Source organism: Burkholderia sp. MSMB1826 (assembly GCF_001526325.1).
Taxonomy (GTDB): Bacteria; Pseudomonadota; Gammaproteobacteria; order Burkholderiales; family Burkholderiaceae; genus Burkholderia.
Genome location: NZ_LOYN01000018.1, coordinates 1 through 56,424 on the forward strand (window position 1 = coordinate 1; position 56,424 = coordinate 56,424).

At 67.1% G+C, this 56,424-nt stretch carries 49 protein-coding genes and 7 tRNA genes (1 of these 56 only partly in view); 38 read left to right on the forward strand and 18 right to left on the reverse strand.

Translation table 11 applies throughout. From position 1 onward, the window contains the following. Positions 1–203: 203 nt before the first annotated feature. Positions 204–605, reverse strand: coding sequence for a cupin domain-containing protein (locus WS95_RS10345; RefSeq protein ID WP_059823867.1), 402 nt, complete (start codon positions 603–605; stop codon positions 204–206). A 915-nt stretch (positions 606–1,520) separates the two neighbouring features. On the opposite strand from WS95_RS10345, the gene WS95_RS10350 reads away from it, so the two are divergent. The 5 genes from WS95_RS10350 (at position 1,521) to cyoD (ending at position 7,167) form a co-directional block, all read left to right on the forward strand. Continuing rightward, positions 1,521–3,050, forward strand: coding sequence for a complex I subunit 4 family protein (locus WS95_RS10350; protein WP_059823737.1), 1,530 nt, complete (start codon positions 1,521–1,523; stop codon positions 3,048–3,050). A 278-nt stretch (positions 3,051–3,328) separates the two neighbouring features. After that, positions 3,329–4,216 (forward strand): ubiquinol oxidase subunit II, encoded by an 888-nt coding sequence (cyoA, locus tag WS95_RS10360; protein WP_034207708.1) that lies wholly within the window; start codon positions 3,329–3,331, stop codon positions 4,214–4,216. 3 nt (positions 4,217–4,219) lie between these two features. Continuing rightward, complete coding sequence (gene cyoB / locus WS95_RS10365) at positions 4,220–6,226, forward strand: cytochrome o ubiquinol oxidase subunit I (RefSeq protein WP_034207707.1); 2,007 nt, start codon at positions 4,220–4,222, stop codon at positions 6,224–6,226. Then, positions 6,226–6,834, forward strand: coding sequence for a cytochrome o ubiquinol oxidase subunit III (gene cyoC, locus WS95_RS10370; protein ID WP_059823738.1), 609 nt, complete (start codon positions 6,226–6,228; stop codon positions 6,832–6,834). The genes cyoB and cyoC overlap by 1 nt, the downstream gene beginning before the upstream one ends. Continuing rightward, entirely contained in the window at positions 6,835–7,167 is a 333-nt protein-coding gene (gene cyoD, locus WS95_RS10375; RefSeq protein WP_034207706.1) for a cytochrome o ubiquinol oxidase subunit IV, read from the forward strand. It abuts the gene before it with no gap. A 111-nt stretch (positions 7,168–7,278) separates the two neighbouring features. Here cyoD and WS95_RS10380 read toward each other — a convergent pair whose 3' ends face one another. Further along, positions 7,279–7,578 (reverse strand): DUF4148 domain-containing protein, encoded by a 300-nt coding sequence (locus tag WS95_RS10380; protein ID WP_034207705.1) that lies wholly within the window; start codon positions 7,576–7,578, stop codon positions 7,279–7,281. A gap of 218 nt (positions 7,579–7,796) precedes the next feature. On the opposite strand from WS95_RS10380, the gene WS95_RS10385 reads away from it, so the two are divergent. The 9 genes from WS95_RS10385 (at position 7,797) to WS95_RS10425 (ending at position 17,833) form a co-directional block, all read left to right on the forward strand. Continuing rightward, positions 7,797–8,471, forward strand: a complete 675-nt coding sequence (locus WS95_RS10385; RefSeq protein ID WP_034207704.1) for a response regulator transcription factor — start codon at positions 7,797–7,799, stop codon at positions 8,469–8,471. Between the two features lie 11 nt (positions 8,472–8,482). Next, on the forward strand, positions 8,483–9,874 hold the full coding sequence (locus WS95_RS10390) for a sensor histidine kinase (protein WP_059823740.1): 1,392 nt from the start codon (positions 8,483–8,485) through the stop codon (positions 9,872–9,874). Positions 9,875–9,892: 18 nt separating this feature from the next. Then, positions 9,893–10,558 carry a response regulator transcription factor gene (locus WS95_RS10395; RefSeq protein WP_059823742.1) on the forward strand — a complete coding sequence of 222 codons (666 nt, stop codon included), beginning with the start codon at positions 9,893–9,895 and terminating at the stop codon, positions 10,556–10,558. A 237-nt stretch (positions 10,559–10,795) separates the two neighbouring features. Next, positions 10,796–11,152: a hypothetical protein gene (locus tag WS95_RS10400; protein WP_027808916.1), complete on the forward strand. Its 357-nt coding sequence runs from the start codon at positions 10,796–10,798 to the stop codon at positions 11,150–11,152. Positions 11,153–11,295: 143 nt separating this feature from the next. Then, positions 11,296–13,170, forward strand: coding sequence for an extracellular solute-binding protein (locus WS95_RS10405; protein ID WP_034207701.1), 1,875 nt, complete (start codon positions 11,296–11,298; stop codon positions 13,168–13,170). Between the two features lie 51 nt (positions 13,171–13,221). Continuing rightward, complete coding sequence (locus WS95_RS10410) at positions 13,222–14,265, forward strand: microcin C ABC transporter permease YejB (protein WP_034207700.1); 1,044 nt, start codon at positions 13,222–13,224, stop codon at positions 14,263–14,265. Between the two features lie 48 nt (positions 14,266–14,313). Then, the gene (locus tag WS95_RS10415) at positions 14,314–15,411 is read left to right on the forward strand and encodes an ABC transporter permease (RefSeq protein ID WP_059823744.1); all 1,098 of its coding nucleotides are present in this window, start codon (positions 14,314–14,316) and stop codon (positions 15,409–15,411) included. Then, positions 15,408–17,030 (forward strand): ABC transporter ATP-binding protein, encoded by a 1,623-nt coding sequence (locus WS95_RS10420; protein WP_059782906.1) that lies wholly within the window; start codon positions 15,408–15,410, stop codon positions 17,028–17,030. Before WS95_RS10415 ends, WS95_RS10420 begins: the two co-directional genes overlap by 4 nt. Positions 17,031–17,158: 128 nt before the next feature. Beyond that, positions 17,159–17,833: a C40 family peptidase gene (locus WS95_RS10425; protein WP_034207697.1), complete on the forward strand. Its 675-nt coding sequence runs from the start codon at positions 17,159–17,161 to the stop codon at positions 17,831–17,833. Positions 17,834–17,984: 151 nt separating this feature from the next. On the opposite strand, the gene WS95_RS10430 is transcribed toward WS95_RS10425, so the two are convergent. Further along, the gene (locus tag WS95_RS10430; protein ID WP_034207696.1) at positions 17,985–18,902 is read right to left on the reverse strand and encodes a patatin-like phospholipase family protein; all 918 of its coding nucleotides are present in this window, start codon (positions 18,900–18,902) and stop codon (positions 17,985–17,987) included. Between the two features lie 275 nt (positions 18,903–19,177). Between WS95_RS10430 and gltX the strand changes: the two genes are divergently transcribed. The 9 genes from gltX (at position 19,178) to WS95_RS10475 (ending at position 22,559) form a co-directional block, all read left to right on the forward strand. After that, the gene (gene gltX / locus WS95_RS10435) at positions 19,178–20,587 is read left to right on the forward strand and encodes a glutamate--tRNA ligase (protein WP_059823746.1); all 1,410 of its coding nucleotides are present in this window, start codon (positions 19,178–19,180) and stop codon (positions 20,585–20,587) included. A 127-nt stretch (positions 20,588–20,714) separates the two neighbouring features. After that, a tRNA-Ala gene (locus WS95_RS10440) sits at positions 20,715–20,790 on the forward strand. 138 nt (positions 20,791–20,928) lie between these two features. Next, positions 20,929–21,004 (forward strand) — tRNA-Glu (locus tag WS95_RS10445). Between the two features lie 77 nt (positions 21,005–21,081). After that, positions 21,082–21,158 (forward strand) — tRNA-Asp (locus WS95_RS10450). Between the two features lie 63 nt (positions 21,159–21,221). Continuing rightward, positions 21,222–21,297 (forward strand) — tRNA-Glu (locus tag WS95_RS10455). Between the two features lie 80 nt (positions 21,298–21,377). After that, positions 21,378–21,454: transfer RNA gene (locus WS95_RS10460), tRNA-Asp, on the forward strand. Positions 21,455–21,518: 64 nt separating this feature from the next. Then, a tRNA-Glu gene (locus WS95_RS10465) sits at positions 21,519–21,594 on the forward strand. Positions 21,595–21,667: 73 nt separating this feature from the next. After that, positions 21,668–21,744: transfer RNA gene (locus WS95_RS10470), tRNA-Asp, on the forward strand. Positions 21,745–22,094: 350 nt separating this feature from the next. Then, positions 22,095–22,559 (forward strand): GNAT family N-acetyltransferase, encoded by a 465-nt coding sequence (locus tag WS95_RS10475; RefSeq protein WP_034207694.1) that lies wholly within the window; start codon positions 22,095–22,097, stop codon positions 22,557–22,559. A gap of 25 nt (positions 22,560–22,584) precedes the next feature. Here WS95_RS10475 and WS95_RS10480 read toward each other — a convergent pair whose 3' ends face one another. Next, the gene (locus tag WS95_RS10480; RefSeq protein WP_034207693.1) at positions 22,585–23,466 is read right to left on the reverse strand and encodes an AraC family transcriptional regulator; all 882 of its coding nucleotides are present in this window, start codon (positions 23,464–23,466) and stop codon (positions 22,585–22,587) included. 269 nt (positions 23,467–23,735) lie between these two features. Between WS95_RS10480 and WS95_RS10485 the strand changes: the two genes are divergently transcribed. Next, the gene (locus WS95_RS10485) at positions 23,736–24,149 is read left to right on the forward strand and encodes a gamma-glutamylcyclotransferase family protein (RefSeq protein WP_034207692.1); all 414 of its coding nucleotides are present in this window, start codon (positions 23,736–23,738) and stop codon (positions 24,147–24,149) included. Between the two features lie 127 nt (positions 24,150–24,276). Here the strand turns inward: WS95_RS10485 and aceB are convergent, their stop codons facing one another. Together aceB and WS95_RS10495 are read right to left on the reverse strand one after the other, a co-directional pair. After that, positions 24,277–25,869 carry a malate synthase A gene (gene aceB, locus WS95_RS10490; protein ID WP_059823869.1) on the reverse strand — a complete coding sequence of 531 codons (1,593 nt, stop codon included), beginning with the start codon at positions 25,867–25,869 and terminating at the stop codon, positions 24,277–24,279. Between the two features lie 65 nt (positions 25,870–25,934). Continuing rightward, complete coding sequence (locus WS95_RS10495; protein ID WP_034207690.1) at positions 25,935–26,696, reverse strand: haloacid dehalogenase type II; 762 nt, start codon at positions 26,694–26,696, stop codon at positions 25,935–25,937. A gap of 155 nt (positions 26,697–26,851) precedes the next feature. On the opposite strand from WS95_RS10495, the gene WS95_RS10500 reads away from it, so the two are divergent. Continuing rightward, complete coding sequence (locus tag WS95_RS10500) at positions 26,852–27,757, forward strand: LysR family transcriptional regulator (protein ID WP_034207689.1); 906 nt, start codon at positions 26,852–26,854, stop codon at positions 27,755–27,757. Positions 27,758–27,913: 156 nt separating this feature from the next. Then, positions 27,914–28,348: a universal stress protein gene (locus WS95_RS10505; protein WP_034207688.1), complete on the forward strand. Its 435-nt coding sequence runs from the start codon at positions 27,914–27,916 to the stop codon at positions 28,346–28,348. A gap of 210 nt (positions 28,349–28,558) precedes the next feature. Here WS95_RS10505 and aceA read toward each other — a convergent pair whose 3' ends face one another. The 3 genes from aceA to WS95_RS10520 form a co-directional block, all read right to left on the reverse strand. Continuing rightward, on the reverse strand, positions 28,559–29,866 hold the full coding sequence (aceA, locus tag WS95_RS10510) for an isocitrate lyase (RefSeq protein WP_012328776.1): 1,308 nt from the start codon (positions 29,864–29,866) through the stop codon (positions 28,559–28,561). Positions 29,867–30,266: 400 nt separating this feature from the next. Beyond that, positions 30,267–31,808, reverse strand: coding sequence for a DEAD/DEAH box helicase (locus tag WS95_RS10515; protein ID WP_059823748.1), 1,542 nt, complete (start codon positions 31,806–31,808; stop codon positions 30,267–30,269). 357 nt (positions 31,809–32,165) lie between these two features. Further along, positions 32,166–32,435, reverse strand: coding sequence for an acyl-CoA-binding protein (locus WS95_RS10520; protein WP_034207686.1), 270 nt, complete (start codon positions 32,433–32,435; stop codon positions 32,166–32,168). A 147-nt stretch (positions 32,436–32,582) separates the two neighbouring features. Here WS95_RS10520 and tsaB point away from each other — a divergent pair, with 147 nt between their 5' ends. From tsaB to WS95_RS10540, 4 genes are read left to right on the forward strand one after another with little or no spacing between them, the layout of a single operon-like run. Continuing rightward, entirely contained in the window at positions 32,583–33,350 is a 768-nt protein-coding gene (tsaB, locus tag WS95_RS10525) for a tRNA (adenosine(37)-N6)-threonylcarbamoyltransferase complex dimerization subunit type 1 TsaB (protein WP_059780836.1), read from the forward strand. Beyond that, positions 33,347–33,847, forward strand: coding sequence for a ribosomal protein S18-alanine N-acetyltransferase (rimI, locus tag WS95_RS10530; RefSeq protein WP_034207684.1), 501 nt, complete (start codon positions 33,347–33,349; stop codon positions 33,845–33,847). The genes tsaB and rimI overlap by 4 nt, the downstream gene beginning before the upstream one ends. Continuing rightward, positions 33,834–34,859 (forward strand): uracil-DNA glycosylase, encoded by a 1,026-nt coding sequence (locus WS95_RS10535; RefSeq protein ID WP_059823871.1) that lies wholly within the window; start codon positions 33,834–33,836, stop codon positions 34,857–34,859. The genes rimI and WS95_RS10535 overlap by 14 nt, the downstream gene beginning before the upstream one ends. Then, positions 34,856–35,821: a DUF1853 family protein gene (locus WS95_RS10540; protein WP_059823750.1), complete on the forward strand. Its 966-nt coding sequence runs from the start codon at positions 34,856–34,858 to the stop codon at positions 35,819–35,821. The genes WS95_RS10535 and WS95_RS10540 overlap by 4 nt, the downstream gene beginning before the upstream one ends. A gap of 18 nt (positions 35,822–35,839) precedes the next feature. Here the strand turns inward: WS95_RS10540 and thiD are convergent, their stop codons facing one another. Continuing rightward, positions 35,840–36,649, reverse strand: a complete 810-nt coding sequence (thiD, locus tag WS95_RS10545; RefSeq protein ID WP_034207682.1) for a bifunctional hydroxymethylpyrimidine kinase/phosphomethylpyrimidine kinase — start codon at positions 36,647–36,649, stop codon at positions 35,840–35,842. 58 nt (positions 36,650–36,707) lie between these two features. Beyond that, the gene (lplT, locus tag WS95_RS10550; RefSeq protein WP_034207681.1) at positions 36,708–38,015 is read right to left on the reverse strand and encodes a lysophospholipid transporter LplT; all 1,308 of its coding nucleotides are present in this window, start codon (positions 38,013–38,015) and stop codon (positions 36,708–36,710) included. Positions 38,016–38,233: 218 nt separating this feature from the next. Between lplT and alr the strand changes: the two genes are divergently transcribed. From alr to WS95_RS10565, 3 genes are all read left to right on the forward strand, one after another. Continuing rightward, positions 38,234–39,304: an alanine racemase gene (gene alr / locus WS95_RS10555; protein WP_034207680.1), complete on the forward strand. Its 1,071-nt coding sequence runs from the start codon at positions 38,234–38,236 to the stop codon at positions 39,302–39,304. Positions 39,305–39,315: 11 nt separating this feature from the next. After that, a complete protein-coding gene (radA, locus tag WS95_RS10560) occupies positions 39,316–40,692 on the forward strand; it encodes a DNA repair protein RadA (RefSeq protein WP_059823752.1) in 1,377 nt (458 codons plus the stop codon). A 159-nt stretch (positions 40,693–40,851) separates the two neighbouring features. Further along, entirely contained in the window at positions 40,852–41,118 is a 267-nt protein-coding gene (locus WS95_RS10565; protein WP_034207678.1) for a DUF2866 domain-containing protein, read from the forward strand. Between the two features lie 173 nt (positions 41,119–41,291). On the opposite strand, the gene WS95_RS10570 is transcribed toward WS95_RS10565, so the two are convergent. Continuing rightward, positions 41,292–43,223 carry an ATP-binding cassette domain-containing protein gene (locus WS95_RS10570; protein ID WP_059823754.1) on the reverse strand — a complete coding sequence of 644 codons (1,932 nt, stop codon included), beginning with the start codon at positions 43,221–43,223 and terminating at the stop codon, positions 41,292–41,294. A gap of 136 nt (positions 43,224–43,359) precedes the next feature. On the opposite strand from WS95_RS10570, the gene WS95_RS10575 reads away from it, so the two are divergent. Then, the gene (locus WS95_RS10575) at positions 43,360–43,839 is read left to right on the forward strand and encodes a glutathione peroxidase (protein ID WP_011549528.1); all 480 of its coding nucleotides are present in this window, start codon (positions 43,360–43,362) and stop codon (positions 43,837–43,839) included. Positions 43,840–43,876: 37 nt separating this feature from the next. On the opposite strand, the gene cls is transcribed toward WS95_RS10575, so the two are convergent. The 6 genes from cls to dapC form a co-directional block, all read right to left on the reverse strand. After that, positions 43,877–45,316 (reverse strand): cardiolipin synthase, encoded by a 1,440-nt coding sequence (cls, locus tag WS95_RS10580; protein WP_059780840.1) that lies wholly within the window; start codon positions 45,314–45,316, stop codon positions 43,877–43,879. Between the two features lie 132 nt (positions 45,317–45,448). Continuing rightward, positions 45,449–46,357 carry a 50S ribosomal protein L3 N(5)-glutamine methyltransferase gene (gene prmB, locus WS95_RS10585; protein WP_059780841.1) on the reverse strand — a complete coding sequence of 303 codons (909 nt, stop codon included), beginning with the start codon at positions 46,355–46,357 and terminating at the stop codon, positions 45,449–45,451. An 11-nt stretch (positions 46,358–46,368) separates the two neighbouring features. Then, on the reverse strand, positions 46,369–47,508 hold the full coding sequence (dapE, locus tag WS95_RS10590; protein WP_059823756.1) for a succinyl-diaminopimelate desuccinylase: 1,140 nt from the start codon (positions 47,506–47,508) through the stop codon (positions 46,369–46,371). Positions 47,509–47,598: 90 nt separating this feature from the next. Next, entirely contained in the window at positions 47,599–47,967 is a 369-nt protein-coding gene (locus WS95_RS10595) for an ArsC family reductase (protein WP_034207673.1), read from the reverse strand. Beyond that, a complete protein-coding gene (gene dapD, locus WS95_RS10600; RefSeq protein WP_006478479.1) occupies positions 47,967–48,794 on the reverse strand; it encodes a 2,3,4,5-tetrahydropyridine-2,6-dicarboxylate N-succinyltransferase in 828 nt (275 codons plus the stop codon). Before dapD ends, WS95_RS10595 begins: the two co-directional genes overlap by 1 nt. 44 nt (positions 48,795–48,838) lie before the next feature. Further along, positions 48,839–50,071, reverse strand: a complete 1,233-nt coding sequence (dapC, locus tag WS95_RS10605) for a succinyldiaminopimelate transaminase (RefSeq protein ID WP_059823758.1) — start codon at positions 50,069–50,071, stop codon at positions 48,839–48,841. 159 nt (positions 50,072–50,230) lie between these two features. Between dapC and WS95_RS10610 the strand changes: the two genes are divergently transcribed. From WS95_RS10610 to ligA, 4 genes are all read left to right on the forward strand, one after another. Continuing rightward, positions 50,231–51,172 (forward strand): DMT family transporter, encoded by a 942-nt coding sequence (locus tag WS95_RS10610; RefSeq protein WP_059823760.1) that lies wholly within the window; start codon positions 50,231–50,233, stop codon positions 51,170–51,172. Between the two features lie 139 nt (positions 51,173–51,311). After that, a complete protein-coding gene (gene smc, locus WS95_RS10615; RefSeq protein ID WP_059823762.1) occupies positions 51,312–54,824 on the forward strand; it encodes a chromosome segregation protein SMC in 3,513 nt (1,170 codons plus the stop codon). 85 nt (positions 54,825–54,909) lie between these two features. Further along, on the forward strand, positions 54,910–56,193 hold the full coding sequence (locus WS95_RS10620) for a cell division protein ZipA C-terminal FtsZ-binding domain-containing protein (protein WP_059823763.1): 1,284 nt from the start codon (positions 54,910–54,912) through the stop codon (positions 56,191–56,193). 164 nt (positions 56,194–56,357) lie between these two features. Further along, on the forward strand, positions 56,358–56,424 hold the start of the coding sequence (ligA, locus tag WS95_RS10625; RefSeq protein WP_059780846.1) for an NAD-dependent DNA ligase LigA. 2,009 nt of this gene lie beyond the right edge of the window; 67 of the gene's 2,076 nt are visible here — the first part of the coding sequence; the start codon lies at positions 56,358–56,360; the stop codon falls past the right edge of the window.

Below are 56,424 nucleotides of genomic sequence, written 5' to 3' on the forward strand. Positions count from 1 at the left end.
CACTTCGACCGTCTGGGCGTGCCTCGACTCTCATGACCTCAACTGCTCGAACCGCCCGGTGCGGACCCGCATGCCGGGTGGTGTGGGAGGGGATCGGTCAGGCTGCCTGACCGCCCCTATCCCGATTTCAGCCTGAGGCTTCGCCAATTTCGCGAACCCGCCTCGACGCAACGGACATGTTTGCCGTCGTCGATCGGCGCCTGCTAGTCCGGCACACGGATGTTGAACGGCTTGCCGGGTATCCAGGCCCACGTGGCAAGAACCTTCGCCCCTGCCGGCCCGGCAGTCGTCACGTGAACGGCACCGGCCGGCATCCGGTAGCTCTCGCCGGCGTGAACGACTCGCGTGGCTTGACCGTCGGCCTCCACCGTGACCTCGCCGGACAGCACGTATGCAACCTCGGGCCCAGTCGCCTTGTGCCGCGGCTTCGACGCGTTCGGAGGAAATTCGGCAATGCCCATGCCCATCTCGTGATCCGATCCCGGGACCGGAACGCGTTGCAACACGACGGTGTCCTTGGCCGCGGGTGCCCGATCGGCGGCTTCGGCGAGTCGAGCGCTCGCCAGGGTCAGCAAGATGAGAGGAAGGCAATGATAGATTTTCATGGGACAGTCTCTGACTAGCATGCGCCGTTGGCGCGTGACGGGAGAATCCGGTATGCGGAGGTCGCTCCATCGATCGAGGTGTGCTCGCCGGCAACGACGACCCCGACCGCTGTCGGGGAACGAAGGAATGCAGCGAACGTACCGAAGCCACTGGTCGAGCCGGCTTTGCTGCGATCTGCACGGCGAGCGAGGAACTATGCCTACCGTCCGGCCCGTCGACAATCGAGAACATCTTGTCCACGCCGAAAGAAAATCTTTGGGGCGAACGGAGCAGGTGCGGCGTAGGGATATGAAGCGGGAATCGTCCGCGAGCGACTTTGTCCGGCTAACCCGGGTCTATCGGCATGCAATGTGCAATGGTCGACGACTCCCGCACCACGCGATCACTAACGTGCGATGACCCTGCGCGTAGGGAATTGCTCGAGATATCGGCGTTAGCGGCGGGCCACGTGAAACCGACAGGCGAGGGCAACGCTTTGCCCGGCTTGCGCTACGCGAAATGAATCGAAATAGTAATGAAAGTATTCGTGTAAGACGGAGAAGGCGAAGCGACCGCTGCATCGCGGAACGTCAGCCATCTCGTTCCAACCCTTTGAAATGATCGATTGACGTCAAAAATGCGGCAGCGCGTCGATATGCGTGGCGTAGCCGATCACGCAATACGAAAAATTACTCATAAAAATCAGTGAACTATGTCGACCCCCAAAAATAACACTCTGCTGCGCTGCAGAAAATAATCAATCGCCTTATGCTGGTTAACCCGATCGCGTTTGAGCGACATCAAGTTTCCCAGTGATGCCGCTTTACATTTAGCCAACATTGGCGATTCACGAAATCTACCTGTCGATTCGATTTCGATCCTTTCGTCGCGCCTGTCCCCGATGCAACGCGCGACCTCCTCAAGGCTTTGTTGACATGCGTGATTTCCCCTTCCTGAGCCTGGCCATCTGGGTTCCGATACTGTTCGGCGCGGGGTTGCTGCGCGCCGGTTCCGACCGGCATTCACGCCGGATACGACTGATCGCGCTGGTCGGCGCGATTGCCGGGCTCGCGGCCGTCGTCCCGCTGATTGCCGGCTTCGACGCGCATTCGGCGACGATGCAGTTCGTCGAAAGACGCGACTGGCTGGCGGCGTTCAATGCCGGATGGCGGGTCGGCATCGACGGCGCGTCGCTGTGGCTCGTCGTGCTGACCGCGTTCACGACGCTCGTGGTGGTGGTGGCGTCGTGGGAATCGGTCACGGTGCGCGTCGCGCAGTACTACGCGTCGTTCCTGATCCTGTCGGGGTTGATGGTCGGCGTGTTCGTCGCGCAGGACGGGCTGCTGTTCTTCATCTTCTTCGAAGCGACGCTGATCCCGCTGTATCTGCTGATCGGCACGTGGGGGCGCGAGCGCCGCGTGTATGCGGCCGTGAAGTTCTTCTTCATCTCGTTCGCCGGCTCGCTGTTGCTGTTGATGGCAATGCTGTACCTGTACGCGCAGTCGCATACGTTCGACATGGCCGTGTGGCGCACGTTGCAACTTGGCTTCGCGCCGCAGTTGCTGGTGTTCCTCGGTTTCTTCGCCGCGTTCGCGGTCAAGGTGCCGATGTGGCCGGTCCACACGTGGCTGAGCGACGTGTACACGGACGGTCCGACCGGTGCCGCGCTGATGCTCGCGATGCTCAAGCTCGGCGGTTACGGATTCCTGCGCTTCGCGCTGCCGATCACGCCCGATGCGAGCCACTTCTTCGCGCCGGCCGTGATCGCGCTGTCGTTGTTCGCGATCGTCTACGCGAGCCTGATCGCGCTCGCGCAGACCGATCTCGGCAAGCTGCTCGCGTATTCGACGGTCGCGCACATGGGGATCGTCACGCTCGGGCTGTTCCTGTTCAACCGGATCGGCGTCGAAGGCGCGATCGTGCAGCTTGTCTCGTACGGTTTCGTGGCGGGCGCGATGCTGTTGTGCGTGAACGTACTCGTGGATCGCACCCGGCAGCGCGAGATCGCCGCGTACGGCGGCGTGGCGGGCGTGATGCCGCGTTTCGCGACCTTCACGCTGCTGTTCGCGATGGCCAACGTCGGCCTGCCGGGCACGTCGGGGTTCGTCGGCGAGTTCATGGTGATCATGGGCGCGATTCGCTTCAACTTCTGGATCGGCGCGATCGCGGCGCTCACGCTGATCCTCAGCGCGTCGTACACGCTATGGATGCTCAAGCGCGTGGTGTTCGGCAAGGTCTCGAGCCAGCGGATCGCGAAGCTCGCCGATCTGAACCGTCGCGAGATCGTGATGTTCGCGTCGCTCGCGCTGATCGTGCTGGCGGTCGGCATCGATCCGAAGCCCTTCACCGATGCGATCGATCCGACCGTCGGCAAGCTGATCCAGGAAGCGAGCCGTTCGAAAGTGCCGGCAGGGGACGGCCCCGTGCAAGCGCTGCCGTCGTACATGGCATCGACGCACGACTGATCGCGGCGCACCGAGCTGCGCCGATCGAGCGGGCCGCATCGCGCGGCGCGCATCGTTGCGCACGCATCGATCGAGGCCCGGCACGGCGCGTGCCGGGCTCGCTCCCGGCTGCGTGAAATTGCCCCGCGACAATGTGACTCACGGCAGATTTTGCAATGATGATTTGCCGCATGCACCGGTTTTTCATCGCACCCGCGCGACGTATGATTCGGCCAATTTCGTGAATCGAATGCGCATCGGGCATACGCAAACGGATTCAATGACCCTCGGGCGGTGTGATGAAAAGAAGCGTTTCAAGAGGCTGGACGGCGCTGATGTCGAGCGGCGCGGCGTTGAGCCTGTCAGGCTGTAATTTAGATGTACTAAATCCGAAAGGAAGCGTCGGCGCCGCCGAAAAGGCGCTGATCGCCACCTCGACGTGGGCGATGCTGATCGTCGTCGTGCCGGTGATCCTGCTCACGCTGTGGTTCGCGTGGCGTTATCGCGCGTCCAATCGCAGTGCCACCTACGCGCCGAACTGGTCGCACTCGACCGCGATCGAGGTCGTGATCTGGACGGTGCCGACGCTGATCATCCTGTTTCTCGGCGTGCTCACGTGGAAGACCACGCACGAGCTCGATCCGTACAAGCCGCTCGAATCGGCGGTGAAGCCGATCGACGTCGAGGTGGTCGCGCTCGACTGGAAGTGGCTGTTCATCTATCCGGAACTCGGCATCGCGTCGGTGAACCAGCTCGCGATTCCGGTCGGCACGCCGGTGAACTTCCGCATCACGTCGGATTCGGTGATGAATTCGTTCTTCATCCCGCAACTCGGCGGCCAGGTCTACGCGATGGCCGGCATGCAGACGCGCCTGCACCTGATCGCCGACGAGCCCGGCAACTACGCGGGCACGTCCGCCAACTTCAGCGGCCGCGGGTTCTCCGATATGAAGTTCCGCACGCTCGCCGAGCCGCGCGAGCAGTTCGACGCGTGGGTGCAGAAGGTGAAGGCGTCGCCGGACCGGCTCGACGCGACGATGTACGGCGGCGTCGCGCAGCCGAGCGAGAAGGCGCCGGTGCGCTACTTCTCGTCGGTCGACCCGCGGCTCTTCCACAACATCATCGCGAAATACAACGATGGCCACGTCCTCGACCTGAAGGACGCCGCCTGCGGCACGAAGGGGTAACGCATGTTCGGCAAACTCACACTTTCGGCGATCCCGTTCGATCAGCCCATCATCATGGGGGCCGGCGCCTTCATGGGGCTGGTCGTGCTGGGCATTCTCGCCGCGCTGACGATCACCGGCCGGTGGAAATGGCTGTGGACGGAATGGCTGACCACGGTCGACCACAAGAGACTCGGCGTGATGTACATCATCGTCGCGCTGATCATGCTGCTGCGCGGCTTCGCCGACGCGATCATGATGCGCATGCAACTCGCGCTCGCGTACAACGCGCCCGGCTACCTGCCGCCGCACCACTATGACCAGATCTTCACGGCGCATGGCGTGATCATGATCTTCTTCATGGCGATGGTGTTCATGGTCGGCCTGATGAACCTGGTCGTGCCGCTGCAGATCGGTGCGCGCGACGTCGCGTTCCCGTTCATCAACTCGCTGTCGTTCTGGATGACGGCGGTCAGTGCGATTCTGATCAATGTGTCGCTCGTGATCGGCGAATTCGCGCAGACGGGCTGGCTCGCATACCCGCCGCTGTCGGAGCTGCAGTTCAGTCCGGGGGTAGGGGTCGACTATTACCTGTGGGCGCTGCAGATCTCCGGCGTCGGCACGCTGCTGACCGGCGTGAATTTCTTCGTGACGATCATCAAGATGCGCGCACCCGGCATGACGCTGATGAAGATGCCGGTATTCACGTGGACGGCCCTCTGCACGAACGTGCTGATCATGGCGTCGTTCCCGATCCTGACCGCGACGCTCGCGCTGCTCGGCCTCGACCGCTACCTCGGCATGCACTTCTTCACGAACGACGCCGGCGGCAACGCGATGCTGTACCTGAACCTGATCTGGGCGTGGGGTCATCCGGAGGTCTACATCCTGATCCTGCCGGCGTTCGGAATCTTCTCGGAAGTCATCGCGACGTTCGCGAAGAAGCCGCTGTTCGGCTACAAGACGATGGTGTACGCGACCTGCGCGATCATGGTGCTGTCGTTCCTCGTGTGGCTGCATCACTTCTTCACGATGGGTTCGGGCGCGAACGTGAATGCGTTCTTCGGGATCATGACGATGATCATCGCGATTCCGACCGGCGTGAAGGTGTTCAACTGGCTGTTCACGATGTACCGCGGCCGGATCGAATTCACGACGCCGGTGCTGTGGACGATCGGCTTCATGGTCACGTTCACGCTCGGCGGCATGACCGGCGTGATGATGGCGATTCCCGGCGCGGACTTCGTGCTGCACAACAGCCTGTTCCTGATCGCGCACTTTCACAACGTGATCATCGGCGGCGTGTTGTTCGGCTATCTCGCGGGCTTCAACTACTGGTTCCCGAAGGCGTTCGGCTTCAAGTTGAACGAGAAGCTCGGCAAGGCCGCTTTCTGGTTCTGGCAGGTCGGCTTCTACGTCGCGTTCGTACCGCTCTACGTACTCGGCTTCATGGGCATGACGCGCCGCCTGAACCACTACGACAATCCGGCGTGGCATCCGTGGCTGCTGGTTGCCGCATTCGGCGCCGTGCTGATCGCGATCGGCATCGCGTGCCAGCTGCTGCAACTGGTGGTCAGCATCCGCAACCGCCATCTGCCCGAGTACCGCGACACGACGGGCGACCCGTGGGGCGGCCGTACGCTGGAGTGGGCGACCTCGTCGCCGCCGGCCGACTACAACTTCGCGGTGATCCCGCAGGTGCGCACGCTCGACGCGTATGCGGACATGAAGGCGCGCGGCGAAGGCCGGCCGAACCCGGCGGCGATTCGCGACATCCACATGCCGTCGAATACCTGTGCGGGCCTCGTGATCGCGATCTTCAGCCTGGTGCTCGGCTTCGCGCTGGTATGGCACATCTGGTGGATGGCGATCGGCGGGCTCGTCGGGATCGTCGCGACGCTCGTGATCTACAGCTCGCGCGATAACGACGGCTATTACATCCCTGCGTCGACGGTGCGCAAGACCGAAGACAAGCAGCCGACGAAGCGCCCGGCTGCGCGCGTCGACGACGTGGAACTGGAGGCCAACTGATGTTGCAGAAAACCTTGAGCGCAACCCTGCTCGAGCACGACGACCATCCGCCGTCGCATTCGGTGTTCGGTTTCTGGCTGTACCTGATGACCGACTGCGTGATTTTCGCGGCGCTGTTCGCGACGTTCGCGGTGCTCGGCCACCAGTACGCGGGCGGGCAGACCGCGAAAGAGCTGTTCGACATTCCGGGCGTCGCGGTCGAAACCGCGGCACTCCTGTTGTCGAGCATCACGTACGGTTTCGCGATGCTGGCGGCGTACAAGCAGCGGCGCGGCGCGCTGCTCGCGTGGCTCGCGGTGACGTTCGTGCTCGGCGCGGCGTTTCTCGCGATGGAACTGCGCGAGTTCTCGCACCTGATCGTGGAAGGCGCCGGCCCGCAGCGCAGCGCGTTCCTGTCGGCGTTCTTCACGCTGGTCGGCACGCACGGGCTGCACGTGACGGCCGGCCTCTTGTGGATGATCGTGCTGGCCGCGCAGATCGTATTGCGCGGCGGCGACCTGACCGATCGCGACCTGCGACGCCTGACGTGCCTGAGCCTGTTCTGGCACTTCCTCGACATCGTGTGGATTTGCGTGTTTTCCTTTGTCTATCTCGCGAGCGTGATCTAAATGGCCCATTCGCATTCGTCTCAACTCGAAGAAGGGCACGGCAGCGTCGGCGGCTACGTCGCCGGTTTCATCCTGTCGGTGCTGCTCACGGCCGCGTCGTTCGGCCTCGTGATGGGCGGCGTGCTGTCGCCGCATGCGTCGCTGGTCGGGCTGGCCGTGCTCGCGTTCGTGCAGATCGTCGTGCACCTCGTGTACTTCCTGCACATGAACGGCTCGTCGGGCCAGCGCTGGAACGTGATGGCGTTCAGCTATACGGTGTTGACCGCGGCGATCCTGATCGTCGGCACGCTTTGGGTGATGCACAACGTCAGCATGAACATGATGTCGCGTTGAGCGGCAGCGTGGCGCAGCGGGTCGATATCCGTGCGGATTCACGAAGCGAAGGCGGCACGTACGTGCCGCCTTTTTGTTTTTTCGGCTGTTGCGTTGCGCCGGACAGTGCAGTCAGTGTCGCGCGCCCGCGTCGGCCGTCAGCGCATGCGTGCAGTCGGCGCGGTACTCGGCCGCGAGCCGATGCTTCGCGCCGTCGAGATCGTCGGGGTAGTACGGGCTCGCATGGGCCGGGTCGTAGCCGACCTGTTCGAGCTCGGTCAGCTCGCGCACGAGGTCCGCACGCGTGACGCCGCGACCCGTGTGCACGAACGGGTACGCGGTGCATTCCTGCGGCGTGAGGTGCGGCCCCGCGAACGCGGCGGTGCTGGCGCATGCGAGCAGCATGCAGGCGACGGTGGTCGACAGTTTCATCCGATGGCTCCTGGTTTCGCGGCCCGATGCCGCATGAGGTCAGCGTAGGCGCACCCGGTCGCAGGGTGGCCGACGCACGGATGAAACATGTTTCATGCGCGCGCGGTGCGATGCAGGATGAAGCTATTTTCATCTGGCGCCGCACGGCGATCGTAGCGCTTACGATAGTGGCGGGCGCATCGTGCGCGCCCGTGTTGAAGTTGATTGCGAGGGCAACCATGCGAGTACTGACGGTCGAGGACGATGCGGTGACCGCGAACGAAATCGTCGGCGAACTGACCGCACGCGGGTTCGAGGTCGACTGGATCGACAACGGCCGCGAAGGCATGATGCGCGCGATGAGCGCATCGTACGACGCGATCACGCTCGACCGGATGCTGCCGGGCGCGGACGGACTCGCGATCCTGACCGCGATGCGCACGGTCGGCATCGATACGCCGGTACTGATGCTGAGCGCGCTGGGCGACGTCGACGAACGCATCCGCGGGTTGCGCGCGGGCGGCGACGATTACCTGACGAAGCCGTTCGATTCTGGCGAACTGAGCGCGCGCATCGAAGTGCTGCTGCGCCGCCGGCAGGCATCGGGCGTACCGCAGCAGACGCTGCTGAAGGTCGGCGCGCTCGAGCTCGACCTCATTTCGCGCTGCGCGCGCCGCGGCGCCGACGAGATTCCGCTGCTGCCGACCGAGTTCCGCGTGCTCGAATTCATGATGCGCAACGCGGGCCAGACGATCACGCGCACGATGCTGTTCGAGGCCGTGTGGGGCTATCACTTCGATCCCGGCACCAATCTGATCGACGTCCACATGGGCCGGTTGCGCAAGAAGATCGACCCGCCCGGCGCGGACCCGATGATCCAGACGGTGCGCGGGTCGGGCTACATGCTCGCTTGACGGAGGCGCGAATGGACGCAGCCCGCGCGGCGAACTTCACGCGCCGCTGGCATACGACGACGTTTCGCTGGCTGTGCGCGTACGCGGCGATCTTTTCGGTGTCGCTGCTGCTGCTCGCGGGCGTGATCAGCGTGGCCGCGACGCACACGATGACACGCGATACCGACGAGGTGCTCGCGTGGCAACTGATCTATTTCGATTCGATTCCCGATGCCGCGCTGCCGCTTGCGATCCATCGGCGGCTCGAGCACGAGCACATGCATACGAATTTCTACGGGCTGTTCGCTGCGAACGGGCGCCGCGTGGCCGGCGACATCGCGACGCCGCCCACGCTGCGCACGGATCGCCACGGCCGTACGCTGGACCGCACGCTCGCGCTGCTCGACGGCCAGGCGGCGCCGATCGCGCGCGCGATGGCCGTGCGCCGCGACAACGGGATGACGCTGGTCGTCGCGCGCGACCTGTCGCATTTCATCCAGATCCGCGACGTCGCGATCCGCGGGCTCGTGGTCGGCGGTGTGATGATCCTGATCGCGGGCATCGCGGGCGGCAGCATGCTCGGCATGCGGCAGATGCGCCGCGTCGCCGCGATCCGGCGCGTCACGCGACAGATCGCCGAAGGCGATCTCGGCAAGCGGCTGCCGGTCGGCCGCTACGACGAACTCGATCTGCTCGCGCATCTCGTGAATCACATGCTCGACGAAGTCGAGCGACTGATGGGCGAGGTGCGGCATACCTGCGACGGGATCGCGCACGACCTGCGCACGCCGCTCGCACGCGTGCATACGATGCTGGCGCGGCTTGCCGACCAGCCGTTCTGCGCACACGATCCCGCGTCGGCGGCGCTGCTGGCGTCGGCGCGCGACGAAACCGACCGCCTGCTCGAACGTTTTCGCGCGATGCTGCGCATCTCCGAGATCGGGACGCTGAGCCGGCGCGGCGGTTTTGCCGCGGTCGACGTCGCGGCGTTGCTGCGCGACGTGTGCGAACTTTACGAGCCGCTGGCCGAGGCCGTCGACGTGTCGTTCGAGCTCGATGCGGCCGCGGTCGACGGCATCCATGGCGATCGTGCGTTGCTGTTCGAGGCGTTCAGCAATCTCGCGGACAACGCGATCAAGTTCACGCCGCCGGGCGGCCGCGTGCGCGTCGTGCTCCGGACGACGCCGCATGGTCCGCTCGTCCGGTTCGACGACACCGGGCCCGGCATTGCGCCCGGCGAGCGCAATGCGGTGCTCGAACGCTTCTATCGCGGCGAGCGCACGCGCCATGTGAACGGCTCGGGGCTCGGGTTGAGCATCGTGTCGGCGGTGATGCGCGTGCACGGTTTCGCGTTGCGGATCGGCGATGCCCAGCCGGCCGGTGCGGCGATCACGGTCGAATGCTGGCCGCGTTCGCTCGCGTGACGCAGGCGGGGGCGATCGATGCGCATCCTGCTGATTGCGCCGCCGACGCCGGACGCGTTGCGGCTCGACAAGGCGTTTCGCGAGAGCATGCACGGCGTCGAGCGCATCGGCGACTGGCGCGACGGCTGTTTCGCGGCGACGCAGGAGCGGTTCGACGCGATCGTGATCGTTGCGACCGACGGTGCCGCCATGCCGGCGATTCTCGACGGATTGCCGCCGCTCGCCGCGTCGGCCGGCAGCGCGACGATTGCCGCGATCGTCGCCGGCACGACGTCCGCCCAGCGTGCGCGGATGCTCGAGGCCGGCTGCGACGTATGCCTCGCCCATCCGTGTTCGTTCGTCGAATTGCACGAGCGGTTGCGCGCGCTGTGGCGCCGCGCGGGCATCGTCGCGATGCGTGACTCGATCCGGCTCGACACGGCGACGCGCGCACTCGACGAGCGTGGCCGGCAGCTCGCGCTCAGCGCACGGGAATTTCGCGTGGTCGAATGCCTGCTGCGCGAAGCAGGGCGGCCGGTCGGGCGCGACGCCGTGCTGCGTTACGCGTGGGGCGATGCCGACGTCGAACCCGAAACGGTCAATGCGCTGATCGTGCGGTTGCGGCGCAAGCTGGCCGCGCATGCGTTTTCCGCGCGGATCGAAACGGTTGCGCGATTCGGCTTCCGGTTCGACACGGGCGGATGACGGCCGAGGATATCGCCGCCCGGCTCGAAGAAGGTCTTGACGACCGCCGAAGCTGCCAAACAGCCGCGACTCGGTATGCGCGGGCTCGGCGGGGCAAATCGGCGTCGATTGTTACAAGACGTTAGCGCGGGCTTTCCGTTGCGATGCCGCGCATCAGTTCTTACAAACTTGAAATATGCGGGGACGGCGCTTGCCGCTATAGTCGAATCACACATGACACAACCAGAAGAGGAATCCATGAAGACTTTGCGTGTTGCCTCGCTCCTGACCGGTATGACGGCCTTGCTCGTGTCGGGCGCAGCAATGGCGGGAGTCAATGTCGGGATCAACGTCGGCGTGCCGGCACCGGTCTACGTCGCGCCCGCGCCCGTGTATGCGCCGCCGCCTCCGCCGGTCGTCTATCAGCCGGCGCCTGTCTATGCACCGGCGCCCGTGTATGCGCCGGCGCCGGCGATCGTGATCGGCTGGCACGGCGACCGCTACTGGGACGGCCGCCGCTACTGGGGCCGCGACGAGTGGTATCGCCACCATGGGCGCGGCTGGGGCGGCGATCGCGGCCACTGGGATCACGGCCGCCACAACGGCTGGCGCTGATCGGCGACCGGTCGCGCATGCGGGCCGCGTGCGCGACAGTGACTCGCGAGGAAACCGCCCGTGTGGCGGTTTTCTTTTGGCTCGGCGGATTGAATGGGTAGAATCGCTCCACGTTACTACCCTCATTCGACGACAGGGCCTCTATGACGAAGGGTTCGCCCCGGACCGCCGCCGCGCGCGCCTGCGTCGGCGCGCTGCGGGCCGCCGGCCGCATGGCCGCGGTGCTGGCGCTGCACGCGGCGCTCGCCGCGCCGGCCGCGCACGCGGCCTACGCGATTGCGCAGTACGGCGAGCCGAAGTATCCGCCGGGCTTCAGGCATTTCGACTACGTGAACCCCGACGCGCCGAAGGGCGGCACGCTCGTGCTCGCGAACCCGAACCGGATGACGTCGTTCGACAAGTTCAATCCGTTCACGATGCGCGGCAACTCCGCACCCGGCATCGACATGCTGTTCGAGAGCCTCGCGACCGGCAGCTCCGACGAACCGGCGTCCGCATACGGGCTGCTGGCCGACGACATCGACGTCGCGCCGGACCGCCGCTCGGTCACGTTCCACCTGAATCCGCGCGCGCGCTTCTCGAACGGCGATCGCGTCACGGCCGACGACGTCAAGTTTTCGTTCGACACGCTGAAGAGCAAGCAGGCCGCACCGCAGTTCGGCGCGTATTTCGCGGAGATCGCGAAGGCCGTGGTCGTCGATCCGGCGACGGTCCGGTTCGAGTTCCGCAGCGCGAATCGCGAGTTGCCGCTGATCGCCGGCGGCGTGCCCGTGTTCTCGCGCAAGTGGGGATTGCGCGCGGACGGCTCGCGTGTCCCGTTCGACCAGCTCGCGTTCGAGCAGCCGATCGGCAGCGGCCCGTACCTGATCGAGCGCTACGACAACGGCCGCACGATCACCTACCGGCGCAATCCCGCGTACTGGGGCGCCGATCTGCCGGTACGGATCGGCACCAACAACTTCGAGCGGATCGTCTACAAGCTGTACGGCGACGGCGTCGCGCGGCTCGAGGCGTTCAAAGCCGGCGAATACGACGTGCTCGTCGAGTACGTCGCGCGCAACTGGACGCGGCGCGACGTCGGCAAGCGCTTCGACAGCGGCGAGCTCGTCAAGCGCGAATTCCGCCAACATAACGGCGCCGGCATGCAGGGCTTCTTCATGAACCTGCGCCGGCCGCTGTTCCGCGACGTGCGCGTGCGCCAGGCGCTCGATCTCGCGTTCGACTTCGAATGGCTGAACCGCCAGTTGTTCTACAGCGCATACACGCGCCTCGACAGCTATTTCGCCGATACCGACCTGCAGGCGACCGGTACGCCGGGCGAGGGCGAGCTGAAGCTGCTGGAGCCGCTGCGCGCGCAGCTCGATCCGGCCGTGTTCGGCCCGATGGTCGCGCAGCCGGACACGAATCCGCCCGGTTCGCTGCGCGCGAACCTGCTGAAGGCGCGCGCACTGCTCGAGCAGGCCGGCTGGACCTACCGCGACGGCGCGCTGCGCAATGCGAAGGGCGAGCCGTTCGCGTTCGAGATCCTGGACGATGCGGGCGGCGCGATGGAAGGCGTCGTGACCGCCTACCGGCGCAACCTCGCGAAGCTCGGCATCGACGTGCGCTTTCGCACGGCCGATTACGCGCTGCTGCAAAAGCGCCTCGATGCGTTCGACTACGACATGACGACGATCCGCCTGCCGGGCGTGCAGGTGCCGGGCGCCGAGCAATACTCGCGTTACGCGAGCAAGTTCGCCGACGAGCCGGGCTCCGACAACTTCATCGGGCTGAAATCGCCGGCCGTCGACGCGTTGCTGCATGCGCTCGGCACCGCGCAGACGCGCGAGGAACTGCTCGACGCGACGCACGCGCTCGACCGGGTGCTGATGCACGGCTACTACGCGGTCCCGCAGTGGTACAGCACGACGCACCGCATCGCGTACAAGCGCACGCTGGCCTATCCGCAGACGCTGCCGCTGTACTATTCGGCCGAGGGCTGGGTCGTGTCGACCTGGTGGGCGAAGCCCGATCACTGACCCGCGCCGGCCCTCCGTCCAACCCGCCATCCGATCACGAGTCGACGCCCTATGTGGAGCTACATCCTCAAACGCCTGCTGCTGATGATCCCGACGCTCGTCGGCGTGCTGACGCTCACGTTCGCGGTGATCCAGTTCGTGCCGGGCGGCCCGGTCGAGCAGGCCGTGCAGGAGTTGCGCAAGGGCGCGACGGAGCAGGGCGCGACGCCGTTCGGGATGCGCGCGCACACCGGCGTCGACGCGCAGCAGCTCGCGCAGCTCAAGGCGCTGTACGGTTTCGACAAGCCGCCGCTCGAACGCTATTGGCTGATGCTGAAGCGCTTCGCACGCTTCGATCTCGGCGACAGCTATTTTCGCCACCAGAGCGTGTGGTCGCTGGTCGTGCAGAAACTGCCCGTGTCGATCAGCATCGGGCTGTGGACGTTCTTCCTCACGTACCTGATCTCGGTGCCGCTCGGCATCGCGAAGGCGGTGCGCAACGGTTCGCCGTTCGACGTCGCGACGAGCCTCGTCGTGCTCGTCGGCTATGCGATCCCGGGCTTCGTGCTCGGCGTGCTGCTGCTCGTGCTGTTCGGCGGCGGCTCGTTCTGGCAGCTCTTTCCGCTGCGCGGCCTCACGTCGGACAACTTCGCGCAGTTGTCGCTCGTCGGCAAGGTGCTCGACTACCTGTGGCACATCGCGCTGCCGATCACCGCGTCGGTGGTCGGCAGCTTCGCGGTCGTCACGATGCTCACGAAGAACGCGTTTCTCGACCAGATCCGCCGGCAATACGTGCTGACCGCGCGCGCGAAGGGGCTCTCCGAGCGCAGCGTGCTGTGGAAGCACGTGTTCCGCAATGCGATGCTGCCGCTGATCGTCGGCTTCCCGGCCGCGTTCATCGGTGCGTTCTTCACGGGCAGCCTGCTGATCGAGACGCTGTTCTCGCTCGACGGCCTCGGGCTGCTGTCGTACGAGTCGGTCGTGCGGCGCGACTACCCGGTCGTGCTCGGCACGCTGTACCTGTTCACGCTGATCGGGCTCGCGACCAAGCTGGTCTCCGATCTTTGCTATGTGTGGGTCGATCCGCGCATTCAATTCGACAACCTGGAGCGCTGACATGAAACGAGCCATTCGCATGCCCGGCGCCGGCGGGCGAGGTGCGCGATGAACCGGGCCGTCGTCTCTTCCCGCATCGACGCCGCGCGGGCGCGCGTGTCGCCGTCGCCCGCCCGCCGCGTGTGGCAGCGCTTCAGGCAGCAGCGCCTCGGCTACTGGAGCTTCGTGATCTTCGTCGTGGCCTTTGCCGCGAGCCTCGCGGCGCCGCTGTGGTCGAACGACAAGCCGCTCGTCATGCGCTACGACGGCCAGACCTATTTCCCGATGTTCCATGCGTACCCGGAGACGACCTTCGGCGGCGATTTCCCGACGCCGGCCGACTATCTCGATCCGTATGTGCGCAAGCGGCTCGAGGCGCCCGGCAACTTCGTCGTGTACCCGCCGAACCGCTACTCCTACGACACGCTGAACTACTTCTCGACCGTGCCGAACCCGGCGCCGCCGTCGCGCGAGAACTGGCTCGGCACCGATGCGCAGGGCCGCGACCTGCTCGCGCGGCTCGTGTACGGGTTCCGCGTGTCGGTCGAATTCGGGCTGATCCTGACCGCGATCGGCACGCTGCTCGGGATCGCCGCGGGCGCTGTGCAAGGCTTCTTCGGCGGACGCATCGACATCGTCGGGCAGCGATTGATCGAGATCTGGAGCTCGCTGCCCGAGCTGTACCTGCTGATCATCTTCGCGTCGATCTTCGAGCCGAGCTTCCTGTTGCTGATCGTGCTGCTGTCGCTGTTCGGCTGGATCGGCCTTGCCGACTACGTGCGCGCGGAATTCCTGCGCAACCGCACGCAGGACTACGTGCGCGCGGCGCGAGCGATGGGGCTCACGAACGGGCAGATCATCTGGCGCCACGTGCTGCCGAACAGTCTCACGCCGGTGATCACGTTCCTGCCGTTCCGGATGAGCGGCTCGATCCTCGCGCTGACGAGCCTCGACTTCCTCGGGCTCGGCGTGCCGCCGCCGACGCCGAGCCTCGGCGAGCTGCTCGCGCAGGGCAAGGGCAACCTCGACGCGTGGTGGATTTCGCTGTCGACGTTCGGCGTGCTGGTCGCGACGCTGTTGCTGCTGACCTTCATGGGCGATGCGCTGCGCAACGCGCTCGACACGCGCATCGCCGACTCGATGCGCGCCGCGGGAGGCCAGCGATGAGCGACGCAGCCGTATCGAAGGTGGACGAACCGCTGCTGTCGCTCGAGCATCTGCACGTGCGCTTCGGCGACACGGTGGCCGTCGACGACGTGACGCTCGCGATCGGGCGCGGCGAGCGGGTCGCGCTCGTCGGCGAGTCGGGCTCCGGCAAGAGCGTGACCGCGTTGTCGATCCTGCGGTTGCTGCGCGACGCCGAAGTCGGCGGCGCGATCCGCTTCGCGGGACAGGATCTGGCAAGCAAGAGCGAGCGCGAGATGCGCGGGCTGCGCGGCTCGGACATCGCGATGATCTTCCAGGAGCCGATGACGGCGCTCAACCCGCTGTATACGATCGGCGTGCAGATCGGCGAGACGATCGTGCTGCACGACGGCGTATCGGCGGTGGAAGCGCGCAAGCGCGCGATCGCGTTGCTCGCGCGCACCGGCATCGCCGAGCCCGAGAAGCGCGTCGACAGCTACCCGCATCAGTTGTCGGGCGGCCAGCGGCAGCGCGCGATGATCGCGATGGCGCTCGCGTGCCGGCCGCGCCTGCTGCTGGCCGACGAGCCGACCACCGCGCTCGACGTGACGATCCGCGCGCAGATCGTCGACCTGCTGCTGGAGTTGCAGCGCGACGAAGCGGAAAAACGCGGGATGTCGATCCTGCTGATCACGCACGACCTGAATCTCGTGCGGCACTTCGCGCAGCGCGTCGCGGTGATGGAGCGCGGCCGGCTCGTCGAGAGCGGGCCCGTCGAGCGGATCTTCGCGGCGCCCGAGCATCCGTATACGCAGCGGTTGCTGAACAGCCGGCCGCAACGCGCGGTCACGCCGGTGATGCCGATCGCGCCCGTCGTGCTCGACGCGCGCCACGTGAGCGTACGGTTCGCGCGCAAGCGGCCGGGCTTCGCGGGCTGGTTCGGCACGGTGCCGGTGACGGCCGTCGCGGACGTGTCGGTGTCGGTGCGGCAGGGCGAAACGCTCGGCATCGTCGGCGAATCGGGATCGGGGAAATCGACGCTCGCGATGGCGCTGCTGGGGCTGCAGAAGACGGCCGGCGGCGAGATCGAATTCCAGGGGCGCGCGCTGTCGGCCTATCGCGGCCGCGAACGGACCGCGTTGCGCTCGAACATGCAGGTGGTCTTTCAGGATCCGTTCAGTTCGCTTTCGCCGCGTCACACGATCGAGCGGATCGTCGGCGAAGGGCTCGCGCTGCATCGTCCGGACATGACGCCCGACGCCCGCCGCGCGAAGTCGCTCGCGGTGCTGCGCGAAGTCGGCCTCGACCGTACGGTGCTGCACCGTTATCCGCACGAATTCTCGGGCGGCCAGCGCCAGCGGATCGCGATCGCGCGCGCGCTCGTGCTGGAGCCGCGCATCCTGATCCTCGACGAGCCGACGTCGGCGCTCGACGTGTCGATCCAGCAGCAGGTGCTGAAGCTGCTCGCGAATTTGCAACAGAAATACAACCTCGGCTACGTGTTCATCAGCCACGACCTGGAGGTGATCGGCGCGATGGCGCACCGCGTCGCGGTGATGCAGGACGGCGCCGTCGTCGAGTCGGGGGAGGTGTCCGACATCTTCACCAGACCGTCACATCCTTACACACAAAAGCTGTTGAAAGCGGTCTGGAAAGCGTGATAGGCGTCCAATGGTCTGACCATCTCGATTGTATTTATTAATTTGTTTTGACAAACGATTACGCGCTGGCTAGTATCGACCGAAATTTTCCGCCAATCAGCTGATTTTTAAGCACATTCCATCGACCAATGCAGCATCGATCCCTGACCCAGGCATGCGCGCGCACCATCGCCGGGCTATTCATCGGCGCCCTGTTCGCAGCAGCTCCCGGCGCGTTCGCCGACGAAGTCAGCAGTTTTAACCAGAATGTCACCAATTCGACTCAGATCGGGTCGGGTGCCTCCCTCCAGCAGACCAGCGCACAGCCGTCGAGCGGCGGCGCGAAGTCGTTCCTTGCCGGCATGGCGGGCAAGGCGGGCGACGTGGTGGTCGGCGCGCTGAACATGATCGGCGTGCGATATCGCTGGGGCGGCAACTCGCCGGATTCGGGCCTCGACTGCAGCGGCTTCGTGCGCTACGTGTTCCAGGACACGCTCGGCATGTCGCTGCCGCGTCGCGCGGAAGAAATGAGCCGCGTCGGCGAGAAGGTGAGCATGAGCAACCTGAAGCCGGGCGATCTCGTGTTCTTCAACACGATGCGCCGCACGTTCTCGCACGTCGGCATCTACATCGGCGACAACAAGTTCGTGCATTCGCCGTCGACGGGCAGCACCGTCCGCGTCGACGATCTCGACAGCGGCTACTGGGAAAAGCGTTTCACCGGCGCGCGCCGGATCGAATCGGAATTCCCGATGAAGCCCGAAGATCTGCGTCAGCGCGTGCGCGCGACGATCGGCGACGATTCGGCGAACGGCAACAACTGACGTTTGCCGGGCAGTCGGGCCGGACGATAAAAAACCCTGTCACCGAAAGGCGGCAGGGTTTTTTGGTTTAGGGGCGGCGGCGCCAACGACGCGCAAGTCGTTCCGCCGGCCAGCGGGGAAGCGGCCGGCGACGCGCCCCCGCTATTGCGGCTTACGCGGTGGCAGCCACGCCACGCGCCGCCGCGAGCTTGCGCTGCAGTTCCGGCATGATGCGCGCGACCGCTTCCTCGCCCGCGAGGATCGCCGCGTTGCGCTGGTTGAAGTCGCTGCCGCCCATCGCCGCGAGGTTCGGGCGAATCACGACGTCCGCATACTTGTCGAGCTCGTAGGTCTTGATCGTCTGGCCCATGATCGTGAAGGTCTGCAGCAGCATCTCGATCGGGTTGTTGGTCGCCGCGCCGTCCGGCCGGGCCGAGATGTCGACCGCGATCACGAAGCTCGCCCCCATCTTGCGCGCGAACGACGCCGGTACCGGGCTCACCAGGCCGCCGTCCACGTATTCGCGATTGCCGATCTTCACCGGCTCGAACACCGACGGCACGCTGCACGACGCGCGTACCGCGAGCCCGGTATTGCCTTGCTGGAACAGGATCGGCTGGCCGCTTTGCAGGTCCGTCGCGACGATGCCGAGCGGCTTCGCCATCTTCTCGATCGGCCGGTTGTTGAGCGTCTTGTTCAGGAAGTTCTGCAGCGCGACGCCTTGCAGCAGGCCGCGCGAGCGAAACGGCAGCGCCCAGTCGCTGATCGACGCCTGGTCCATGTCGAGCGCGATCTTGTTGATCTGCAGCGCGCTCATGCCGGACGCGTAGAGCGCGCCGACCACCGAGCCCGCGCTCGTCCCGGCGACGATTTCGACCGGAATGCCGCGCGCCTCGAGCGCCTTCAGCACGCCGATGTGCGAGAAGCCGCGCGCGGCGCCGCCGCCGAGCGCGATGCCGATCTTGACGGGCTTCTCCTGCGGCAGGGCCGTGCCGGGACGAGACTTGTCGCCGAAGGACGTGCAGGCGGCGAGGCTGGCGGACGCGCACGCGATCGTGAAGTGGCGGCGCGACAGGCGAGGGGACGACATCGAATGGTTCTCCGGCGGCTTGGCGGCGGGTTACACGCCCGCGGCGGCGATAGGTTGCGAGCGGCCGCGCAGCGGGTTCCGGGCGGCCGGCGCCGGGCCGGCTGGCGGCCGCGGCGCGCACATCATAAAGCAAGCGGTGCGCTTGGCGCGATGTCCGGCGCGAGTATAATTCCGGCTTCTTTCCCGTTCCGGGCGTCGCCGGCTCCGTTGCTGTCGGGGCTGCCGTCGTCCCGCGTCGAATCATTCATGCGCCCCTGGCGTTCGAGTTACCGTTTATGACCCGTCCTGTCCGTACCCGCTTTGCGCCGAGTCCCACCGGCTTCATCCACCTCGGCAACATCCGCTCCGCACTCTATCCGTGGGCGTTCGCCCGCAAGATGAAAGGCACGTTCGTGCTGCGCATCGAGGATACCGACGTCGAGCGCTCGTCGCAGGAAGCGGTCGATGCGATCCTCGAAGGGATGCAATGGCTCGGGCTGGATTTCGACGAAGGCCCGATCTACCAGATGCAGCGCATGGACCGCTATCGCGAAGTGCTCGCGCAGATGCTCGAGAAGGGCCTCGCGTACCCGTGCTACATGTCGGCCGAGGAGCTCGACGCGCTGCGCGAACGCCAGCGCGAAGCCGGCCTGAAGCCGCGCTACGACGGCACGTGGCGTCCGGAGCCCGGCAAGGTGCTGCCGGAGCCGCCGGCCGGCGTGAAGCCGGTGCTGCGCTTTCGCAATCCGCTGACGGGCACGGTCGTGTGGGACGACGCGGTGAAGGGGCGTGTCGAGATCTCGAACGAGGAGCTCGACGACCTCGTGATCGCGCGCCCGGACGGCACGCCGATCTACAACTTCTGCGTGGTGGTGGACGACATGGACATGGGCATCACGCACGTGATCCGCGGCGACGACCACGTGAACAACACGCCGCGCCAGATCAACATCCTGAATGCACTCGGCGGCGAGCCGCCCGTCTATGCGCACCTGCCGACCGTGCTGAACGAGCAGGGCGAGAAGATGAGCAAGCGGCATGGCGCGATGAGCGTGATGGCGTACCGCGACGCGGGCTTCCTGCCCGAGGCCGTCGTCAACTATCTCGCGCGGCTCGGCTGGTCGCACGGCGACGCCGAGATCTTCTCGCGCGAGCAGTTCGTCGAATGGTTCGATCTCGAGCATCTCGGCAAGTCGCCCGCGCAGTACGACCACAGCAAGCTGAGCTGGCTGAACGCGCATTACATCAAGGAAGCCGACAACGCGCGCCTCGCCGAACTCGCGAAGCCGTTCCTCGACGCGCTCGGCATCGACGACGCGGCGATCGCGACGGGTCCCGCGCTCGACGCGGTGATCGGCCTGATGAAGGACCGTGCGACGACGGTCAAGGAAATCGCGGAAGGCGCGACGATGTTCTACCGCGTGCCGGCGCCCGACGCCGATGCGCTCGCGCAGCACGTGACCGATACGGTGCGGCCGGCGCTGGCCGATCTCGTCGTCGCGCTGAAGGCGGCCGACTGGACGAAGGAGGCGGTGTCCGCCGCGTTGAAGGCGACGCTCGCCACGCACAAGCTGAAGATGCCGCAGCTCGCGATGCCGGTACGTCTGCTGGTGGCGGGCACGACGCACACGCCGTCGATCGATGCGGTGCTCGTGCTGTTCGGCCGCGACGTCGTGGTGTCGCGCATCGAGGCCGCGCTGGCCTGACGTTCGTGCGCGCGAAGTGGTCCGCGGATGAGCGAACGGACCGCTTCGCAAAAAATTTCGCGCGAATCGTAAAAAGGGTATTTACAAGTTCGAAATCGGTCCATATAATCTCATTTCTGTTCTGCAAGGGGGTATAGCTCAGCTGGGAGAGCGCTTGCATGGCATGCAAGAGGTCAGCGGTTCGATCCCGCTTACCTCCACCAACAGAACAAGCTGGATTGATTTGCGAAGCAGCGGTAGTAATAAATGCTTCACAAAATGATTCAAAGCAGTTAGAATTTCGGCCTTCGCTGTTGAATGAAAAGTAAATAGCGAAAGTCAGACGAATCTGAAAAGATTTTGTCCCCTTCGTCTAGAGGCCTAGGACATCACCCTTTCACGGTGAGTACAGGGGTTCGAATCCCCTAGGGGACGCCAAATTCAGCGGCGTTTCGTAGAAGTGTCGCAGGCTTGCAGGAACGTAACCGACGTCCTGCGGGTTGGGTAAGAAAGCTGGAGCGGTAGTTCAGTCGGTTAGAATACCGGCCTGTCACGCCGGGGGTCGCGGGTTCGAGTCCCGTCCGCTCCGCCAGAACGAAGCCCGTTCAAGACGTTTTTGAGCGGGCTTTTGTATTAAAGATGTAAGCAGTACGTTGTCCCCTTCGTCTAGAGGCCTAGGACATCACCCTTTCACGGTGAGTACAGGGGTTCGAATCCCCTAGGGGACGCCAGATTCAGCGGCGTTTCGTAGAAGTGCCGCAACGCGTGCAGGAACGTGACGAGATCCTGCGGGCGGTGGTGCAGAAAAGCTGGAGCGGTAGTTCAGTTGGTTAGAATACCGGCCTGTCACGCCGGGGGTCGCGGGTTCGAGCCCCGTCCGCTCCGCCAGAACGAAGCCCGTTCAAAAGCGTTTTTGAACGGGCTTTCTCGTTAAGGATGTAAGCAGTACGTTGTCCCCTTCGTCTAGAGGCCTAGGACATCACCCTTTCACGGTGAGTACAGGGGTTCGAATCCCCTAGGGGACGCCAGATTTCGGCGTCGTTCGAACAAACGACGCGCCGGCAGGAAGTAACCGACGCCTGCCAGGCAAGCAGCAAGACTGGAGCGGTAGTTCAGTCGGTTAGAATACCGGCCTGTCACGCCGGGGGTCGCGGGTTCGAGTCCCGTCCGCTCCGCCAGAAAATGAAAAAGCCCGCCTTGTGCGGGCTTTTTCATTGGTATCGCTCGTCGTGCCCGCAAGCGGGCACGTGACTGCGGGGCGGAGGAAGCCGCCTGCGCGGCTTCCGGCGGGACTCGAAGGGCTGCGCTTGCAAGCGCAGCCGCGGCCTGCGGCAGGTAGGCGAGTCCCGTCCGCTCCGCCAGAAAATGAAAAAGCCCGCCTCGTGCGGGCTTTTTCGCTTGCACCTCCGAGCGCACGTGCCGCCATGCCGCGTGCTGCATCGGATGTCGCGGCCCTACGAGAAATTCGCGATTGCATCCGCATGCGACTGCGCTATCGTGGCGGGGATGTGTTTCCGACTCCTGCGCGATGCTCGATCCGACCGACCTGCGACTCCTGTATCAGCTCCGGCCCGCGGAGCCCGGCGATTTTCCGTATGCCGAAGCGTTGACGCACGGCAACATGGGCGGCTACTACAAGCGCCATGGGCTCGTGTGGCGCAGCGATCTGTTCTATGCAAGCTGGCGCGAATCCGAGAACTTCATCCTCGAGGCCGACGGCGAGCGCATCGGCGTGCTGCGCGTGACCGAGGAGGGCGATTCGCTGCATATCCGCGACGTGCAGATCGCGGCCGGCCATCGCGGGCAGGGCGCCGGCACCTACCTGCTCGAGATGTCGCATCGCTGGGCGCGTGCGCGCGGGCTGCACGAACTGCAGTTGCGCGTGTTCGTCGACAATCCCGCCGCGCATTTGTACCTGCGCATGGGCTACCGGGTCACCGGGCCGCGGCTCGCGCAACTCGGCTCGATCCGCCACATGGTGCGGCCGGTCTGACGGTCCGACGCGCCGGAGCGGGCGATCAGCGGGCCGTGTCGATCGCGCCGTCGTCGTCTGGCGTTTCGCTGTCCGCGGCGGCGCCGTCCGGGCCTCGATGCTCGTAGCCGCGCAGCATGAACGCGCGCGGGCTTTCGCCGAACGCACGACGGAACATGGCCGAGAACGCGCTCTGGCTCTGGTAGCCGAGCTCACGCGCGATATGCGACAGCGGGCGCCCCTGGTTCAGCAGCGGGATCGCCCGCGCGAGCAGCGCCTGCTGGCGCCACTGCGAAAAGCTCACGCCCAGTTCCTGCTTGAAGAGTCGCGATATCGTGCGCGTGCTCGCGCCGACCTCGCTCGCCCAGTGCTCGAGCGACTCCGCGTGCGCGGGGTGTGCGAGCACCGATTCGCACAGCAGGCGCAGCCGTTTCTCGTCGGGCATCGGCACCGCGAGCGGCAACGGTTCGGCATGACTCAGCTCGTCGAGCACGAGCCCGCACAGCAGGCGCTCGCGCGCGGCGCTCAGGTCGCGCGCATCGAGTGCGACGATCAGCTCGCGCAGCAGCCCCGTCACCTCGACGACGCGGCATGCGTCGAGCCCGCCCGGCACGATCGACTCGTCGATATACAGCGTGCGCAAATAGGCTTCTTCGACGATCACGACCTCGTGCGTCACGTGCGGCGGCACCCAGATCGCACGGGACGGCGGCACCATCCAGGTCGTGCCGGTCGTCGCGACGCGCAGCACGCCGCGCGACGCGTACGCGAGCTGCGCCCATGCATGCGTGTGCAGCGGAATGCGGCGGCCGGCATCGACCTGCCGTGCGCGTACCCGCATCGGATGGACGGCCGTCGGCGCGAATTCCGGCGGGATGTCGATGACGTCGTACGGGTTCGATACGTCGGCTTGGGCGGGCGGATTCATGAACGGTTCGGGCGGCGCGGCGGCGATGCCGTTATTTTAGAAGGCGCCGCATAAGCGCATGCGGCGGTTTTTCGGGCCATCATGCCGGGTTCAAATGAACTTTGTGTGGGCACCGGCGAATCCGGGGCGACCGCCCGCGGTCGCGCGCCCCCGGCGGTTCGAACCATCGGGGCGGTATCGCGGTCTATCGATGCGTGCGCAATGGCACGCCAATCGCACACCGATCGCATGCGAACACGGCAACACACGAATCGAAGAGGAGAACCACGATGCGCCACGTATTCGTCTATGGCACCTTGAGAGCCGGACAGGCCAACGACATCGGCCAGGCGGCCGCCCGCCACGGAATCGCCGCGCCGACGCTGCTGGGCGCGGCCGCGCTGCCGGGCGAGCTGTACGATTTCGGCACCTACCCGGGCATGCTCGCCGGGCCGGCCGGCAAGTCGCTGGTCTGGGGCGACGTCTACGAGGTCGACGAGCAACTCGTCCCGGTGCTCGACGAGATCGAGCGCGTCTATCCGGGCGTCGACTCATTGTTCAAACCGGAAGAGGTGACCGTCGAGCTCGGCGGCCGGCAGTACGCGTGCCTGTATTATCCGGTTGCCGCGCATGCGGCGGCCGGGCGCCCGCGCATCGCGTCCGGCGACTGGGTTCAGTACCGGCGCGAGCAGGAAGCCGCCTGAGCTTGCCTGCGGGGGGCGGCGGGACAGCCGTAAAAAAGAAAGCGCCCCGCGGGGCGCTTTTTTCGTGCCGCCGTCGCATGCGACCGCCGCCACGGCGTGGCCGGCCGGCGACGCAACGGCGGCGTCGTCAGATTTCCTCGTACAGCGGCAGCGTCAGGAATTCGGTGAAGCCTTCCGACGTCGACATCTGCTCGAAGATCGCCGCCGCGCGCTCGTACGGCTGCGTGTTGCCGCCGACCGAGCGCTTCACGTTGTCGAGTTCGATTTTCGCGAATTCACGCACGAGTTCGGCCGTGACCTTGCGGCCGTCGTCGAGCACGCCCTTCGGCGAGCGGATCCATTGCCAGACCTGCGAGCGGGAAATCTCGGCCGTGGCGGCGTCTTCCATCAGGTTGTGGATCGGCACGCAGCCGTTGCCGTCGAGCCACGCGCCGAGGTAGTGGATCCCGACGTTGATGTTGTTGCGCAGGCCGGCTTCGGTGATCGGCGCTTCCGGCTGGAAGTCGAGCAGGTTCCGGCCTTCGACCTGCACGTCGTCGCGCTGCTTCGCGATCTGGTTCGGCTTGTCGCCGAGCACCTTGACGAACTCTTCCATCGCGATCGGCACGAGACCGGGGTGCGCGACCCAGCCGCCGTCGTAGCCGTCGGTCGCGTCGCGCTGCTTGTCCGAGCGCACGCCGCCCATCGCCTTGTCGTTCGCTTCCGGATCGTTCTTGATCGGGATCAGCGCGCTCATCCCGCCGATCGCCGGCGCGTTGCGCTTGTGGCAGGTCTTCAGCAGCAGCAGCGCGTACGCACGCATGAACGGCACCGTCATCGTGATCTTCGAACGGTCGGCCAGGCAGAAGTCGCGATCGTTCTTGAACTTCTTGATCGCCGAGAAGATGTAGTCCCAGCGGCCGGCGTTCAGGCCCGAGCTGTGTTCGCGCAGTTCGTACAGGATCTCGTCCATCTCGAACGCGGCGAGGATCGTCTCGATCAGCACCGTCGCGCGGATCGTGCCGCGCGGCACGCCGATCGCTTCCTGCGCGGCGACGAAGATGTCGTTCCACAGGCGCGCCTCGAGATGGCTTTCCATCTTCGGCAGGTAGAAGTACGGGCCCGAGCCGCGCGCGATCAGTTCCTTCGCGTTGTGGAACAGGAACAGCGCGAAATCGAAGATGCCGCCGGACACGCGCTGGCCGTCGACCGTCACGTGCTTCTCGTCGAGGTGCCAGCCGCGCGGACGCACGATCAGCGTCGCGACCTTGTCGTTCAGCTTGTACGACTTGCCGTTCTGTTCGAGCGAGATCGTGCGGCGCACCGCGTCCTTCAGGTTGATCTGGCCGTCGATCTGGTTCGTCCAGCTCGGCGCGTTCGAATCCTCGAAGTCCGTCATGTACGAATCGGCGCCCGAGTTCAGCGCGTTGATGATCATCTTGCGCTCGACGGGGCCCGTGATTTCGACCCGCCGGCATTGCAGGTCGGCCGGCAGCGGCGCGACCGTCCAGTCGCCTTCGCGAATCGCCTTCGTCTCGGCCAGGAAGTCGGGGCGCTCGCCTGCGTCGAGGCGTTTCGTGCGCTCGACGCGCGCCTGCAGCAGCGCCTGGCGGCGCGATTCGAACGTGCGGTGCAACGCCGCGACGAGTGCCAGCGCGTCGGGCGTCAGGATGGCTTCGTAACCCGGCTTGATTTCGCCGGTGATCGTCATGCCTTGCGGCAGCGTGATCGAGGTGCTCATGAGTCTCATCTCCTTGGTCGGTCAGTTGCGGTTTCGGTGAAGGGGGAAGGCGGCAGCGGCGAACGTCATGCACCCGGGCCGGGGCGCGTGCGGTTTGCGGGTCTGCCGGACGGAGCCGGGGTGGCGAGGAAGGCGAGCAGGTCGGCCATGCCGGTGCCCGTGCCGTCAGGCGGCGCGCCGAGTTCCTCGGCAGGCGCGCCCGTGCGGTTGAGCCAGAACGTCGTGTAGCCGAACCAGGTGGCGCCGGCGACGTCCCATGCGTTCGACGACACGAACACGATGTCGCGCGGGTTCGGCCCGAACGCGGCGGTGCCGAGCGCGTAGGCGGCCGGGCTCGGCTTGTACGCGCGCACGGTGTCGGCCGACAGCACGCGATCGAACAGCCCGGACATGCCGGCGCTCTTGATCGCGATGTCGAGCATTTGCGGGGTGCCGTTCGACAGGATCGCGAGCGGCGGGCGCGGCTCGAGCGCGCGCAGCTTGCGCAGCGCGGGCACCGTGTCGGGATAGGTGGACAGGCACGCGTATTCGTCCATCAGCCGCTTCTCGGCCGCGCCGTTCAGCGCGAGCCCGAGCCGGCGCGCGGCGAACCGCAGCGCATCGAGCGTGATGTCCCGGAACGGGCGATAGCGGGCGCCGGCCGGGTCGGCGAGCGTGCGCAACTGCGAGTATTCGATCTGCTTGCGTCGCCACAGCTGCGACAGCCGCTCCCCGTGACCGGGAAACATCTGCTCTGCCGCGGCCAGCACGGCGCGCACGTCGAACAACGTGCCGAATGCGTCGAAGAGGATGGCGTCGGGAGAGGAGAGTGTCGTTGTGGCCGACATAGCCTTGCGCTCCAGTTTCAGAGGTCGGATCGATTCTATTCGTGATCGAAGGTGCTAAAAAAGACGCTAATCATCACTTGATCTTTTACTTTCATATACCTAATCTTGGCGGCTCAAGCTATTTGAAGGGCGGCGACGCCGCCCTCGCGAGAGTCATGGACCGGTTCAAACAGATCGAAACGTTCGCCGCGGTCGCGGCGAAAGGCAGCCTGTCGGCGGCCGCGCACGCGGAAGGCGTCGCGCCGGCGATCATCGGCCGCCGCCTCGACGCGCTCGAGGAGCGGCTCGGCGTGAAGCTCCTGGTGCGCACGACGCGCAAGCTCACGCTGACGTTCGAGGGTTCGGCGTTCCTGGAGGACTGCCAGCGCATCATCAACGACATGCAGAACGCGGAGGCGAGCGTGTCCGCCGGCGGCGTCAAGGCGAGCGGCCACCTGCGGATTTCCGCGCCGGCCGGCTTCGGCCGGCGCCATGTCGCGCCACTCGTGCCCGAATTCAGCGTCGGACACCCGGACGTGTCGGTCACGCTCGACCTGTCCGACCGGATGGTCGACCTCGTCAACGAGGGGTTCGATTGCGCGGTGCGGCTCGGCGAGCTGCCCGATTCGTCGCTGGTGTCGCTGAAACTCGGCGAGAACCGCCGCGTGTGCGTCGCGTCCCCCGCGTATCTCGCGCGGCGCGGCACGCCCGCCACGCTCGCGGAACTCGCTCGCCACAACTGCCTCGCGCTCGCGGCGAATGCGAACCAGCAGCGCGGCTGGTCGTTCCAGGAGGACGGCAAGGTCGTGTCGATCCGCGTGAACGGCACGATGGAGTGCTCGGACGGCGCGGTGCTGCACGAGTGGTGCCTCGCAGGCCACGGGCTCGCGTGGCGCTCGTGGTGGGAAGTCGGCGAGGACATCGCGGCCGGCCGGCTCGTCAGCGTGCTCGACGCGTTCGCCGCGCCGCCGATCGGCATCCATGCGGTGTTTCCGCAGCGCCGGCATCTGCCGCTGCGGGTGCGCCTGTTTCTCGATTACCTGAAGCACACGTACGAGCGGCCCGGCTATTGGGGCGAGTAGGCGACACCCGCCCGCGCGTTTCCGATATGAGGGCGAACCCGCTGGCAATGCAGTGAGCGCGGTTTCGCACACTACAATCGGAAGAGGCATGCACGCCGTGTCGCGGCCGGCTCGGCTGGCGCCGCGGCGCGCGTGCGATTGACGAAGGAGGGCGCGATGTTCCGGCACATCCTCGTTCCAACCGACGGTTCCGAACTGTCGAAGAAGGCGATCGACGGTGCGATCGACCTGGCTCGTGCGGTCGGCGCGCGCGTGACGGCCTACGCGTGCCTGCCGCAATACCCGTACTCGCCGTTTTCCGAAGTGATCATCGAGCCGCCCGCCGATTTCCGCGCGCGCAGCGAGCGCGAGGCGCGTGCGCATCTCGAGGAGGTGGAAGCGGCCGCGAAGGCGGCCGGGGTCGCGTGCGACACGTGGACGAGCGTGCATCCGTCGCCGTATCTCGGCATCATCGAGGCGGCCGAGCGCGGCGGCTGCGACGTGATCTTCATGGCGTCCCACGGACGCCGCGGGCTCGGCAGCCTGCTGATCGGCAGCGAGACGCAGCGCGTGCTGACCCATACGAAAATTCCGGTGATCGTCTATCGGTAGGGCAGCGCCGGCCGTGGCCGGGCCGGCTGCACCGCCGAAAAAAGGGCGCGCCGGACGAAGCCGGCGCGCATCGTTGCTGGCGGCCCGCAGGCCGCGCGGCCGGTCGCGCAATGGGACTCGCGCGCCTGCCGTCTCCTCCCTGATTGTTGTCCGGTGGCCGATGCCGCGGCGTCGCGAGACGCGGCGGCATCGGCGTCACGCCCGCGCGTGTTACGCGACCTTCTTGCCGTCGAAGAACTGTTCGTCCTCGGTCGACCCATGCAGCGCGGTCGTCGACGCTTCGCGTTCGACCGTCTGCGTCACCGCGTCGAAGTAGCCGGTGCCGACCTCGCGCTGGTGCTTGACGGCCGTGAAGCCCTTGTCGGCTGCCGCGAATTCCGCCTGCTGCAGTTCGACGAACGCGCTCATCTGCGTGCGGGCGTAGCCGTGCGCGAGGTTGAACATCGAGTAGTTCAGCGCATGGAAGCCGGCCAGCGTGATGAACTGGAACTTGTAGCCCATCGCGCCGAGCTCCTTCTGGAACTTCGCGATCGTCGCGTCGTCGAGGTTCTTCTTCCAGTTGAACGACGGCGAGCAGTTGTACGACAGCAGCTTGCCCGGGAACTGCTTGTGGATCGCTTCCGCGAACTTCTTCGCGTACTCGAGATCGGGCTTGCCCGTTTCGCACCAGATCAGGTCCGCGTACGGTGCATATGCGAGGCCGCGCGAGACCGCCTGTTCGAGGCCCGGCTTCGTGCGGAAGAAGCCTTCCACCGTGCGCTCGCCCGTCAGGAACGGCTTGTCGTTGTCGTCGACGTCGGACGTGATCAGATCGGCTGCTTCCGCGTCGGTGCGGGCCACCAGCACGGTCGGCGTGCCCATCACGTCGGCCGCGAGACGCGCGGCCGACAGCTTCGCGACGGCTTCGCGCGTCGGCACGAGCACCTTGCCGCCCATGTGGCCGCACTTCTTCACCGACGCGAGCTGATCCTCGAAGTGGACGCCCGATGCGCCGGCCTCGATCATCGCCTTCATCAGTTCGAACGCATTGAGCACGCCGCCGAAGCCGGCTTCCGCGTCGGCGACGATCGGCGCGAAGAAATCGACGTAGCCTTCGTCGCCCGGGTTCTTGCCTTCCGACCATTGGATCTGGTCGGCGCGCGTCAGCGTGTTGTTGATGCGCTTCACGACGAGCGGCACCGAGTTCGCCGGGTACAGCGACTGGTCCGGGTACATTTCGCCCGCGACGTTCGCGTCGCCGGCCACTTGCCAGCCGGACAGGTAGATGGCTTTCAGGCCGGCCTTCACCTGCTGCATCGCCTGGTTGCCGGTCAGCGCGCCGAGTGCGTTGACGAACGGCTCGTTGTTGATGAGGCTCCACAGTTTTTCCGCGCCGCGCTTGGCCAGCGTGTGCTCGATCGGGATCGAGCCGCGCAGGCGGACGACGTCCTCAGCCAAGTAGCTGCGCTTGATGCCTTTCCAGCGCGGATCGGTTTCCCATTGCTGCTGCAGTTCCTGTGCCTGTTGCTGACGCGACATGATGAGCTCCTTGATGCGGTGTAGGCGTGACGGGCCGAATCTGACGGTGGTGATGCCGTTCGCGAAGCGGGGAAGCGGTGCATGCCGTTTCGCGAAGTCTTGTATAAGAGTCTAGGCAAATAGGCGGGAGCGAAACAGGGGCTGTCTCGGGAAGCGAGGAATTTTTTAGTTGTTTTTAATCAATAGCTTGCCAAGTTGATTTCGAGATAAGAAATGCGTTTTCCTATCCCGCAATCGTGCGGCTTGTGCCTTGCAGCATGATTTTTTACGACGCAAAAAAATTTTCCGCATCGTGAAATTGACGGCGAGACGAAAAAAAACCGGCGTGGACGCGCCGGTTGGCTGGACGGCCGGGTGGCCGATCCGCAGGGCGGCCGCCGGCCGCCCGTGTGTGCTTGTCTTACGAGGCCGAATTGCTGCGGCGCGGGCCGCCGCTGCGCTGACCGTCGCGACGCGGGCCGCCGTCGCGGCTACCGCCCGGCTTGCCGCTCCAGCCGCCGCCACTGCCGCCGCCGTAGCTGCGGCCGTTGCCGTTGCCGCCATAACCGCCGCCCGGCTTGCCGCCGAAACGACGACCGCCGTTGCCGCCGCCCGGACGGCCGCGGCCGCCGTTGCCGCCGTTGCGCGGGGGAGCCTTGCGCGGCTCGAAACCTTCGATCACGTTGACCGGCAGCGGCGAGCGCACGAAGCGCTCGATGCGCTTGAGCGCGCCTTGCTCGGCATGATGCACGAGGCTCACCGCGATACCCGAACGGCCCGCGCGACCGGTACGGCCGATACGGTGCACGTAGTCTTCCGCGAACTTCGGCAGGTCGTAGTTGAACACGTGCGTGATGCCCGGGATGTCGATGCCGCGGGCCGCGACGTCGGTGGCCACCAGCACGCGCACGCGGCGCTCGCGCAGCGCACGGATCGTGCGGTTACGCGCGCCTTGCGGCAGGTCGCCGTGCAGCGCGGCCGATTCGAAGCCTGCGTCGGCCAGACGGCCGGCGAGCTGGTCGGCGTCGATCTTGGTCGCCGTGAAGATGATCGCCTGGTCGAGCGCGTCGTCGCGCAGCAGGTGATCGAGCAGGCGATCCTTGTGGTCGCGGTCGTCGACGTAATGGACGGTCTGCGCGATGTTCGCGCGCGATTCCAGGCGCTGCTGGATCTCGATGCGCTCCGGGTCCTTCAACAGGCGGCTCGTCAGCGAACCGATCTTGCCGTCGAGCGTGGCCGAGAACAGCATCGTCTGGCGCGATTCCGGCGTGGCGGCGACGATCGTTTCGATGTCTTCGATGAAGCCCATGTCGAGCATGCGGTCGGCTTCGTCGAGCACGAGCATCTTCAGTTCCGACAGGTCGATGCGGCCGCGCTCGAGGTGATCGAGCAGGCGGCCCGGCGTGGCGACCAGGATTTCCGGGTTCTTCGCGAGCAGCATCAGCTGCTGGCCGTAGGCGACGCCGCCGAGGATGCTGACCGTGCGCAGGCGCTTCAGATGCTTGCCGTACGTCGATGCGGCCGTCGTGACCTGCATCGCGAGTTCGCGGGTCGGCGTCAGCACGAGCAGGCCCGGGCGCGCGACGGGTTGCGGGCGGCGCACGCGGCGGTCGCCCTGGTTCGGTTCGCGCGGCGCGCGCGGCTGCTGCGCCTGCGTCTTCTGGAGCTGTGCGAAACGTTCGATCGCGGGCAGCATGAATGCGGCCGTCTTGCCCGAACCGGTCGGGCTCGACACCAGCAGGTCGCGGCCGGCGATGCCGGCCGGAATCGCGCGCTGCTGCACCGGCGTCGGCTTCACGTAGCCGGCGGCCTGCAGCGCGGAGACGATCTCCGGCGACAACCCGAGCGACGCGAAGCTCGGCTCGTCCGACGCCGGTTCGACTGCGGCCGGTGCGGCGGCGTCGAGACCGAGCGCCTGGTCGGCGATCGCGTTGAGCGGGCTGGAGTTGATGCTCGAAGTCATAACAATCCTTGAAACACAGTGGGTGAAACGTCGGCGCCAATCGCGCATACCCAAGTCGTCGGATTCAGCGAGCAAATCGGGAAACGGGTGCAATCCGCCGAACCGTCGGCGGATGAGGCATTAGAAGCTGTTTTGGGTGCGGCGCGCTTCAGGAGCGGGACCGCCAGCCTAGTTGACGACCGCAAGGGTCGAAGCAGGAGGGGACAGGTTCTAAACCGGATTGGAGCTTAACGCTACGAGGCGTCGGGCCGGAACGGCTTGCGAGCCGAGCGCGGAAGGTGACGCAGGCCGCATTATAGAGAAATTTGCTGCGCTGCGCCACTGATTTGATTGCCGATTGCGGCGCGGGCGATCCGATCAGGACGCCGTGCCGTTTTTCAGCGATTCGACGAGTTCGATGTACTGCTGCTTCGCCGCATCTTGCGACGTGCCCTTCAGTGCGTCCCACGCATCGTATTTGTATTTGCCGACGATGTCGGTGAAGCCGGGCTTGTCGCCGTGCGCATCGCCGTCGGTCGCCTGCTTGAAGAGCGCGTACAGGCGCAGCAGGGTCAGGTTGCCCGGCCGTTCCGTCAGTTGCTTGACGTCGATCTGGGCTTGGTCGAATCGGGCGGTGAGTTCGCTCATCGGGTGTCTCCGTAAGGGTTTCAGATCGGCCGATCTTAACAAGCGGGCCGTCGCGCGGGGTCGAGCGATCCTTCCAAACCGCGGCCGGCGCCGCGCGTGCGCACAGATCGGACCCGATCGCCCGTGGGAGCGGGGCGGCGCATTACAATGTCGGCCATGACGCAAACAGTGCTCCTCGCCATCGATACGTCGACCGAATACTGCTCGGTCGCGCTGCTGCGCTCGGCCCCGGCCGATGACGCCGTTTCCACCCCGCAAACCTGGGTCCGTCACGAGCCGACGGGCGCCGTATCGAGCACGCGCGTGCTGCCGGCGATCCAGGAACTCTTCGCCGAATCCGGGCTGACGCTCGCCGATTGCGACGCGATCGCGTTCGGCGCGGGCCCCGGCTCGTTCACGGGCCTGCGGACCGCGACCGGCATTACCCAGGGCCTCGCATTCGGGAGCGGGCTGCCGGTCGTGCCGATCGGCACGCTGCTCGCGTGCGCCGAGCACGCGCGGCTGCGCGCGCCCGGCACGGTCCGCGTGCTCGCCGCGCTCGACGCACGGATGGACGAAGCCTACTGGGCGGATTTCGCGTGGGACGACGGCGCCGGCGACTGGCGCACGGTGCATCCGGCGTCGCTCGACGCACCGGGTGCCGTCGGCGTACCCGACGCGCCGTTCGTCCTCGCCGGCAATGCGGCCGCGGCGTTCGGCGCGCAATTGCCGGCCGCCGCACGGGCCGCCGCGATCGACGGCGATGCGCTGCCGCATGCGCTGGCGGTCGCGCATGCCGCGCTGCGCGCGTTCCGCGCGGGGCGTGCGGTGCCGGCCGACCAGGCCGCGCCCGAATACGTACGCGACAAGGTCGCGCAGACCACGGCCGAGCGCATCGCGGCACGGGCCGCGCAGACGGGCGGAGCGAACGGATGACGGGTGTCCTGTTGAGCGACCGCTATCTGGCGCCGATGACGGACGCCGATCTCGACGAGGTCGTCGCGATCGAGCGCGTCGCGTACGAATTCCCGTGGAGCCGCGGCAATTTCGAGGATTCGTTGCGCAACGGCTATCTGGGCGTGTGCCTGCGGCACGTGACCGGGTCGCTCGTCGGCTATTGCGTGCTGATGCCCGTGATCGACGAGATGCATTTGCTGAACCTGTGCGTCGCGCCGGCCGCGCAACATGCGGGCGCGGGCCTCGCGCTGCTGCGCGAGGCGGTGCGCATTTCGCGCGCGGAGCGGCTCGACGGCGTGCTGCTCGAGGTGCGGCCGTCCAATCCGCGCGCGATCCGTCTGTACGAGCGCTTCGGCTTCGTGACGATCGGCCGGCGCAAGAACTACTATCCGGCGAAGCATCGCAGCCGGGAGGACGCGATCGTGATGCGTCTGACGCTGAACAAGGACGAGGGGGATGCGCATGGCGTGGGCTGAAGCGGCGCTCGAGGAACTGGGCCTCGCGCAGATCTGGGTACGGCGCGGGCAACGCGCGGGCGAGGGCGCGGCAGCCGACGCGCCTGCCGTCGCGGCAACCGCGACGGCCGAGGTCGGTTCCGTCGTCGCGGCCGATCGGCCGGCGCGTGCGCCGGAGCAGGACGACGCGCCAGCGGCCGTCGCGCGTGGCGCTGCCGGTGGCTTGCCGGCTCGCGAGTCGCGGGCGCCGGCGCACGGTGTCGTCGATGGCGATCGCCCGCCCGCGCAGGCTGTGCCGTCCGATTCGGCCGCATTGTCCGATACGGTGCCGCCGAAGGCTGATACGTCGCCCGCCGGGGACGACGATTTCGCATGGTTCGATGCGGCGCCGCAGGGCGATGGCGTGCCGCCCGCCGAATCGCGTCCCGCCGGCACACCGGTCGCCGCGCTCGACTGGGATGCCCTGGCCGCGCGCGTGGCGGACTGCACGCTGTGCCGTCTGTGCGAGAAGCGGACCAACACCGTGTTCGGCGTAGGCGACCGCGAAGCGGACTGGATGCTGATCGGCGAAGCACCGGGCGAGAACGAGGACAAGCAGGGCGAGCCGTTCGTCGGCCAGGCCGGCAAGCTGCTCGACAACATGCTGCAGTCGCTGTCGCTCAAGCGCGGCGACAACGTGTACATCGCGAACGTGATCAAGTGCCGGCCGCCCGGCAACCGCAACCCGGAGCCGGACGAGGTCGCGAGCTGCGAGCCTTATCTGCAGCGCCAGGTCGCGCTCGTGAGACCGAAGCTGATCGTCGCGCTCGGCCGTTTTGCCGCGCAGACGCTGCTGAAGACGGACGCGAGCATCGCGTCGCTGCGCGGCCGCGTGCATGCGTACGAGGGCGTGCCGGTGATCGTCACTTACCACCCGGCCTACCTGTTGCGCAGCCTGCAGGACAAGTCCAAGGCGTGGGCCGACCTGTGCCTCGCGCGCGACACGTTCCGGCGTGCGGAAGGCGCCGACGCGAACGGCCCGACCGGGCAATGACGACCGGCGCGGCGTGCGCGTTCGTCGATACGCTGCATGACGTCGCGGTGCGCGACCTGGGCTGGCTGCTGGCCAGCCCGAGCCTGCTCACCGCGGTGCCGGGCGCACCGCTCGCCCACCCATGGCCGGATGCGGCCGGGCAAGCGGCCGTCGAAGGGTGGCTCGCCGCGCTCGATGCGCGGCCCGAGCCGCTGCATCGCGCGCTCGACGGGTTTCGGCCCACCCGGCTCGGACGCTACGCCGAATGCCTGCTCGAGTATTTTCTGACGCACGGGCCGTCGCTGCGGCTCGTCGCGGCCAATCTGCCGCTGCGCAGCAACGGCCGCACGCTCGGCGAAGTCGACTTTCTCGTCGACGCGCCGGATGGCCGGCGCCTGCACTGGGAGCTCGCGGTGAAGTGCTATCTGTGCGCGCCGGTGCGCGACGGCGCGTCGCTCGCCGACTTCGTCGGCCCCAATCTCGTCGATCGGTTCGACCGCAAGCGCAGCCGGCTGCTCGATCACCAGTTGCGGCTCGGCGAACACGACGGCTTTGCCCGGCTCGGCTACGGCGCGCCGTCCGACGCGCAGATGTTTATCAAGGGTTGGCTGTTCCATCCGTACGGCACACCGGTCTCGCCGGTGTCCGCCGAAATCGCGCCGGATCACCCGCGCGGTTTCTGGTTGACGCACGCGCAGTGGCCGGCGTGGGTGGCCGCGCAGCGTGACGGCGCGGCATGGAGCGTGTTGCCGAGGCTGGCGTGGCTGGCGCCGCGGCGTGCCGCCGCCGGCGCGGGTGTCCAGCCCGAGCCGCTGGCGAGCGCACTAGAACTGCCGCCCGTGCTGGCGGCGCGCCAGGCGCCCGACCTGATCTGCATCCATGAAAAGGGTGCCGACGGCACGTGGCGCGAGACGGCGCGCGGTTTCGTCGTGCCCGACGACTGGCCGGGGCGCGCGCAGGCGTTCGCGGCGCAGGATCGCTGACGCCGCGTCAGCCCGCGCTTACCACCAGCGATGAAAGTGATGGACCGGGCCGACGCCGTGGCCGACGTCGAGGTGGCCGCTCGCGGCGATCGCGCCGGTCAGGTAGGTCTTGGCGTCGCGTACCGCGCTTTCCAGATCGGGCTGCTGCGGCAGCAGCGCGGCGATCGCCGACGACAGCGTGCAGCCGGTGCCGTGCGTGTTGCCGACCGGCAAGCGCGCGCCTTCGAGCCGCACGGTGCGTGTCGCTTCGACGAGCCAGTCGGGGCTCGCGGACGCGTCGGGCAGGTGGCCACCCTTCATCAACACGGCGCGCGCGCCCGTTTGCAGCAACGCCTGGCCTTGCCGGACCATGTCGTCTTCGGTGGACGCGGGCGCATCGTTCAATAGTGCGGCCGCTTCGGGCAGGTTCGGCGTGACGACCGTCGCGAGCGGCAGCAGCGTGTCGCGCAGCGCGTCGACGGCATCGGGCGCGAGCAGCGCGTGGGCGCTCTTCGAGATCATCACCGTGTCGAGCACGACGAAGCGCGGCGCATAACGGCGCAGCGCGTCGGCCACCGCGTGCACGATCGCCGCGTTGGCGAGCATCCCGATCTTGACCGCATCGATGCGGATGTCGTCGAACACCGCGTCGAGTTGCGCGGTCACGAAGGCGGCGTCCGGCGCATGCACGCCCGTCACGCCGCGCGTGTTCTGCGCGGTCAGCGCGGTGATCGCGCTCGCGCCGTACGCGCCGAGCGCGGAAAACGTCTTCAGGTCGGCCTGGATGCCTGCGCCGCCGCCCGAATCGGAGCCGGCGATCGTCAGGATGTTGGGTATCGGGTGCGTCATGAGGGCAACGTGCCGGTTCGAGGACCGGCGCCGGCGGACGAAAACGGAGAGTGTAGCGTCAGTGCCGCGATTCGCCGATCAGCGCGACCGAGTCGAACTGACGCTGGTTCGCCTGGTGGCGGCGCATCACGAGCCACATCGTCAGGCAGACGAACGTGCCGAACAGCACGATCACGACGCCGACCGGCACGTCGAGCCACACGAGCACCGCATACAGGCACAGCATCACGAGCACCGACAGGTTCTCGTTGAAGTTCTGCACCGCGATCGAATGGCCGGCCGACAGCAGCACGTGGCCGCGATGCTGCAGCAGCGCGTTCATCGGCACGACGAAGTAGCCGGACAGCGCGCCGACGCCGATCAGGAAGACGTAGGCGACGATCAGGTAGAACGGCAGGCGCAGGTGGCCGAAGTGCACGGCCCAGTGCGACGGGAACAGGTCGCGCGTGTAGAACGCCATCAGCATCACCGCGATGCCCATGACGATGCCGACGGGCAGCACGGTCAGCGACTTCTTCAGCGGAATCCGGGCGGCGGCGGCGATCGCGCCGCCCGCGACGCCGACCGCGACCACGGCCTGCAGGATCGCGCCTTCGGACAGCGACATGTTGAGCGACACCTCGGCCCATTTCAGCACGATGAACTGCAGCGTCGCGCCGGCCCCCCAGAACAGTGTGGTGACCGCGAGCGAAATCTGGCCGAGCTTGTCGCGCCAGAGCACCATGAAGCAGTCGGCGAAATCGGTGAGCAACTTGACCGGGCCGCGTTCCTGCTTCGGATAGCGGGCGCCCGTGTCGGGAATGCGCAGGTTGAACAGCGCGGCGATCACGTAGATCGCCATGATGATCGCCATCGCGGCTTCGGCGGGCGTGCCGATCCAGTCGGGCGTGTGCGCGATCACGTGCGAGGCGATGTGCGGGCTGATCAGCGCGCCGCCGAGCACGGTGCCGAGGATGATCGAGCTGACGGTCGTGCCTTCGATCCAGCCGTTCGCGGCGACCAGCCGGTCGGCCGGCAGCAGTTCGGTGAGAATCCCGTACTTGGCGGGCGAGTAGGCCGCCGCGCCGAAGCCGACGATCCCGTATGCGATCAGCGGGTGGGCGCCGAACAGCATGATCATGCAGCCGACCACCTTGATCGAGTTGGTGATGAACATCACGCGGCCCTTCGGGCGCGAATCCGCGAACGCACCGACATACGCCGCCAACACCACGTACGACAACACGAAGAACAGCTTCAGCAGCGGTGTCATCCAATTGGGGGCGTGGAGGTCTTTCAGCAGGGCGATGGCGGCGATGAGAAGCGCATTGTCGGCCAGCGACGAGAAAAACTGCGCGGCCATGATGGTGTAAAAACCTTTTTTCATCTGATGCGATGCTTTCGTCGCTGCGGCAGGGCCGCGTAGGCCGCCTGGTATGCGATCGGCTTATTCCGTTCGAAATGGGTTGTGCGCACGGCTTTATAACATGAAAATACGCGAATTCGGACTAGCAAGATTCCCCGATCGTTCCGCAAATTGCCGGCTTCGGTGCTCAAAAGGCGCGGTAAGCTGATGATTCGCAAGCGTCTTTACGTAAATTTCCCATGCCGCGCCCGATCTCCGCCACCATCCACACCGCCGCTCTCGCGAACAATCTCTCCGTCGTCCGCCGCTTTGCCGGCCCGTCCAAGGTCTGGGCGGTCGTCAAGGCCAATGCGTACGGCCACGGTCTCGCTCGCGCGTTTCCGGGCCTGCGCGGCACCGACGGCTTCGGCCTGCTCGACCTCGACGAGGCCGTGAAGCTGCGCGAGCTCGGCTGGGCCGGCCCGATCCTGCTGCTCGAAGGCTTCTTCCGCTCGACCGACATCGACGTGATCGACCGCTACAGCCTGACGACGACCGTCCACAACGACGAGCAGATGCGGATGCTGGAGACGGCGCGGCTGTCGAAGCCCGTCAACGTGCAGCTCAAGATGAACAGCGGAATGAACCGGCTCGGCTACGCGCCGGAGAAGTATCGTGCCGCTTGGGAGCGCGCGCGCGCGTGCCCGGGCATCGGCCAGATCACGTTGATGACCCATTTTTCGGACGCGGACAACGAGCGCGGCGTCGCCGAGCAGCTCGCGACGTTCGAGCGTGGCGCGGAAAACATCGCCGGCGCGCGCAGTCTCGCGAATTCGGCGGCCGTGTTGTGGCATCCGGACACGCACTTCGACTGGGTGCGGCCGGGGATCGTGCTGTACGGGGCGTCGCCGTCCGGGTTGTCGTCCGATATCGCCGACACGGGGTTGAAGCCCGCGATGACGCTCGCGTCCGAGCTGATCGCGGTGCAGACGATCGCGAAGGGCCAGGCGATCGGCTATGGCTCGACGTTCTCCGCGCAGGCGCCGATGCGAATCGGCGTCGTCGCGTGCGGCTACGCGGACGGTTATCCGCGCGTCGCGCCGGAAGGCACGCCCGTGATCGTCGACGGCATCCGCACGCGGATCGTCGGTCGCGTCTCGATGGACATGATCACCGTCGACCTGACGCCGTGCCCGCAGGCCGGCGTCGGCGCGCGCGTCGAGCTGTGGGGCAACGCGCTGCCGATCGACGACGTCGCGCGCCATTGCGGCACGATCGGCTACGAGCTGATGTGCGCGATCGCCGCGCGCGTGCCGGTGCGAGCGGAATAAGGGCGTCGCGCGTGGCCAAACAGAAAACCGTTTACGTCTGCAGCGAGTGCGGCGGACAGACCCCCAAGTGGCAGGGCCAGTGCCCGTCGTGCCAGGCCTGGAACACCCTCGTCGAATCGGTCGCCGAGTCGTCGGCTGCGCACCGTTTCCAGTCGCTCGCGAAGCGGGCGCCGGTGCAGCGTCTCGTCGACATCGAGGCCGCCGACGTGCCGCGCTTCTCGACCGGCATCGGCGAATTCGACCGCGTGCTGGGCGGCGGGCTGGTCCCCGGCGGCGTCGTGCTGATCGGCGGCGATCCGGGCATCGGCAAGTCGACGCTGCTGCTGCAGTCGCTCGCGGATATCGCGAGCGAGCGGCGCGCGCTCTATATCAGCGGCGAGGAATCGGCCGCGCAGATCGCGTTGCGCGCGCAACGGCTCGCGCTGCTGGACGGCGGCGCGCCGGCGGCCGAACTGAAGCTGCTCGCCGAGATCCAGCTCGAGAAGATCCAGGCCGCGATCGATGCGGAGCGGCCGGACGTGGCCGTCATCGACTCGATCCAGACCGTCTATTCGGACGCGCTCACGTCGGCGCCGGGCTCGGTCGCGCAGGTGCGCGAATGCGCGGCGCAGCTCACGCGCATCGCGAAACAGTCGGGCACCGCGATCATCATGGTCGGGCACGTGACGAAAGAAGGCAACCTGGCCGGCCCGCGCGTGCTCGAGCACATCGTCGACACGGTGCTGTATTTCGAGGGCGACACGCATTCGTCGTTCCGGCTCGTGCGTGCGTTCAAGAACCGCTTCGGCGCAGTCAACGAGCTCGGCGTGTTCGCGATGACCGAGCGCGGGCTGCGCGGCGTAGCCAACCCGTCCGCGCTGTTCCTGTCGCAGCACGAGCAGGTCGTGCCCGGTTCGTGCGTGCTCGTCACGCAGGAAGGCACGCGCCCGCTGCTCGTCGAAATCCAGGCGCTCGTCGATACGGCGCACGTGCCGAACCCGCGCCGGCTCGCGGTCGGCCTCGAGCAGAACCGGCTCGCGATGCTGCTCGCGGTGCTGCACCGGCACGCGGGCATCGCGTGCTTCGACCAGGACGTGTTCCTGAATGCGGTCGGCGGCGTGAAGATCACCGAACCGGCCGCCGACCTCGCGGTGCTGCTCGCGATTCACTCGTCGATGCGCAACAAGGCGCTGCCGAAAGGGCTGATCGTGTTCGGCGAGGTGGGGCTGGCAGGCGAGATCCGGCCGTCGCCGCGCGGGCAGGAACGGCTGCGCGAGGCGGCGAAGCTCGGTTTCACGTCCGCGCTGATTCCGAAGGCGAATGCGCCGAAACAGGCGATCGAAGGGCTGAACGTGATGGCCGTCGAGCGGCTCGAGCAGGCGATCGACCGCGTGCGCGATCTCGAATGAGCGATCTCGGATGAGCATCCGGCGCGCGCGGGCTGGGCGTCGCCGGACGATCTGTCGCGTAATTCACCGTAAAGAATATGTAGGCTGCTGTAACCCGCCGGACATCGCTTTTCCCTATCCTTTGCCGGAATGTCGAACCGCGCAATGCGAAGGGAACCTATGTTGAAATCGTATGGGGAAGCGCCTGGCGGACGCCTTTACAACCTGCGCGGCTGCCGCGTGTCGGAGCCGATTCGCCAGCCGTGGGGCGGCGGATGCCGAATCGTCGAATGGATCGACGAAGAAGGGCGCCTGGCGCGCAAGGTCGTGTCCGAAGATGTGACGGAAGCGGAAGTCGTCGCGGCGATTCGCCGGCCGACCCAAGGGCGCCGATACCTGATGGGCGACGACGAACAGATGCCGCGCGACACGCTGCCGCGCCGCTGAACGGATCACGCGGCGGGCCGATGCGGCCATGTCGACACAGCAGTGACCGACGAGGCCGGGCCAGGTGCCCGGCCTCGTCGTTTTCGCGGCCGGGCCGTTTCGTCGGGCATGGACGCTCCGACGCACCGCGCCGCCGATGACGCGATCGTCGGCTGACGGCCCGGCGGCCGCGTTCAGCCGATCTGCTCGAGTTCTTCCTGCGCGGCGAGCCAGTCGGCCTCGACCGTCTCGAGTCGCGTGTTGACCTCGCCGAGCTTGCGGATCGCGTCGGTCAGCTCCGTCTTGCGCGCGGCCTCGTAGCTCGCCGGATCGGCGACGAACGCGTCGAGGCGCGCCTTCTCGGCGTGCAGCGTTTCCATTTCCTTTTCGAGCTTCGTGATGCGGGTCTGCAGCGGCTTCTTCAACTGCGACAGCCGCTGGCGTTCCTCGGCCGCCTGGCGCTTCTGATCCTTGCGATTGATGCCCGGATCGGCGCCCGCGGCGGCCGCGCTGTCGGCCTTCGCGGCCGCGCGCTGCTCGGCCGCATGCTGCAGCAGCCAGTCGCGGTAGTCGTCGAGGTCGCCGTCGAACGGCTGCAGCCGGTGCTTCGCGACCAGCATGAACTGGTCGGTCGTCGCGCGCAGCAGGTGACGGTCGTGCGACACGAGGATCAGCGTGCCTTCGAACTGCGCGAGCGCCATCGTCAGCGCGTGGCGCGTTTCGAGGTCGAGGTGGTTCGTCGGTTCGTCGAGCAGCAGCAGGTTCGGCTTCTGCCAGATGATCAGGGCCAGCGCGAGGCGCGCTTTTTCGCCGCCCGAGAACGGCCCGACCGGGCTGGTCGCCATGTCGCCCGAGAAATTGAAGCCGCCGAGGAAGTCGCGCAATTCCTGCTCGCGCGTGTCGGGCGCGAGCCGCGCCAGGTGCGCGAGCGGCGAATCGTCTTCGCGCAGCGTCTCGAGCTGGTGCTGCGCGAAATAGCCGATCGTCAGCCCCTTGCCGTCGCGCACGTGCCCCGACAGCGGCGCGAGCGTGCCGGCCAGTGTCTTGATCAGCGTCGACTTGCCCTGGCCGTTCGCGCCCAGCAGGCCGATGCGCTGGCCGTTCTGGATCGACAGCGCGACGCGCTCGACGATCGGGATGTCCGTGCCGTCGTCGGCGCGGTAGCCGCAACGGACGTCCTCCATCACCATCATCGGGTTCGGTGCGGCATCGGGCGTGCGGAATTCGAACGTGAACGGCGACGCGATGTGCGCGGGTGCGATCAACTCCATCTTCTCGAGCGCCTTCATCCGGCTTTGCGCCTGCTTGGCCTTGGTCGCCTTGGCCTTGAAGCGGTCGACGAAGCTCTGCAGGTGCTCGATCGTCTTCTGCTGCTTTTCGTATGCGCTTTGCTGCAGCGCCAGTTGCTGCGCGCGCAGCACTTCGAACTGCGAGTAGTTGCCGCCGTAGCGCTTCACCTGGCGGTTTTCCAGATGCAGCGTGACGTTGCAGATCGAATCGAGGAATTCGCGGTCGTGCGAGATCACGACGAGCGTGCCGGGGTAGCGGTGCAACCAGTCTTCGAGCCACACGATCGCATCGAGATCGAGGTGGTTCGTCGGTTCGTCGAGCAGCAGCAGGTCGGAGCGGCACATCAGCGCCTGCGCGAGGTTCAGCCGCATGCGCCAGCCGCCGGAGAAGCTCGCGACGGATTCGCGCGTTTGCGCGAGCGTGAAGCCGAGGCCGAGCAGCAGCGCTTCGGCGCGGGCCGGCGCGGTGTAGCCGTCGGCATCGGCGAACGCCGCGTGCGCGTCGGCCTCGGCGGCGCCGTCATGTGCGGCCGACGCGGCGGCGATGCGGGCCTCGATCTCGCGCAGCGCGGTATCGCCGTCGAGCGTGTAGTCGAGCGCCGAGCGGTCGACCGCGGGCGTTTCCTGCGACACGTGGGCGATCCGCCACGACGGCGGCATCGAGAAATCGCCTCCGTCGGAATGCAGCTCGCCGCGCAGGACGGAAAACAGCGTCGACTTGCCGGCGCCGTTCGCGCCGATCAGGCCGGCTTTCTCGCCGGGATTGAGCACGAACGAGGACGACTCGAACAGCGGCTTGGTGCCGCGCGCAAGGCTGAACTGATTGAAACGGATCACGGCGGAAATGACTGGCCAAAACCGCTATTCTAGACCGCGCGCCGATCGCGCCGGGCATCGGCCGCTCGGCCGATGCCGCAACGGCGCAATTTCGCCTAGACTCCACGTCGATCCGGTTTCATATAAGGAGTGCCCGATGTCCACCCTGTATTCGTTCAGCGCGGAGACGCTCGCCGGTGCGCCGGTCTCGCTCGATGCGTATCGCGGCAAGGTGCTGCTGATCGTCAATACCGCGAGCGAGTGCGGTTTCACGCCGCAGTACGCGGGTCTGCAGAAGCTGTACGACCAGTACGCGGCGCGCGGCTTCTTCGTGCTCGGCTTCCCGTGCAACCAGTTCGGCAAGCAGGAGCCGGGCGACGCCGCGCAGATCGGTGCGTTCTGCGAGCGCAACTACGGCGTCACGTTCCCGATGTTCGCGAAGATCGACGTGAAGGGCGACCATGCGCATCCGCTGTATCGCTACCTGACCGACGAGGCGCCCGGCATTCTCGGCCTCAAGGCGATCAAGTGGAATTTCACGAAATTCCTGATCGACCGCGAAGGACGCATCGTCAAGCGCTACGCGCCGTCCACCAAGCCCGACGAAATCGCCGCGGACATCGACAAGCTGCTGTGACGGCGCAGCGCGGCGTGCGCGGCGCTCGTCAGGGCCGTTACAGGATCGGCGCGAACAGCCGCGCGACGTGCATCGCGATGCGCCGCCAGGCGGGCGACTGCCGGTATTCGTCCGCATCGACCTCGTACGCCAGCGCGAAGTCGGCATCGAGCATCGTCTCGACCTCGTCGGCGAACGCCGGGTCGACGGTCAGCACCATGACCTCGAAATTGAGGCGGAACGAGCGGTTGTCGAGATTCGCGCTGCCGATCGCCGCCGCGACGCGGTCGATCAGCACGACCTTCTGGTGCAGGAAGCCGGGGCGGTAGCGGAACACCTTCACGCCCGCATCGACGAGGTCGCGCGCGTAAAGCTTCGACGCTTCGAACACGACGTAGTGGTCGCGCCGGCTCGGGATCAGGATGCGTACGTCGACGCCGCGCATCACGGCGAGCTTCAGCGCGCACAGCACGGCTTCGTCGGGAACCAGGTACGGCGTGGTGATCCAGACCCGCTCGCGCGCGGCATTGATCGATTCGACGAAGAACAGTGAGCCGGTTTCCTGCTTGTCGGCCGGCCCCATCGGCACCGCGAGGCAATGCATGGCGTCGCCGGGCTGCGCGGGCGGCGGCAGCGCGATGGGCGGCAGCTTCTGCGTCGCCCAGTGCCAGTCTTCGGCGAACACGTACTGGATGCTCGCCACCACGGGGCCGCGTATCTCGATGTGGGTGTCGCGCCATGGCGACAGGCGCGGCTTCGCGCCGAGATATTCGACGCCGACGTTGTGACCGCCGACGAACGCGCGATTGCCGTCGACGACGACGATCTTGCGATGGTTGCGGAAGTTCAGCTGGAAGCGGTTGACGAATTTCCGGTTGGTCGCGAACGGATGGACCTCGACGCCGCCCCGGCGCAATGCGTCGACGTAGCCGTGCGGCAGGTCGAAGCTGCCGATGCTGTCGTACAGCAGGCAGCAGCGTACGCCGGCGGCCGCGCGCGCGAGCAGCGAGTCGCGCAGCATCCGGCCGAGCGCATCGTCGCGCACGATGAAGAACTGGACGAGCACGTAGTCGCGCGCGGCGTCGATCGCCGACAGGATGGCCGAGAACGTCGCGTCGCCGTTCACGAGCGTGCGCACCGAATTGCCGCCGAGGAACGGCATGCCGCCGAGCCGCGTGAGCGCGAGCACGGCGGCCTGGCCGAGCGCGTCGGCGGCCGGCCCGTCGGTCGCGTCGGTGGTGCGCCACGGCGCGCGCGGTGTGTGCGTGCGCAACATGTCCAGCTCGTGGCGTCGGGCGTCGACGTAGCCGGAGAATTTGCTGCGGCCGAGGAACAGGTACGGAACGAGCGTCAGGTACGGCATGGCCGTGAGCGAGACGGCCCATGCGATCGCGCCTTGCGACGTGCGCGTGTTCATGATTGCGTGGCACGCCGCGACGATCCCGAGCACGTGGATGGTCAGGATCAGGGTGCCGAGATGTAGCCAGTCGAGGGTCATGGGCGCGTAAAGGACTCCCGAGGGGACTCCGGAGTCGATTCCGGAGGTCGTGCGGCCGGGTGGCCGCCTCCGCGCATCTTACCCAACCGTGCGGCGCAACGGTGCGCCGCACGGTGGGCGGGCCGGAAACGCTCAGGCCTTGCGCGGCAGGTCCGATGCCTGGATCAGGAACACGGCGTCGTCGCCCGCGCTGGTGGGCAGCCACGTGAGCTCGAGGCCGCCGAACGCCGCTTCGACGTGCTCGCGCTCGTTGCCGATCTCGACGACGAGCACGCCGTCGTCATGCAGCCAGCGGTGCGCTTCGGCGACGATGCGTCGCACGATGTCCATCCCGTCGTCGCCGCCGGCGAGCGCCATCTCCGGCTCGTGCCGGTATTCGGGCGGCAGCGCGGCCATCGACGCTGCGTTCACGTACGGCGGATTCGTCAGGATCACGTCGTAGCGCGAGTCGGGATCGGTGCGGAACGCGGGCAGCGGGGCATAGAGGTCGCCGCGGTGCAGCCCGATGCGGTCTTCGAGACCGTAGTCGCGCACGTTGATCTCCGCGACTTCGAGCGCCTTGTCCGACAGGTCGACCGCGTCGATCTCGGCGTTCGGGAACGCGCTCGCCGCGAGGATCGCGAGGCAGCCGGAGCCGGTGCACAGTTCGAGCACCGCGCCGACCTGCTCGGGATCGGCGACATACGGCTGCAGCCCGTCGTCGAGCAGCTCGCCGATGAACGAGCGCGGCACGATCACGCGTTCGTCGACGTAGAAGCGGTGGCCGTGCATCCACGCTTCGTGCGTGAGGTAGGCGGCCGGCACGCGGTCGGTCGCGCGTCGTTCGATCACCGCGAGCACGGCCGCGATTTCGTCGGGCAGCAGGCGCGCGTCGAGGAACGGCTCGAGCGTGTCGAGCGGCAGGTCGAGCGTATGCAGCACGAGGTAGGCCGCTTCGTCGTACGCATTGTCGGAGCCGTGGCCGAACGCGAGCTTCGCTTTCGAGAAGCGCGTGACCGCGTAGCGCAGCAGGTCGCGGATGGTGGCGAAAGGTGTCGTCATGCGAGGCTCCGTCAGGCGATCAGTTGTTCGAGCACGCGTCGGTACACGTTCTTCAGCGGGTCGACGAAGCGCACTTCGATATGCTCGTCGATCTTGTGGATGCTGCCGTTCGGCGGGCCGAACTCGATCACCTGCGGGCAGATGCGCGCGATGAAGCGGCCGTCCGACGTGCCGCCCGTCGTCGACAGCTCGGTCGTGATGCCGGTCTCGGTGCGGATCGCGTTTTCCAGCGCGCCCGAGAGTTCGCCGCGCGGCGTGAGGAACGGCAGGCCGCTCACCGACCACTTCAGCGTGTATTCGAGGCCGTGCTTGTCGAGGATCGCGTGCACGCGGGCCTGCAGGCCCTCGACCGTGCTCGCGGTCGAGAAGCGGAAGTTGAACAGCAGGTCGGCGTGGCCGGGGATCACGTTGGTCGCGCCGGTGCCGGCGTGCAGGTTCGACACCTGCCAGGTGGTCGGCGGGAAGTATTCGTTGCCTGCGTCCCACTGTTCGGCCGCGAGCTCGGCGAGCGCCGGTGCGAGCAGATGGATCGGGTTCTTCGCGAGGTGCGGATACGCGATGTGGCCTTGCACGCCCTTGACGACGAGTTCGCCGGACATCGATCCGCGGCGGCCGTTCTTGACGACGTCGCCGAGCTCGGCGCTCGACGTCGGCTCGCCGACGATGCAGTAGTCGAGCCGCTCGCCGCGCTCCTGCAGCAGTTCGACGACCTTCACGGTGCCGTCGGTGGCCGGGCCTTCCTCGTCGCTCGTGATCAGGAACGCGATCGCGCCGCGGTGGCCGGGATGGGCCGCGACGAATTCCTCGGATGCGACGACGAATGCCGCGAGCGACGTCTTCATGTCGGCCGCGCCGCGGCCGTACAGCTTGCCGTCGCGATGGGCGGGGATGAACGGCGGCGAGGTCCACTGTTCGAGCGGGCCGGTCGGCACGACGTCGGTGTGGCCCGCGAATGCGAGCAGCTTGCCGTCGCGGCCGTCGGCGCCGCGCTTGACGGCCCACAGGTTGGTCACGCCGTGCGACGCGATGGTCTCGCATTCGAAGCCGAGCGCGGCGAGGCGCTCGGTCATGATCTGCTGGCAATGCTGGTCGTCGGGCGTCACGGACGCGCGGGCGATCAGTTGTTCGGTAAGGGCTAGGGTGGCGGACATGGTTCGGACCACTTTCGATAAAAAATGCCGGCGCGGTGGCCGGCAGCGACAGGGCGTCGGGCGGCGCCCGCGAGCGCCGCGCGGGTGGCCCTATGCGGCAAACAGCGCCGCGTATTGATCGGCCGCGAAGCCGAGCGATTTCACGCGACCGTTGACGACGAGCACGGGGCGCTTGATGACCGACGGCTTGTGGATCATCAGCGCGACCGCGCCGGTCTTCGTTTCGGCGGCGGCCTTCATCGCGTCGTCCAGGCCGCGCCACGTGGTGCCGCGCTTGTTCACGAGCGCGTCGAGCGACACGTCCTTCAGCCAGTCTTCGATCAGCGGCGCGCTGACGCCGAGCTTCTTGAAATCGTGGAACTCGAATTCGACGCCGTGATCGTCGAGCCACACACGGGCCTTCTTCACGGTGTCGCAGTTCGGAATGCCGTAGACGACCACGGTGTGCGGCTTCGCCATCAGTCGCCTCGCAGCAGCTCGTTCAGGCCGACCTTCGCACGCGTCTTCGCGTCGACCTTCTTCACGATCACCGCGCAGTACAGGCTGTGCGAGCCGTCCTTCGACGGCAGGTTGCCGGCGACGACGACCGAGCCGGCCGGGATGCGGCCGTAGCTCACTTCGCCCGTCTCGCGGTCGTAGATCTTCGTGCTCTGGCCGAGGTACACGCCCATCGAGATCACCGAGTTTTCCTCGACGATCACGCCTTCGACGACTTCCGAGCGCGCGCCGATGAAGCAGTTGTCTTCGATGATGACCGGGTTCGCCTGCAGCGGCTCGAGCACGCCGCCGATGCCGACGCCGCCCGACAGGTGCACGTTCTTGCCGATCTGCGCGCACGAACCGACCGTCGCCCACGTGTCGACCATCGTGCCTTCGTCGACGTAGGCGCCGATGTTGGTGTACGACGGCATCAGCACGACGTTCTTCGCGATGAACGAGCCGCGGCGCGCAATCGCCGGCGGGACGACGCGGAAGCCGCCCGCGGCGAAATCTTCGGCCGTGTAGTTCGCGAACTTCGACGGCACCTTGTCGTAGAACTGCGAATAGCCGCCGGCCGGCATCGGCGCGTTGTCCTCCAGGCGGAACGACAGCAGCACGGCCTTCTTCAGCCACTGGTGCACGGTCCAGTTGCCGTCGATTTTCTCGGCGACGCGCAGTGCGCCCTTGTCGAGCTGCTCGATCGCGTGAGCGACGGCTTCGCGGACGTCGGCGGGCGCGGCCTTCGGCGACAGCTCGGCGCGGTTTTCCCAGGCGGTATCGATGATTTGCTGAAGTTGTTGCGACATGTTCGTTTTCGCAGGAGATGGATGGAATTGATCGGGATGGACGATTACCGCGCGAGGGAGCGGCAGAAATCGACGATGCGTTGCGCGCCCTCGACGCATTCGGGGGTGCCCGCGACGAGCGCGATCCGGATGAAATCGCGGCCCGGGTTGGTGCCGTGCGCATCGCGCGCCAGGTACGAGCCGGGCAGAACCGTCACATTATAGTCGGCGTACAGGCGGCGGGCGAACTCGGTGTCCGACAGGCCGGTGCGCGCGACGTTGGCCCACAGGTAGAACGCGGCGTCGGGCAGCTTCACGTCGATCACGTCGGCGAGCATCGGCGTGACCGTGTCGAACTTCTGCAGGTACAGCGCGCGGTTCTCGCGCACGTGCGCCTCGTCGTTCCACGCGGCGATGCTCGCGTGCTGCCAGACCGGCGACAGCGCGGCGCCGTGGTACGTGCGGTACAGCAGGAATTGCTTGAGCAGCGCGGCGTCGCCGGCGACGAAGCCCGAGCGCATGCCCGGCATGTTCGAGCGCTTCGACAGGCTCGACAGCATCACGAGCCGCTCGAAGCCGCGGCCGAGGCGGTGCGCGGCCTCCAGGCCGCCGAGCGGCGGCGCCGCTTCGTCGAAATAGATTTCCGAATAGCACTCGTCGGACGCGATCACGAAGCCGTGGCGGTCCGACAGCGCGAACAGCTCGCGCCAGTCGTCGAGCGTCAGCACGGCGCCCGTCGGGTTGCCGGGCGAGCACACGTACAGCAACTGCGTACGCGCCCACACTTCGTCGGGCACGGCCGCGTAGTCGCACGCGAAGTTGCGCGCCGGGTCGCTGTTCGCGAAATAGGGTTCGGCACCGGCCAGCAGCGCCGCGCCTTCGTAAATTTGATAGAAGGGATTCGGACAGAGTACGATCGCTTTCTTGCCGTCGGCGCGCGGGCTTGCGTCGATCACGGTCTGCGCGAGCGAGAACAGCGCCTCGCGCGAGCCCGACACCGGCAGCACCTGCGTGGCCGGATCGATCGCCGGTAGCCCGTAGCGGCGCTCGAGCCAGCGCGCGATCGACGTGCGCAGCGCGTCCGAGCCGGCCGTGGCCGGGTACGACGCGAGGCCGTCGAGCGCGGCCACCACGGCTTCGCGGATCAGCGCCGGCGTCGCGTGTTTGGGCTCGCCGATGCCGAAGCTGATGGGTTTGAGGTCGCCGGAAGGCGTCACGTCCTTGAACAGGGCGCGCAGCTTTTCGAAGGGATAGGGCTGGAGCGAGTCGAGTCGAGGGTTCACGGGCGAAGCGGCCATCGCGGCCGGTTGGAGCGAAAGAAGCGGCGGGCGCGCCGCGCGGCTGCGAACGGGCGCGGCGGGCGCGCGGGTCGCAGCGGACGATTATAACGTGACGAAATGCGGTCACGGCCTGCCGGCACGGCGGCCGGGCCGGTCGAATAAAGGGTATCGAATCAAATGAACAACGCGGTACGCGGCAGCCTGCCGACGCTGGCCATCCTGATCGGCGCGTCGGTATGGGGCCTGATCTGGTATCCGCTGCGGATCCTCGCGTCGCTCGGCGTGACGGGCACACTCGCGAGCGCGCTGACGAGCCTCGTCGCGTTCCTGTTCGTGATCGTCGCGCGGCACCGCACGATCGCGACGCTGCGCTGGCACTGGGTGCTGCCGGGCATCGCGGTGACGGCCGGCGTGACGAACCTCGGGTTCGTATGGGGCACGATCCACGGCGAAGTGTTGCGGGTGATGCTGCTGTTCTACCTGACGCCGGCCTGGACCGCGATCTACGCGCACTTCCTGCTGCGCGAACGGCTGACCTGGGCGGGCGCAGGGCTGGCTGCGCTGTCGATCGGCGGCGCGATGCTGATGCTGTGGTCGCCGGCGCTCGGCTTGCCGCTGCCGGCCAACCCGGCCGAATGGGCGGGTCTCGCGGCCGGGCTGAGCTTCGCGATGAGCAACGTGCTGGTGATCAAGGCGAGCCGCGAGCTGCCCGACACGCGCGCCGAAATGCGCACCGCGACGCTGTTCGGCGGCGCGGCCGTGTTCGGCGCGATCGCGTCGCTGTTCGAAGGGTTGCCGGCCGCGCCGGCGAGCGCTCAGCTGGGCGTGGCCGCGCTGATCGTCGCGGCGATCGGCGTGACGATGGCGTCGAACAACCTGCTCGTCCAGTACGGCCTCGCGCGCGTGCCGGCGAACCGCGCGTCGATCATCATGCTGTTCGAGATCGTGATCACCGCGCTGTCGGCATGGGTGTTCGCGAACGAGCTGCCGAGCGCGCGCGAGTGGGCGGGCGGCGCGTGCATCGTGCTGGCGACGCTGCTGTCGAGCCGGGTCCATCGCGCCGCGCCGGCACCGGACAAACCCGGCGACGGTCGGGACGGCGCACGCGCGATGGTATGATGGAAGCCGTTTGCGGGGCCCAACGCTGGATGCGCGCGGCCCCGTTTTTGAATTCCGGGGCGCGTGGCGCGCAGGGGCTCTCCGGCCCCGCGCCGGGCGGCCCCGTCCGTTTCACACCTTCTTCACATCCGATACCGCCGTGCGTCTGAGCTCGATCAAACTCGCTGGCTTCAAATCCTTCGTCGATCCCACGCATTTCCAGGTTCCGGGCCAGCTCGTCGGCGTGGTCGGCCCGAACGGATGCGGCAAGTCCAACATCATCGATGCCGTGCGCTGGGTGCTCGGCGAGTCGCGCGCGTCCGAGCTGCGCGGCGAATCGATGCAGGACGTGATCTTCAACGGTTCGACCGCCCGCAAGCCCGGCAGCCGGGCCAGCGTCGAACTGATCTTTGACAACTCCGACGGCCGCGCGGCCGGGCAGTGGGGCCAGTACGGCGAGATCGCCGTCAAGCGCGTGCTGACGCGCGACGGCACGTCGAGCTACTACATCAACAACCTGCCGGCGCGCCGCCGCGACATCCAGGACATCTTCCTCGGCACCGGCCTCGGGCCGCGTGCGTACGCGATCATCGGGCAGGGCATGATCGCGCGGATCATCGAGGCGAAGCCGGAAGAGCTGCGCGTGTTCCTCGAGGAAGCCGCCGGCGTGTCGAAGTACAAGGAACGCCGCCGCGAAACCGAGAACCGCCTGCACGACACGCGCGAGAACCTGACGCGCGTCGAGGACATCGTGCGCGAACTCGGCGCGAACCTCGAGAAGCTCGAGGCGCAGGCGGTGGTCGCGACCAAGTACAAGGAACTCGTCGCCGACGGCGAGGAGAAGCAGCGCCTGCTGTGGCTGCTGCGCAAGAACGAGGCCGCCGGCGAGCAGCAGAAGCAGCAGCGCGCGATCGAACAGGCGCAGATCGACCTCGAAGCACAGACGGCGAAGCTGCGCGAAGTCGAGGCGCAGCTCGAGACGCTGCGCGTCGCGCACTACTCGGCGAGCGACGCGATGCAGGGCGCGCAGGGCGCGCTCTACGAAGCGAACGCCGAGGTGAGCCGCCTCGAAGCCGAGATCAAGTTCATCGTCGAATCGCGCAATCGCGTGCAGGCGCAGATCGCCGCGCTGAATGCGCAGCGCGAGCAGTGGCGCGCGCAGGCCGAGAAGTCGCAGGACGAACTCGAGGAAGCCGAAGAGGCGCGCGCGATGGCCGACGAGAAGGCCGCGCTCGCCGAAGACAACGCGGCCGCGAAGCACGATGCGCTGCCGGCGCTCGAAGCGAAGTGGCGCGACGCGCAGGCGCAGCTCAACGACGAGCGCGCGCGGATCGCGCAGACCGAGCAGTCGCTGAAGCTCGAAGCCGCGCACCAGCGCAACGCCGACCAGCAGCTCCAGCAGCTTCAGCAGCGCCACGAGCGCCTGAAGGCCGAGGCGGGCGGGCTGGATGCGCCCGATGAAGCACAGCTCGAGGAGTTGCGCATGCAGCTTGCCGAGCAGGAAGAGATCCTCGCGCAAGCGCAGGCACGTCTGAGCGATGCGCAGGAGGCGCTGCCGCGCCTCGACGGCGAGCGCCGTGCCGCGCAGGAGCGCGTGCAGGCCGAGAGCGCGCAGATCCACCAGCTCGAGGCGCGGCTCGCCGCGCTCAAGCAGCTGCAGGAGAACGTGCAGACCGAAGGCAAGATCCAGCCGTGGCTCGACAAGCACGAGCTCGGCGCGCTGCCGCGTCTGTGGAAGAAGCTGCACGTCGAGGCCGGCTGGGAAGCGGCGCTCGAGGCCGTGCTGCGCGAGCGTCTCGCCGCGCTCGAAGTATCGAATCTCGACTGGGTGAAGGCATTCGCGACCGATGCGCCGCCCGCGAAGCTCGCGTTCTACGCGCCGCCCGCGGCCGGCGAGCCGCCCGCCGCAGTGGCCGGGCTGCGGCCGGTGCTGTCGCTCGTGCGCATCGACGACGCGGGCATCCGCGCGGTGCTGAACGACTGGCTCGGCAACGTCTATGTCGCCGACGACGTCGCGCAGGCGCTCGCGACGCGCGCGCAGCTGCCGGCAGGCGGCGCGTTCGTCGTCAAGGCCGGCCATATCGTCACGCGCGTCGGCGTGCAGTTGTACGCCGCCGATTCGGAGCAGGCCGGGATGCTGGCCCGCCAGCAGGAAATCGAAAACCTGGCGCGCCAGGTGCGTGCGCAGGCGCTGCTCGCCGACGAGGCGCGCACGGCTGCCGTGCGTGCGGAAGCCGCGCACACGCAGGCCACGCAGGCGCTCGGCGACGTGCGCGCGCAAGCCGAGCGTGCGACGCAGCGCGTGCATGCGCTGCAGATGGACGTGCTGAAGCTCGCGCAGGCGCACGAACGCTATACGCAGCGCAGCACGCAGATTCGCGAGGAACTCGAGGAAATCGGCGCGCAGATCGAAGAGCAGCGTGCGCTGCGCGCGGAGTCGGAAGCGAATTTCGAGCGCTTCGACGGCGAGCTCGCGGAACTGCAGGCGCGCTTCGAGGACAATCAGCTCGCATTCGAGTCGCTCGACGAATCGCTGACGCAGGCGCGTCAGGAAGCGCGCGACCTGGAGCGCGGCGCGAACGACGCGCGCTTCGCCGCACGCAACGCGGTGACGCGGATCGACGAACTCAAGCGCACGATCCAGGTGGCGCACGAGCAGAGCGAGCGCGTCGCCGCGTCGCTGGAGGACGCGCGCGCCGAACTCGAGACGATCAACGAGCAGACCGCGCACACCGGCCTGCAGGACGCGCTCGAGATTCGTGCGGTGAAGGAAGAGGCGCTGCAGGCCGCGCGGATCGAGCTCGACGACCTGACCGCGAAGCTGCGCGCGTCGGACGAGCAGCGGCTCGTCGCCGAGCGTTCGCTGCAGCCGCTGCGCGACCGCATCACCGAGCTGCAGTTGAAGGAGCAGGCCGCGCGCCTGTCCGTCGAGCAGTTCGCCGAACAGCTCGCGGCCGCCGAGGTCGACGAGGCCGCGCTGGCCGCGAAGCTGACGCCGGACCTGAAGCCGTCGTACCTGCAGGGCGAAGTCACGCGCCTGAACAACGCGATCAATGCGCTCGGCCCGGTCAACATGGCCGCGCTCGACGAGCTGAAGGCCGCGAGCGAGCGCAAGGTGTTCCTCGATGCGCAATCGGCCGACCTGATCGACGCGATCACGACGCTCGAGGACGCGATCCACAAGATCGACCAGGAAACCCGCACGCTGCTGCAGGGCACCTTCGACGAGGTCAACCGTCATTTCAGCGACCTGTTCCCGCGCCTGTTCGGCGGCGGCCAGGCGAAGCTGATCATGACGGGCGACGAGATTCTCGATGCCGGCGTGCAGGTGATGGCGCAGCCGCCCGGCAAGAAGAACGCGACGATTCACCTGCTGTCGGGCGGCGAGAAGGCGCTGACCGCGACCGCGCTGGTGTTCGCGATGTTCCAGCTGAACCCGGCGCCGTTCTGTCTGCTCGACGAGGTCGACGCGCCGCTGGACGACGCGAACACAGAGCGTTTCGCGAATCTCGTGCGCGCGATGTCCGACAAGACGCAGTTCCTGTTCATTTCGCACAACAAGATCGCGATGGAAATGGCGCAGCAACTGATCGGCGTGACGATGCAGGAGCAGGGCGTGTCGCGGATCGTTGCGGTGGACATGGAAACCGCCGCGGGTTTTGCCCAGAATTGACGTTTGACGAAACCGGACCGCGTTCGCGCGGCGCATGGGCGCCCGTTCGCGGTCCCGACGAAAAAGAATTGCTGATGGAGCGTGCATGGACGAGTTGACACTCGGTTTGATCGGCGCGGGCGCCGTCGTGGTGGGCGGCGTCGTGGTCTACAACGCATGGCAGGGCGCGAAAGTGCGGCGCAGGATGCCGCGCCCGATGCCGGAGGAAGCGACCGAGGCGATGAACCGCCCCGAGCGCGACGAAGAGTTGCCGTTCATCGAACCGGTGCGTCAGCCGGTGCGCCGCGAACCCGCGGCACCGATCGCGACGGCGACCGCGGCCGACGCCGCGCGCGTCGAGCCGACGTTCGGCGGGGCCGCCGGCGGTGCGGCGCCGGCCGATATGCCGGCCGACCTGCAGGCCGAGGCGACGGGCGTCGACACGTCGTCCGAATCGACCGAACCGACTGCCGGTGAAGAAGCCGTGCCCGCCGCCGCACGCGAAGCGGCGGCCGAATCGGCCGAGCCGACCGAACCGGTGATGCCGGCCGCGACGACGGTCTCGTCGGCGCCGCCCGCGATCGTCGACCGCCGGATCGACTGCATCGTGCCGATCCGCCTCACCGGTCCGCTGCCGGGCGACAAGATCCTGCCGGCCGCGCAGCGGCTGCGCCGCGCGGGCAGCAAGCCCGTGCATATCGAAGGCAAGCCGGAAGGCGGCCAGTGGGAGCTGTTGCAGAACGGCGTGCGCTATGAAGAGCTGCGCGCGGCCGCGCAGCTCGCGAACCGCAGCGGCGCGCTGAACGAGCTCGAATTCTCCGAATTCGTGACGGGCGTCCAGCAGTTCGCCGACGCGATCGACGGCGCGCCGGAATTCCCGGACATGATGGAAACGGTCGCGATGGCGCGCGAGCTCGACGCGTTTGCCGCGCAGTGCGACGCACAGCTGTCGATCAACGTGATGTCGGACGGCGCGCCGTGGTCCGCGAACTACGTGCAGGCGGTCGCTTCCCAGGACGGGCTGCTGCTGTCGCGCGACGGCACGCGCTTCGTGAAGCTCGACGCGAAGCAGAACCCGGTGTTCATGCTGCAGTTCGGCGATACGAACTTCCTGCGCGACGACCTGACGTACAAGGGCGGCAACAGGATCACGCTGGTGCTCGACGTGCCGGTGGCCGAAGAGGACATCCTGCCGTTCCGGCTGATGTGCGATTACGCGAAATCGCTGTCCGAGCGGATCGGCGCACGCGTCGTCGACGATTCGCGCCGGCCGCTGCCCGAGTCGACGCTGCTCGCGATCGAGCAGCAACTGATGAAGCTGTACGCGAAGCTCGAGGAAGCCGGCATCCCGGCCGGTTCGCCGGTCACGCGGCGCCTCTTCAGCCAGTAACGCGACGGCGCGGACGGCGAGCTGCGGCGCCGTCGTTCGCCGCTGCGGCGCACACCGTTTCGTGTGCGCCGCAGCACGTCATCCGGCCCGCATTGCGTGCCCCGCCGCGGCGTCAAACTGAGATAATCGGGTATCCGATTTTTCAGAACGAATCTGCCGCCAGCATGGCCCGAACCCAAGCCGAACCGCCAGCCAGTCAGCCCGATGCGCGCGCCGCGTGGCTGCGCGACC

Excerpts from the sequence above, each read along its gene's own strand:
- cyoD (WP_034207706.1), top strand. The coding sequence starts at position 6,835 with ATGGCCCATTCGCATTCGTCTCAACTCGAAGAAGGGCACGGCAGCGTC.
- WS95_RS10480 (WP_034207693.1), bottom strand. The coding sequence starts at position 23,466 with ATGAATCCGCCCGCCCAAGCCGACGTATCGAACCCGTACGACGTCATC.
- cyoB (WP_034207707.1), top strand. The coding sequence starts at position 4,220 with ATGTTCGGCAAACTCACACTTTCGGCGATCCCGTTCGATCAGCCCATC.
- WS95_RS10410 (WP_034207700.1), top strand. The coding sequence starts at position 13,222 with ATGTGGAGCTACATCCTCAAACGCCTGCTGCTGATGATCCCGACGCTC.
- lplT (WP_034207681.1), bottom strand. The coding sequence starts at position 38,015 with ATGAAAAAAGGTTTTTACACCATCATGGCCGCGCAGTTTTTCTCGTCG.
- dapD (WP_006478479.1), bottom strand. The coding sequence starts at position 48,794 with ATGTCGCAACAACTTCAGCAAATCATCGATACCGCCTGGGAAAACCGC.
- rimI (WP_034207684.1), top strand. The coding sequence starts at position 33,347 with ATGACGGGTGTCCTGTTGAGCGACCGCTATCTGGCGCCGATGACGGAC.
- WS95_RS10395 (WP_059823742.1), top strand. The coding sequence starts at position 9,893 with ATGCGCATCCTGCTGATTGCGCCGCCGACGCCGGACGCGTTGCGGCTC.
- WS95_RS10485 (WP_034207692.1), top strand. The coding sequence starts at position 23,736 with ATGCGCCACGTATTCGTCTATGGCACCTTGAGAGCCGGACAGGCCAAC.
- WS95_RS10475 (WP_034207694.1), top strand. The coding sequence starts at position 22,095 with ATGCTCGATCCGACCGACCTGCGACTCCTGTATCAGCTCCGGCCCGCG.
- WS95_RS10425 (WP_034207697.1), top strand. The coding sequence starts at position 17,159 with ATGCAGCATCGATCCCTGACCCAGGCATGCGCGCGCACCATCGCCGGG.
- tsaB (WP_059780836.1), top strand. The coding sequence starts at position 32,583 with ATGTCGGCCATGACGCAAACAGTGCTCCTCGCCATCGATACGTCGACC.
- WS95_RS10565 (WP_034207678.1), top strand. The coding sequence starts at position 40,852 with ATGTTGAAATCGTATGGGGAAGCGCCTGGCGGACGCCTTTACAACCTG.
- WS95_RS10430 (WP_034207696.1), bottom strand. The coding sequence starts at position 18,902 with ATGTCGTCCCCTCGCCTGTCGCGCCGCCACTTCACGATCGCGTGCGCG.
- thiD (WP_034207682.1), bottom strand. The coding sequence starts at position 36,649 with ATGACGCACCCGATACCCAACATCCTGACGATCGCCGGCTCCGATTCG.
- WS95_RS10520 (WP_034207686.1), bottom strand. The coding sequence starts at position 32,435 with ATGAGCGAACTCACCGCCCGATTCGACCAAGCCCAGATCGACGTCAAG.
- WS95_RS10500 (WP_034207689.1), top strand. The coding sequence starts at position 26,852 with ATGGACCGGTTCAAACAGATCGAAACGTTCGCCGCGGTCGCGGCGAAA.
- WS95_RS10515 (WP_059823748.1), bottom strand. The coding sequence starts at position 31,808 with ATGACTTCGAGCATCAACTCCAGCCCGCTCAACGCGATCGCCGACCAG.
- dapE (WP_059823756.1), bottom strand. The coding sequence starts at position 47,508 with ATGTCCGCCACCCTAGCCCTTACCGAACAACTGATCGCCCGCGCGTCC.
- WS95_RS10620 (WP_059823763.1), top strand. The coding sequence starts at position 54,910 with ATGGACGAGTTGACACTCGGTTTGATCGGCGCGGGCGCCGTCGTGGTG.
- cls (WP_059780840.1), bottom strand. The coding sequence starts at position 45,316 with ATGACCCTCGACTGGCTACATCTCGGCACCCTGATCCTGACCATCCAC.
- cyoA (WP_034207708.1), top strand. The coding sequence starts at position 3,329 with ATGAAAAGAAGCGTTTCAAGAGGCTGGACGGCGCTGATGTCGAGCGGC.
- WS95_RS10345 (WP_059823867.1), bottom strand. The coding sequence starts at position 605 with ATGAAAATCTATCATTGCCTTCCTCTCATCTTGCTGACCCTGGCGAGC.
- gltX (WP_059823746.1), top strand. The coding sequence starts at position 19,178 with ATGACCCGTCCTGTCCGTACCCGCTTTGCGCCGAGTCCCACCGGCTTC.
- alr (WP_034207680.1), top strand. The coding sequence starts at position 38,234 with ATGCCGCGCCCGATCTCCGCCACCATCCACACCGCCGCTCTCGCGAAC.
- WS95_RS10535 (WP_059823871.1), top strand. The coding sequence starts at position 33,834 with ATGGCGTGGGCTGAAGCGGCGCTCGAGGAACTGGGCCTCGCGCAGATC.
- prmB (WP_059780841.1), bottom strand. The coding sequence starts at position 46,357 with ATGACGACACCTTTCGCCACCATCCGCGACCTGCTGCGCTACGCGGTC.
- WS95_RS10595 (WP_034207673.1), bottom strand. The coding sequence starts at position 47,967 with ATGGCGAAGCCGCACACCGTGGTCGTCTACGGCATTCCGAACTGCGAC.
- WS95_RS10575 (WP_011549528.1), top strand. The coding sequence starts at position 43,360 with ATGTCCACCCTGTATTCGTTCAGCGCGGAGACGCTCGCCGGTGCGCCG.
- WS95_RS10495 (WP_034207690.1), bottom strand. The coding sequence starts at position 26,696 with ATGTCGGCCACAACGACACTCTCCTCTCCCGACGCCATCCTCTTCGAC.
- WS95_RS10420 (WP_059782906.1), top strand. The coding sequence starts at position 15,408 with ATGAGCGACGCAGCCGTATCGAAGGTGGACGAACCGCTGCTGTCGCTC.
- WS95_RS10350 (WP_059823737.1), top strand. The coding sequence starts at position 1,521 with ATGCGTGATTTCCCCTTCCTGAGCCTGGCCATCTGGGTTCCGATACTG.
- WS95_RS10390 (WP_059823740.1), top strand. The coding sequence starts at position 8,483 with ATGGACGCAGCCCGCGCGGCGAACTTCACGCGCCGCTGGCATACGACG.
- WS95_RS10610 (WP_059823760.1), top strand. The coding sequence starts at position 50,231 with ATGAACAACGCGGTACGCGGCAGCCTGCCGACGCTGGCCATCCTGATC.
- WS95_RS10405 (WP_034207701.1), top strand. The coding sequence starts at position 11,296 with ATGACGAAGGGTTCGCCCCGGACCGCCGCCGCGCGCGCCTGCGTCGGC.
- WS95_RS10540 (WP_059823750.1), top strand. The coding sequence starts at position 34,856 with ATGACGACCGGCGCGGCGTGCGCGTTCGTCGATACGCTGCATGACGTC.
- WS95_RS10380 (WP_034207705.1), bottom strand. The coding sequence starts at position 7,578 with ATGAAACTGTCGACCACCGTCGCCTGCATGCTGCTCGCATGCGCCAGC.
- WS95_RS10415 (WP_059823744.1), top strand. The coding sequence starts at position 14,314 with ATGAACCGGGCCGTCGTCTCTTCCCGCATCGACGCCGCGCGGGCGCGC.
- WS95_RS10400 (WP_027808916.1), top strand. The coding sequence starts at position 10,796 with ATGAAGACTTTGCGTGTTGCCTCGCTCCTGACCGGTATGACGGCCTTG.
- WS95_RS10505 (WP_034207688.1), top strand. The coding sequence starts at position 27,914 with ATGTTCCGGCACATCCTCGTTCCAACCGACGGTTCCGAACTGTCGAAG.
- WS95_RS10385 (WP_034207704.1), top strand. The coding sequence starts at position 7,797 with ATGCGAGTACTGACGGTCGAGGACGATGCGGTGACCGCGAACGAAATC.
- cyoC (WP_059823738.1), top strand. The coding sequence starts at position 6,226 with ATGTTGCAGAAAACCTTGAGCGCAACCCTGCTCGAGCACGACGACCAT.
- dapC (WP_059823758.1), bottom strand. The coding sequence starts at position 50,071 with ATGGCCGCTTCGCCCGTGAACCCTCGACTCGACTCGCTCCAGCCCTAT.
- aceB (WP_059823869.1), bottom strand. The coding sequence starts at position 25,869 with ATGAGCACCTCGATCACGCTGCCGCAAGGCATGACGATCACCGGCGAA.
- aceA (WP_012328776.1), bottom strand. The coding sequence starts at position 29,866 with ATGTCGCGTCAGCAACAGGCACAGGAACTGCAGCAGCAATGGGAAACC.